The organism is Alteromonas sp. 5E99-2 (genome assembly GCF_017368475.1).
Taxonomy (GTDB): domain Bacteria; phylum Pseudomonadota; class Gammaproteobacteria; order Enterobacterales; family Alteromonadaceae; genus Alteromonas_F.
This window is the reverse complement of sequence record NZ_JAFNJE010000014.1, coordinates 1-57671: the sequence shown is the minus strand read 5'-3', so window position 1 is coordinate 57671 and position 57671 is coordinate 1. Positions and strand designations below refer to the sequence as shown.

Sequence of the window (57671 nt, the reverse complement as noted above, 5' to 3'; positions counted from 1 at the left end):
ATGACTTTGAAATCCTTTTAGCAAGCTATATAAAGTACTTACGTCTAGCTCTTCCACTGTTTCCAACACAGAAGCAATAGCCTCTAAAGTAGACATCCCCTCTTTAATCGGAGATTTACGAATATAGTAATGAGGCAACTCAGCGTTATCTAATTCCCACGGTTCGATATGACACTGTTGGGCAAGCCGATTAAATATTCCCTTAGTTTGTTTCCACGTACCGTCTATAAAAATGATCTCGTCATAATTTGCGTTTTTGAAAGCTAACCTTTCTTTATTTAATACTCTGCTACACTTACTAGGGTACAAGACACAAATTTTTTTATTTCTTAGTTGTTGATATATTTGAGTTACATCGTCATTTGTTTTTATTACGCTTAATTCAATATCTTGTATTGCTAAGCGGGCTAGGCGTACTGTGTTTTTTGCATGTTTTGTTTCTTTATAGTGTTGTAAAACATGTATTTTATGTTTTGTAGAGATTACTTTCACAAAACTGCAAATACATGTGGAACTAGGGTAGTGGCACTTTTCACATATTTGTCGCATAAATAAATTAAATAGAAGACAAGTCAATATTAACAATAGCCGGAGAAGCGTATTTTTTATAGTGGTACAGCATGTCTAATAGTCATTTAAAGAAAATTAATATAAATAAGTTAGCAGTAGGTATGTACGTTCAAGCAATTACGGATAAAAAAGGGAAACTTTCCGTCAAATCGCAAGGACATATCAAGCAAGCTTGCATGATTGATATTCTTAAAAAAAAGGGCGTGGTTACACTAGTTATAGACACGTCCAAACAATTGTGTGAGTTACAAAATCTAAAAGATGTTCCTGATAACGAAGGAGACTTGGAAAATTGTAAGAAAGAGACCTTACCAGAAATATCGTTTAGCAGTGAAATTGATAAAGCGTCAAAGTTATATAAGCAAGGTAAAGTTATTCAAAAATCGCTGATGCGTAGTGTAAAAAACGGTTTACCGTACGATGAGCAAATTTCAAAAGAGTTCGCTACGGAAATGGTTAATTCTATCGACCGAAATTCCAACGCTTTACTGTGTTTGACAAAAATACGAGACAAAGATGATTACCTGCTAGAGCATTCCTTAAATGTAGCGATATTGCTTGCTAATTTCGGAAAATCCATTGGTATGTCTTCTGCCGAGGTTGAAGAACTTGCCCATGCCGGGTTCTTACATGATATAGGTAAAATAAAAATACCCGATGACATTCTAAATAAACCCGGAAGACTCACAGACAGTGAAATGGATGTCATGCGTAAACATGTGGTTTATGGCGTTGAAACCTTAAAAGAGTCAAGTCTTAACTCTTCCTTAATTCGAGTTGTATCCGAACATCATGAGAGGCTAGATGGGTTGGGTTATCCCTATGGTAAAAAAGGCGATGAAATAAGCCAAGCAGGCCGTATGATAGCCATTGCAGACGTATATGACGCACTAACGGCTGACAGAGTTTATAAATCGGGGATGTCGGGACAAAAAGCGTTGCAAATATTACTAAAAGATTGCCCTGAAAAATATGACCATATCTTGCTACAACATTTCATTAAGTGCATGGGGATATACCCCGTTGGAACTCTTGTTAAATTGTCGAATGAAAGAATTGCTATGGTTATTGAGCAAAATAAAGAAAAACCGTTAAAACCAAAAGTGAATGTATTCTACTCAACGAGGGGAAATCACTATTTAGAAGGAAAAGATTTAAACTTAGTTGAATCCACAGTTTCTATTGAAAAACCAGTATTAGCAAATGACTACAAAATTGATGTTAAAACCATTTTTGAACGCAACGTGCTGGCATCTATTTCAGATTAATACTGGGTTCAGATTTGTAATTCTAATATAGATAAATCGAAAAATTTCAAGGTAGTAATATGAAGAATATTGTAGTTGCAATGGGGTTGTCATCGGTATTATTGGTAACGGGTTGTGCAACCAATAATAATACCCAAAATGGCGCAGCTATAGGTGCTGTAGTGGGCGCTTTGTTAGGTAAGGCTACCGGTGATAATGATAAAAGTCGTTACGTTTGGGGAGCCGCTGTGGGCGCTATTGCAGGAAGTGCAATAGGTTCTTATATGGACAAACAGGAAGCAGAGCTAAACAAAGAGCTCGCGGGTTCAGGTGTTGAAGTTGTAAGGAACGGTGACAACATTGATTTGATTTTACCTGGTGACATTACCTTTGCTAAAAATAGTTCTGTAGTGAGCGGAGAGTTTACTCCTGAACTTCAAAGTGTTGCTAAAGTAATTAATGAATACAATCAAACAGTTTTGTTAATTAAAGGTCATACTGATAGCGATGGTTCTGAGCAATACAATCAAGCATTATCAGAACGACGGGCTGATGCAGTTAAAAGTGTTTTGATTGTCAATAACGTAAACCCTAGTCGTTTAACAACAATAGGAATGGGTGAGTATCAGCCAAAAGCATCAAATGCTACAGCGCAAGGAAAACAACAAAATCGTAGAGTTGAGTTAACAATACAGCCAGTGACTTAAAGTTTGAGAATTAAAGGCTTCAATTTTGTGGCCTTTAATATACCCAATTTAGTTTCATTGTATCGAATCAACAATACAAGATTATTTACACACAGATTATCCACAACTGGCTGTGTATAACTGATTTTCGTTAGATAACTATGTAGTAGATTCAATTGTGTATTTTGATGGTTCTTTTTTCGTTACTATCAAAGTGAAACCGAATTACTTCGCTCATTATTTCACGCCAAGATTCCCAATTATGGCCACCATCAAAAATAGACATATCATGGTTTTTTCCATGTGAAACTAAATGCTGATGAAAGTGTTCGTTGGCCTTAGCAATACTTTTCCTATCGTTATTCCCCCAAGTAAGTAAAAGCGGCATTTCAACCATATCAGATCGATTTACCCAGCTTTTGTAGGGGTCTAGGTCCTTAGGTACATGGCTTGTATCGCCGTCAATATCTCCCCATATTCTTTCAATAGGAATAAACCATTTTATTATGGTTTGCACCAAGCTAGGATCACCAGGATGAAGCTTAGAAATAATAGGTGCGCTGATTGCCGACACACTACTGAAGGTATCTGGCTCATAATAAGCAAATCGCATAGCGCCGTGAGCGCCCATGGAAATGCCTGAAACAAAGCAAGCTTGCGGACAAGGTAATGTCACATAGCGTTTTGCAACATGCGGTATTAAATCTTTCACCACCCAATCTCTATACAACTTACTGCCATCATGCCAATTTTCCCAAAACCCCAATTCACCATTGGGAGAAACAATAATGACTCTAGGGGTGTTTCCTGCCTCTATTTCTGCATCCAATACACTACCGACAGCGTATTTATCAAAGCTACTTTCACTGTCTCTTACTCCGTGGAGTAAAACCATTAAAGGCAAGTGTTCTTCAGGTGTCCAGCCTGGTGGGGTATAAACAGAGTACGCCATTGAACGACCCATAGCAGGGCTAAATATTTCACTGTGATCGCTTCGCTGACTGTAGGATGTGTTTGTGCACCCAACTATAGTTAACCCTATGAGAACCAAACTAAATATACGAATAGAAAATTGGATAAATTGAGAGGGCATCGGTTGTATTCTTATAATGTGATATGTCATTGTTTACGAGCACAAAGGTAAAAAAGATGACATTGATTTAAAAGGAATATAGTTTCTTGCAAAAACAGACATCAGAGAGGGATTGTGAGCCTGTTGTAGTGCAATTGCTAAACTGTATTGTTCGACTATAAATGAGTGTCTAAAACGGCACTTTTTCGGCTCGTATGTTGATGGGTTATCAAATTTAATACAGGGTTCATGGGAGTCTAGCCCAGTAAAATAGAAACTATTTGTAGGGATGGCGTGACCGCTACCTTGAGCTTTTATAAATGCTTCTTTTAGGGCCCACAGTTTATAAAATTGTTGGATTCTAGTGTCTTGAGTTTCAGTTTGTGACAGACACCATTCATGCTTGTGAAAGCTGTGATTGGCAATTTTATTCACATCCCGCTCTAGCTTTAAGTATTCGATATCAACACCTACTTCACCACTTGTAGTAAATGCTAAAACAATTTTGTGTTTCGAATGAGACAAGTTAAAAAAAAGCGGTGATGGGGTATTTACTAAGCGAGGCTTACCATAGGTATTAGTTACAAACTCAAAGTCTAAAGGCGATTTCGCTGGCATGTATAGCGACAATATAGTGCGCAGAGCGACACGGGTAATCACGTATTGTTGACGGCGAAGGGGAGTTTTAAAGCTGCTCATGCGTTGATGTTCGTCGTGAGACAACAAGTTAGAATAACGTTCCAGTGAGGTGTTTTTTAATACTTCTTGTTGGTCGACTAACCATAAGTGAACGTGATTTTGGGGTAATTCAATCGCAGCTTCATTGCATTTTAGGGACTGATACATATCTAACGCAACTCCCTTTGTTTGCATATGATAAGTTGCTTAAATTGATTGAAATACTATGTAATCCGTTTGCGCTATGCAACGTATTATTTAGGACCAAATAGGAACAAACAAGGGTTCTTGAGTTGAAAAATCACAAAGCTTATAATTGTGTTTTCGACATTGGAAGTTATTTGAATCAATGAATGTAGATATTATCGACTATGAATCTTGCACCGCTGCAGGAATTAATATGTCTAGCCTGCGAGAAGCGCTTCAGCAGCAACAAAGTGGTTTGATCAAAAATAACCTGCCCTATTCTGAACTTGATACCTGGATAGGCAGCGTACCGGATATTGATAAGGTAACTGATTTAAAAGAATGGCAGAGTCGAAACAATGCGTTAGCTGCGCTAGGTCTTGAGCAAGGTACTCTGCGTCAAACATTAACGAAACTTATTAATCAGTACGGCTCGGCTCGTATCGGACTAGTGATGGGGTCAAGCACGTCCAGTATTGATAGAACAGAAACCGCGTATACCGATTTAGATGATACAGGGGTGTTGAAACCTAAATATCAACAAAAGCAGGTCCATAACCCTCATGCTCCCAGCTTGTTTGTAAGCCATTACACAGGTATTGAAGGCCCTGCGTTAACTATAAACACTGCCTGTTCATCATCGGCAAAAGTCTTTGCTACAGCCGCTAGATGGTTAGAGTTTGGTATTGTCGATGCGGTTTTAGTGGGAGGGGTCGATACACTATGTTTAAGCGTACTACACGGTTTTAATTCACTACAATTATTGTCTTCCAATCCATGCAAGCCCTTTGATCAACATCGAGATGGCATTAATTTAGGCGAAGCATCTGGTTTTGCTATTTTGCAACGCGGCGGAGAAAGTTCGAACAGTAAAGGAATTCGTTTGGCTGGCTATGGTGAAAGCTCGGACGCTTATCATATGTCTCACCCTCACCCAGAAGGGTTAGGTGCGCGTATGTCGATGACTCAGGCGCTTAAACGCGGGAATTTGAATCCAAGTGATATTGATTATATTAACTTACATGGCACGTCTAGCCGTGCGAATGACCTCATAGAAGGCCAGCTTATCTCAGATTTGTTTCCAAAAACAACGGTGTGCTCTTCAACGAAAGCATGGATGGGACATACATTAGGTGCTGCGGGAATTACCGAAGCTATTATTGCAATGGATTCACTGCTTACTGGGTTTATTCCTGGCTCTATGAATTTAGACTCGTTAGATCACGCTCTGGATTTTTCTATTCAAGCGCAAAGTAGCAGTAAAGAATGCAAGCATGTAATGACCAACTCATTTGGTTTCGGTGGCAACAATTGCACACTTTTGTTTAGTAAGGTGAGTTAATATGAATGCCAAAAAATTAACATGTAAAGTGGCAAGTATTGGAGCTTGGGGAAGTTATTTTGATAGTTGGGAAGCGTTGCAACAATTACTTTCAGGTTCAGCGACACCTGACATTCGAAATAAAGGACCTAAACCGACCATAATTCCACCCAATGAACGGCGACGAGCGCCTCTTCCTGTTCGTTTAGCTGTTGAGAGTTCTTGGCAAGCAACACAGGCTGCGAATATTTCACCAGAAACCCTGACTTGTGTGTTTGTTTCAGGCCTTGGTGATACTGATTTGACTGATTACATGTGTAAAGTGCTGGCGTCTGAGCACAAAGAATTGTCACCTACAAAATTCCATAACTCGGTACACAATGCTCCTGCGGGATACTGGACAATCAGCACGAAGACAATGACTGCGGCAAATTCGGTTGCTGGGTTTAATCATTCAGTGTCATTGACATTGCTTGAAGCTATGATCCAATGTGAATCGGAAAACGTCCCCATAATGATGACATTCTACGATGCGCCTGTGACGTCAATATTGCAGCCTTTGCTCTCTAATAATGAGGCGTTTGCGTTTTCAATCATTATATATCCCAAATCCTCAGACATTAACGGCATTTCTATTTCTGCTTGTGTTAATAGTAATGAATATAAAGCGTGGCCAACTTTGCACTCGACGAATAGTGACATCTGTTCATTGTATGAAGAGAACCCAAGCGCAAAAATTTTGTGTTTAGCCGAGTTACTCACATCAAAAAAAGATGGTGCTGGGATTTCTATGCCGTTAAGTGCAGCAACATCATTATCGTTCGAAAGGAATTAGGGTTGGGTTATGAGTAATACCAAAATTGATATCATTATTGCGGGTGGTGGTTTAGCGGGGCTAAGCCTAGCTTTGCAATTACATAACAAAAATTCTGATTTTAAGATTGTTGTCATTGAAAAAAATCACTTTCCTGTGCCCGATACTACGGCAAAAGTCGGCGAATCTACCGTGGAAATTGGTTCTCACTACCTTACAGATGTTTTAGGCTTAAAAGAGCATTTTCAGCGTCATCATTTAAAGAAGCATGGTTTGCGTTGTTTCTTTGGTAAAGGAACAAAAGATTATAGTCAATATGATGAGCTGGGAGTGAGTGAGCTTTTCGGTATACCTACGTACCAAATTGAACGAGGGGTATTAGAAAATCACCTTTATCACTTACTTGTTAGCAAAGGTGTGGTGATTGCTGATGGTACCCTTCCTATCGATATTCAAATTGGTGATAAACACCATACAGTTACCTGTGAAAAAGGTGGCGAGACAACCTCTTATACTGGGCGCTGGATAATAGATGCTGCTGGACGTCAGAAGCTACTGAAGTCAAAACTAAACTTGCACAAAAAGAGTGGTCATAAAGGTAATGCGGTTTTCTTTCGCGTGGATAAAAAAATTGTTATCGACGAATGGTCTGATAGCGAAAATTGGCAACAGCGTTTAGTTGAGCCGGGTACACGCTGGTTGAGTACAAATCATCTTATGGGGCCTGGCTATTGGGTTTGGATTATTCCGTTGGGGTCGGGGGCCACAAGCTTTGGTATTGTTATGGACGATCAGGCTTTGGCTGAAAGCAAGATTGAATCTTATGATGACGCATTGCAATGGTTGCGCAATGAGCAACCCATCTGTGCAGATTCACTGATTGGAGCAAAGGTACTCGATTTTAAAGTAATCAAAGATTATTCGTACAGCTGTAAACAAATGTATTCTGATCAAGGTTGGGCTGTGACCGGAGAAGCCGGCGGGTTCCCAGACCCATTTTATTCCCCTGGAAGTGATTTTATTGCGATTGGTAATACCTTTATTACTGACTTAATAGAAAAAGAAAGCCGTGGTGATGATATTCGGATAGACAGCCTTTTATTTCACAAATTCTATGATTCCTTTTTTGAAAACACATTATCGCTTTATAAAGGACAATACGGTGGTTTTGGCGATCGTCGCATGATGTCTATTAAGTTGGTGTGGGATTACACTTACTACTGGGGCGTACTAACCCTGCTGTTTTTTACTGACAGTATTTGTGATATCGAACTGATGAGAGAACTTAATCCTAACTTGTTAAAAGCACAAAAATTAAATGAAAAAATGCAAGGGTTACTCAACGAACGAGCGCAAAAACGATTAGTGTTAGCAACCAATAGCGTGTTTATGGACCAATTTTTAGTCCCCTGCTTGAATCAATTTAACCAAGTATTAAAAACCAAAGACATTGATGTGACTCAAGCCCTGGCCTCCAACTTGGCAGTGATGGAAAAAGTCGTTGCCTACTTTGAAGATATGCTAACAGATAACCCCTCTAGTGAAATTTCCAAGGAAGAATTCGCTATTTTAGGTCATTACCGCCAGAGCGTACTCGCTTAATGCCTCCTGCGCCTAAAGAGCCAATAAAAGCAGTATTAACGCTAATGGGGGTGATCGTAATGCTTGCCTACCCGTTTTTGGTGTACCGCTACATAGATGTTATTCGTCCGCAGTGGTTTGCAGCTATCATCTTTACACTCTTTTTGGCACGTTTTGGCTTTGCGGGTAAAAGTAGAACAGGCAGTGATTGGATCATGCTCGCTGGAGTATCTTTATTCTGTATTAGCTTATTAATATTTGAAAGTGAGTATTTACTAAAGCTTTATCCCGTGCTCATGAATTTGGCGATGAGTTTTGCTTTTTTCTTATCCCTCGCTGGAAAAGAATGCCTTATTGAGACCTTTGCAAAGCTAGGAGGGAAAGTACCTCCACCAGAAGCTCATCAATACCTCAGAGTACTGTGCTTTCTATGGGGAGTGGTACTGATTATTAACGCTGCTGCGTCTGCTTACACTACGTGGTATGCTAGTCTGTCAGTTTGGGCGCTGTATAACGGCGTTTTATCTTACGTATTAATAGCGAGCTTTGCCGGTGGTGAATGGGTATATCGAGGCTATTACAAAAAGAAACATAATATAGTCGATGAGTAATACACAATTAGACATACTAACAGCGGTTTTTAATGATTTTGAAGGACCAGCAATCCTTCAAGCTAATGTAATGCCGGAAAGCGCGTTACTATCGCTTCATATTCCTACTGATTTATCTTGGTTTGATGGCCACTTTCCCGATGCAAAGGTATTGCCAGGCGTTGTGCAGGTGGATTGGGCTGGTAAATTAGGGAAGGCGCTTTTCCCTGCGTTAACCACATTTCAGCAGCTTGGAAATATTAAGTTCAAAACAATGATCATGCCGGACACTCAGTTGACGTTAGAGCTGCAGTACAACGAAAGTAAAGGTAGCTTAAAATTCCAGTATTTTAATGCAAACAATGTTTTTTCTACAGGAAGTATTAAGTTTACATCGTCATGAAATATTGCATCGTTATTCCTCATTATAAACACGAAACTCTATTTACTCAGTTTTTACCTAAAGTGGCTGAATTGAACTTACCTTGTATTGTAGTTGATGATGGCAGTGGGGAGGCGAGTTTTAATGAAGTTAAAAAATTGCTTCAGGATATGCCTAATTTTCACTTTATTAAGCATCGAACAAATCGAGGAAAGGGAGCCGCGGTTATTACCGGATGTTGCCATGCTAGCGCTATGGGGTTTACTCATGCGGTGCAGTTAGATGCTGACGGGCAACACAATATTGACGACGTTGAAAAACTTTTAAATCACAGTAAAGCAAATGGAAACACCATAGTTTCAGGGAAACCTTTTTTCGACGAAACAGCGCCTAAAATAAGAGTGTATGGCCGCAGAATCACTGATTTCTGGGTTGCACTGGAAACCTTTTCATTCAAAATCAAAGATAGTTTATGTGGATTTCGTGTATACCCACTAGCGGAGTTTGAAAATATAGTTGATCGGTATTTTATAGGTTCAAGAATGGATTTTGATACTGAAATTCTGGTTAAGGCTGTGTGGGCAGATATTGACGTTCACTTTATTCCAACGAAAGTTATTTACCATGAAAACACTGTGTCTCATTTTCATTATTTGAGAGACAACAGCATGTTAGTTCAGTTACATGTTCGTCTTTTGTTTGGTTCTTTTATTCGTTCTCCTCGACTTATACACAACCGAATAAAAGCTATTTTGAGCAAATAATTTCATGAGTAGTAAGAATTCAACCAAATCTGTTGATAATTCACAACATTGGTCAAATATTCAAGAGGCTGGAACCCTAGGTGGAATGCGGTTTCTGTATTTATTACATCGCGTATTTGGGCGGTGGTTTTTTTCATTGATCATGTACCCTGTAGCCTTGTTTTTTGTACTGTTTCGCACAGATCAACGAAACGCATCTCTTCAGTTTTTATTGAATCACTACCACTACCGCTCACAGGCCTGGAAACATAAACCCAACCTGTTTCATGTGTTAATCCATTTTAAAAGTTTTGCTGAGGTGATTTTAGACAAAGTTCTAGGCTGGCTAATCGATATTGAAGAAACTGATTTTATTTTAACGAACCAAAAGTTAGTTGAAAGCTTGCTCGAAGATCAAAAAGGGCAGCTCATCATTGGCTCTCACTTTGGTAATTTGGAGTTTTGTCGTGGTTTTATGCACAGATACAAAGACAAAACGATCAATGTTTTGTTGTACGACAAGCATGCCGGAAATTTCGTTAAAATTATGCAAAAGGAAAATCAAGATTCCCGCTTAAACGTATTTCAAGTCGATGAGTTTGATGTCACTACTATTATGATGCTTAAACAAAAAATAGATGCTGGAGAGTGGGTCTTTATAGCGGGAGATCGAGTACCTCTTAGTGGATTAGAGCGCACTGTAAATGTTGATTTTCTTGGTCGTTCAGCGCCACTGCCTATAGGCCCTTACATGTTGGCTAAGGCACTAGCGTGTCCGGTAAAGTTGATGTTTGCTTATAGGCAAAGAACAAAAGAAAACAAAGTGGTTTTTGATGTAACCCCTCTTTGTGACAAGGTTGTTTTATCCCGCAAAAATAGAATTCAAGATATTACCAACTATGCACAGTCATTTGCATCAAAACTAGAAGAACACAGTATTCAAGCGCCGTATCAGTGGTTTAACTTTTATGATTTCTGGGATCCTGAGACAAGTGAAAAAAACGCTGATAGCAACAAGGTGGAAGTAAGCTAATGTCGGAAGAAAAGCAGAAAAAGAATAACCGTTTCGACCCTTTGCTGTTTGAACTTATTCCCCACCGACCCCCAATGCTATTGATAAATAAAGTTTTAGAGGTAGATGAAAGGTCTTCGTCGTCTTTGGTTTATGTCGATGAACAGGCTTCATTTTTTGAGCCTGGCATGGGGGTGCCGGCTTGGATCGGACTAGAATATATGGGGCAAACTGCTGCATTGATTGCGGGACACCAATTAAAAAAAGGGCTTATTGAGCCCCATTTAGGCTTTTTGCTAGGAACTCGTTCTTATAAATCGACGTGTGATTTTTTTGCAGAAGGAACTAAATTGAAAATCAGTTGTAAAGAAAAGGCGTTAGTTGGAGACGATTTAGCAACTTTCGATTGTGTAATTGAGTATTATTGTGACAAAGCACAATGCAGTGAACCATTGGCCCAGGCTAGTTTGTCTGTTTTTCGCCGCCAGAGCCACTAAGAGAGAAGAGTTTTGAATAACAAATATAGACGTGTTGTGATTACTGGAGCAGGCTTAGTGTCTTCTCTTGGTAGCGATTGGGAAGAAATAAAGTCGACAATTCAAGCCAAACAGTCTGGCGTGCGCTTTATGGATGATTGGCAAAAGTACAATGGTTTAGGAACATACTTAGGCGCGCCAGTTCACGATTTCGAATTACCCCCACACTATACTAAAAAGAAACGCCGCAGTATGGGCAGAGTTGCTCAAATGAGTGTGTTGGCTACAGAGCGAGCACTTACTGACGCTAACTTACTCGATGATCCAGTTATAAAGTCAGAATCTACCGGAGTTGCATTTGGTTCCGCTACAGGTAGCAGTGAAGCAGCTCTTGAATTTGTTCCCATGCTTGAAAGCTTGTCTACATCCCGTATTAATAGCAGCACGTATTTACGCATGATGAGCCATACCGCAGCGGTGAATATTAGTGTGTATTTTGGTACTAAAGGGCGAATGTACACTACCTCTAGTGCCTGTACTGCAGGAAGTCAGGGAATAGGCTTTGCCTATGAGGCTATACGCAGTGGCCAGCAGGATGTGATGATAGCCGGTGGCGGAGAAGAGTTGTGTCCGTCACAGGCCGCTGTATTTGACACCTTGTTTGCCGCCAGTAAGAAAAACGACACACCAGAAGCCACACCCCGTCCATTCGATGCACAACGGGATGGATTAGTCTTGGGAGAAGGCGCATGTACTCTTATCCTTGAGTCTTACGAGCATGCAAAAGCGCGAGGTGCGACCATTTTAGGTGAGGTAATAGGGTATGGGACAAACACAGATGGAGCCCATTTAGTGAAGCCCAACCTTGATACCGTTAAACGAGTCATGACGCTAGCCTTAGAAGACGCTGGTATTGACGCTGATGATGTTGGCTATGTCTCAGCCCACGGCACTGCTACAGTGCATGGAGATATAGCAGAAAGCCAAGCAACGTTTGAGGTTATGGGTGAAAAACCAATTAGCACCATGAAAAGTTACACAGGTCATACGCTCGGTGCGTGTGGGTCGTTTGAAGCTTATGTAGGTATTATGATGATGAATGAAGGCTGGTTTGCGCCTACTCTCAATTTGGATAATGTGGACGAGAGATGTGCACCACTGGATTTTATTCAGCACGAAAGCAGAGAGATTCAAACTGATATTATAATGAGCAACAATTTAGCCTTTGGCGGCATTAATACATCATTGATCTTTAAACGTTTTTCTGAATAAAAACAAGGTTTACTGTAACAACTAGATAGAGTTGAAACAGTTAAACCTTATTACTATCGCTTTATAATTTACCGCTAAAAATCATAAGTGGGCATTGTTTTGTCCAGCATACCTTTTTCGTATTGCTTACCTTGAGGTTGTCCATGTAATTTTGCCGCGGCTTTTGCATATTTACGCAATTTACGGTGAGCACCGCTTGTTTCAACTTCAGACAATAAATGGGCATAACGGCCAGTTTTCGATTGACCTAATGCTGTTGCTATCCAAGATAAGGTATCAATTTGGCCATCAGTCGCAGTCGCATAGTAAGTAAACAATATCTCAGCTGCTGTGTCTGTTACCTCTATAGTTTGCGTGTTGGTTTCTGCGATCCTTCTAGCACCCAATTTTGCGCTGGCTAAAGTTCCTTCCATTAACAACTCTAAACTACGCTTATCTCGAGCTTCGTCACTTTCTTTGGCATACAGGTTATTTGGCAAGGCGTACATCCCTGCTACGTACTGTTCACCACTTCCACTACCAACCTTTTTTAATGCTTTTTTTACATGACGAGTGAATTTTTTATCATTGGATGATGTTAAAATGTCATATAAAACACTGTAATAGCGGTCGTTTTCTGTAGAGCCAATGGAGCGCGCAATCCAAGCTAAAGCGTCGACATCAGAGGTATACATATGAGGTGCCTTTGTTAATAAAACCTCTGCGGCTACATCAATGACTTCGGTGTTTTTTATGCTGGCATCTTCAATGGCTTTAGCTGCTATTTTTGCTCGTTGCAAATCACCAGATAAAAGCATGTCGATAATCTTTTGTTCGCCATCGCTAATATCTGCAAAAGCGCTGAATGAGAAGATTAAAGTGATAAGAATAGAATAAAAATGTCTCATAGTTAGTTCCTTTATGTTGAGATTTAGGCGCGTAAATATAGCGTTATGCCAGGTGTAATTCAATTAACACATACCGCCATTCACACTAATTACTTGTCGCGTAATATAGCTTGCGTTGTCTGACATCAAAAAGCCTACGGTATGAGCAACATCATCAACATGACCAAATTTGCCTAGAGGTATCATTTTTTTTGCCTCATCGGCAAAAACGCCGTCAATCATTCCTGTTTCTATTACGCCCGGTGCAACACAATTAACGGTAATTTTACGTTTACCTAATTCCATCGCGAGAGATTTTGTGGCGCCAATAATGCCCGCTTTTGATGCACTATAATTCGTCTGTCCTCTGTTTCCTACCAACCCAGACACAGATGATAAAGTGATAATTCGTCCGCCTTGGCGAAGACGTATCATTGGCATCACAATGGGGTGTAATACGTTGTAAAAAGCATCTAAATTTGTGTGAATAACGCCATCCCATTGAGATTCTGTCATCGCGGGGAACGCGTTATCTTGAGTGATGCCGGCATTACATACGGCGCCATAATAGGCGCCGTATTGTTCAATGTCGTTTTCTAATACAGAGCGAGCTTCTTCTCTGTTGGTAACATCGAAAGATAGCGCTCTTGCAGAGCCTGCAGCAGCTTTAATTGTGTCTACAACTTCATTTGCTGCGTCTTTGCCATTTCGGTAATGTACGGCTATATCGAAGCCTTGTGCGGCCAGCGCGATTGCCGTTGCTTTACCGATACCACCGCTAGCACCTGTTACCAAAACCCGTCTTTTATCTGTCACTGTGTTTTACTCCGCTTATTTTTGGTTAGGCCAAAAAGGCATATCGCCGCAATAAAATTAATACTGTTGCCTATTAAAATAGTACTTCCAAACGCATTGACTATAGGCATAGAACTAAATGCAAGTAGGCCAAAAGACAACAAGCTTGTCACCGCAGACAGAAGAATAGCTTGTTGAGTGACGGCGTGTGTGTCGGTCATTTCTTTTGCAAAAATGATATAGTCCATACCTAAACCCAACACTAAAAAAAGTGCCATAACGTGAAACACAGTGACCGATTGACCAATAAATGCTACCGAGGCAATGGTAACTAGACTCGCGACTAGGGGAATAAGTAAAAGCGTAATAGATGAGAGTTGTCGATAGTAAAAAAATAGCATGATAGCGATAAGCAAATAAGCTACAGCTAATAGTTTGGTTGCCTTGATGCGTTGGTCTTTTAATGCAGATATCGCTTCACCTAACGAGTTGATATACGAAATATTGTCGATTTGCTGGCTAATCAAGGCTATTTTTTCTAAATCACTGTTCTTTTTTATGAGTACAAAGCTGTAAACAGAGTCATTTTTTTCAATCCACAATGGCGGAAGCGCAGGGACTGTGTTTCGTAGCGTTGTAAAATCCAGATGATGGTGCTTTGCGTTTAGGTAATCAGCTTTTATGTCGTTTGAGTAACTCTCTGTCATACCCAGCTTTTGGAAAAACAAATCGACTATGCCACCATCATTATACAACGCGCTTTGTAACTTATAATTTTGTTCTTGCGTTGTTTTTGATGGAAGCCAATCTAATACACTTGTGAGATTTTGTCTGTGTGAACCAAGTTGTGAGTAAAATAGCGATAGCGTAGTGTAAATGTCGTCGCTATTTGTCCCTTCCACCACTAAATATCGACCAGGTTCAAAAACTTGTGTTACAGCAGAAACCTCTTTTTCTTGGGCTATCAAGCTTTGAGACACGTGAAAAAACTGTCTAGGATCATCATTGGTTTTTATTGAGCCAAACACTATAAAGAGTGCGCTGGCAATGCCAATAACCATTCCTGCACTTGCGAGGTATTTGGGACGACTAGCAAAAACCTTTTGTACGCAGTTAATAATAAACATCAAAGTGGTTTGGCGAGCAACAATTGGGCGTTTGGCTATTAACGGGCCAAAAATCATCACACTAAGCCAGGCCAGCAGTAAGCCTGAGCAGGAAAATAGGGCTATTTTTTTCAATATCAATAAATTCGATAGCCCCAAAGCGCCATAGCCAACCAGTGATGTGATCACGCTAAGTATCATTGCTCGCAAAAGTTTTTTGTCGTTGTGTTGTTTTTTCTCAGATAAAAAGTGATAAAAGTAATGTAAAGAGTAATCAACAACGATGCCGATTAAGCTCGCGCCAAAAACAATGGTTAGTACGTGAATTGAACCGAATACGAGTGTACTCGTAAGTACGCCGAAGCCCACACCAATTGCTATTGAACTTAACGACAATAACAAGGGTAGCAGCGAGCGAAAAACTAGCAGCATAAGAAATAGAATGCCGGCAATAGAGCCTATGGCGATACGTTGAATGTCGCCTTTCGCCGATTGTGCAGAATCAACGGCAAAAAAGAAGATACCCGAATGTAAGACGTTAACGTCATTGGTGTGGATAACATCATGCTCTATGTCTTTTATTGCTTGATAAAGCGCGTTCTGACTTGCCATATTTTCAGGATAATCAGTAATCAAAACAGTAAATGACTCAAAGTGTGAAGTGCCGGTAGATTCGGGCTCTAAGCCTTCTACTTGGGATAGTAAAAAGTCAGAAAACCAACCTAATGGGTCTTGTTCAAATGGAATAACACGAATTCCATCTCCCAACTGATAAAGCTTTCTTTGTGCCTCTGTTGCAAGTTCTTCTTTGCTCGCCGTCGATTTGTTCGCAGCAGAGAGCTTTTGCTGCTGACTGTGAGTCAAAAAATTAAATCGGTACGGAGCAATAGATGATAAGTAAGCATTTTGAGATGTTTCATTTGTAAGTACCAATAAACCTTGAATGCTATCTAATTTGGCTTGCATTTGGCCTGATGCTATTGATACAGAGGCTTCATCACTGCCAGAAACGACAACAATAAACCTGTGATTAATATCATCAGTGAGAGTGTTGATTGCAAACCCTAAGTCCTGATTAGCAACCTTATTAGGATTGAGCGCGTTTAAGTTGGTGTCAATTTGAATATGACGATGGCCCAATATAAAAAACGAGATAAGAGCGATTACTAAAACAGTAAAGGAGCATCGAACAAGCAAAGAATTCATTTAATTAACGCTGAAAGTGCAAGGGGGAACGAAGACCTTTACACCACTGCAAAGGAGACGGATACGCTTTTTCGCATTGCTCAAAGGCTTGCCTTTTTCCGCTAATGTCAAACTCCGAAATATTGTTAATTTCTACTTTTGTCATCTGCCCCGTTATGTCCATTACTCTAATTTCAAGTTGAATATTGCCCTGTTCGTCTTTGTTTTTATTAAAGTGGATGTGCTCAATCCCTTTTTTCATAAAGCTGCTTTCGGGTGTTAGCTCAATAGTGTCGCTATTTGGAATTAACACCACAGAAAATGCGTCAGCAAAGTATTGGGTATCACCTTTAAGCAGCTTCAGAAAAATTTTAGACATACTGTAATGCGCAACACCAGACAGAGCCTCTACATTGCCTTTGTCATCAATGCGAAAGTTGTTCGATGCGTTGATATATAAAAGAGCCTCGCTAAAGGGGGACAATGTGTTCCAAATAAGCCCTAAATCGCAGGAAAAGAAAAAGTCGCCGGTTGAGAGCAAAGGAACGGGCAGCCCTTTTACATTTTTTTGTTGTGAAAATGTACCTGAAAAATGACAGCTAGTTGGTGATAAGTCGGCCAGTAACTGTAGCTCAGTTGAATTATGCTTTTGCGAAGAATTTGCATTTGTTGGCCACAAAGCGCCAATGCTAATCAACAGTATGAATAAACTAAGTCTAATCACTTTGTTGAGCCTTCATCCATTGCTCTATGGTGTTGGTTAGAAATTCGGGTGAAACATATTGTGTAATATGATCAGGCATAGATACAGCGAATTGAGATGTTGTTGCTTTCGTATAAATTTCGCCAGTGGTTGCATCTTTTATCAGGTATTTAATTTTTAACCTGTGCTCCCAGTCAACCAACGTCGCTTCTATGATGATTTGCTGCTTGAACAGAAGAGGTTTTATATATTTCATCTGCAAGTCAACGATTGGAAAGAAAAACCCTTGTTCTTCCATAACATGGTACGGACAACCAATTTCTTCAAGCAGTGCACATCGCGACATTTCAAGGTACTTGGGGTAATTACCATGCCAAACAACGCGATAAGCATCTACATCAAAAAAAGGAATTTCGTAGTGAAGTGCAACGGGTTCCATTTGTTTTTACTCTTTTGATGAAAGCTCAGCAAAGGTATCCACCACATCCTGTATTGTTTTTACATCGTTAAACTGCTCGGATGAAATGTCGACATCTATGGTCTTCTTTAAATCAATAAGTAAATCGACAGCGTCGATACTGTCTATATCAAGATCTTCATACAACTTTGCTTCAGGAACAATAGCGGCTTCGTCCAATTCAAAAAGGTCTACGAGTATGGTTTTGATTTGTTCTAGAATTTTTTCTTTTTGTGCGTTCATAAGCTTATCGGGTTGTCCATTGTAAATAATACTGTTCCAAAAACTGCGTCAAATCTCGATACTGACGAGTTTTAGGCTTTGTTCTGTCAATACATTCATTTAGTTTTATTTGCTCATTGGAGCTTAAACAAAACTCCACTACTTCATCAGGTATGTTATACCATTTATCCGATTTTTTTAATGCTGGTGGATTGCACGAAATTTTTACCGGTAAAATGTCTGCGTTTGCAGCAACAGCAATGTTTGCTGCGCCTCGTTTAAAATGAATGTTGTTGTTGTCGCTATTTCTTGTTCCTTCGGGAAATATAAGCAGATTTTCGCCCCCATGTAATTTGGCTACTGCCATGGGGACCGCTTCAATGGTGTTGTTTGGAATGTATCCGGCAAGGCGAGCCACAGGGCCTGTAAAAAAGTTGTTCCAAAGTGCTCCTTTTACCAAACAACACATGTTTTTGTTTGCGGCAAATAAAAATACCGCGTCTATTAACGATGGATGGTTGGCTACGACTATATGTCCGGGCGTGGCTTTTTGCATGGATGAGAGCTTATAAGTGTATTTTATAAGCCCAAAAAGACGCATGATATTAATAAATGCTAGGCACCCTAAATGAATGCAGTTTCTGATCCAGCGTTGCTTCATCGAAGCTGAAAACAAAGGCAGAGGGCTAACTAATCTAAAAAATAACCCCATAACTAACAATCCTAAACCGAATAGAAAGTAAGCGATGGCTGCACTGCAGATTTGCCGTGTTTTATACAATTTATGGGTGATTATTGACAAACGCACTCTATTTCCACTAATAAATCACTCCGGCAAATGTCTGCTAAGGTGATGACAGATTTCACTTCTGGGTAGTGCTGTTTTATCCACGTTGAGACGAATTCTACGTGATCTTGATGACGAACGTATATTTTAAATGTAGACAACGCCTTCTTGTCGGGATTTGCATGAACTAACAAATGTTCAATGTTGGCTGCTGTGACGTCTAATTGCCCTGAAATGTTATCTTGCTCTACCGTTTTATGCCCAATAATGCTTGCGGTACCAGAGATAAACAAGTGCGAAGAACTTCCCAAATTAATGTGGGTCGCTCGGGCAAACGACGGGCTGCTAATACCATATTGCCTTGGGTACTCGAAGGCATTCACTTGTTTATTGTTGTTAAAGTGAAGGGGTATTTGAGAACTTGCAAAAACATACACTACCGCTCCTTTACCGTGATGACCCAGGGCCGATGCAGCAGGGAAGTCGGTTGATTCTATATTGAGCTGTTCAAAAGCACGTAGTCTTCCAGAGCAGAATTTTTTATAAATCTCAGCGTCACCACTTCCGTTGTTAATACTGGGAAGGTAGTTCCAGAACCGAAAAGCATGGGGAAAACCTTGCGACTTTATCTCGGACAACACCGATGTATATGCCTGATAGGTCGAATTTTCTATATCGTTACACTCATCTTCGGTTAACCAATAAGCAACGCATATAATACTTTCATTCTTAGACCAGTGATTACGGCCTGAAACTCCTCTAGTGACTTCTTGTTCAACGGTCCATAGCTCGTTTACTTGAGGGAGATTGGCTTGTTCAAGACCAGAATAAATTAGCCCTAGAGTCGATGGTGCGCAATGAGAAGAAAAAGGCATGACTGCTAGTGTGTAAGGGGTATTTAGTAATTCGTCAGAAGATAAAGGTGAAAAGTTGTGGTTTAGCATATTGTAATATCGGGTGCTTTGCTTAATATCCATTTACGGCAGAGGCTGCTTTTTAATACTTTTCCTACCCACTAAAAGTGAAAAACAAATAAAATATTACGTGATACAACATTAGTTTTTCAATATGCAATAGTTTAAACTAGCAAACCACAAAAATAAAGACAGATACGCTAGGACAAGATTAGACAATGACAACGCATACTGAAGCCGAATTGAAAATGGCTGAATTACTGGTAGAAGCACTTAATCTCGAAGACATGGAAGCTAACGAAATTTCGCCGTATGAACAATTGTTTGGTGACGGTTTGGGTTTAGATTCTATCGATGCACTGGAAATTTCACTAGCGATATCTCAGCAATACGGCATTCAAATGAAAGCGGAAGACGAAGCAACACGAAAAGCATTTGAAACCCTTAAAAGTTTGACCGATTTTGTCGAGACCAACAAATAAAAACTGATTGATGACAACATCATTCCCTCTTTTAAATCGTGATAAAAGCGCGCCTATCGCTTTTGTCACGAGGCCGATAGAACATTTTCACCAGCCCGCTGGAATTATTGATACGGCACGGTTTTTGGCTCATGTTAACTGCGTCGCAAAAACCTTGGATAACTGCGACTATGTAATCAATTTATGCGAAAACAGGTATCTGTTTTTAGTGGGATTTGCAGCTGCAATAGTGAGTAAAAAAACCAATTTATTGCCACCTAATAGCAGCCAAGTTACTCAACGCCAGCTTACGGAATCCTATCCAAATAGCCTTGTATTACATGAAGGTTTGGATACATTAAATTCTGTTCCCAATGTGAATATAGACGAGGTTTCATTCGATCCTAACGCGCCGGTTACCTGTGATGTTCCCTATATTGAAGATAACCACTTGGCGTGTATTAGCTTTACTTCAGGGTCTACTGGCCCGTCTCAACCGAACTTAAAATATTGGCGTACGCTACATACCAGCACGAAAATCAATCTTCACAATATGCTGCCTGATCAAGGCGACACAGTGTATCAACTTGCAACTGTTCCAGCCCAGCATATGTGGGGATTAGAAACCTCTATTTTGATGCCTTTGTTCGGTGACGTGTGTATGAGTGATGCCAAACCCTTGTTCCCTCAAGATATTGTAGACACATTAAAAATGCTACCTAGACCACGCATGCTAGTGTCTACGCCTGTGCATTTACGGGCACTTTCCAGTACAGATTGCACCGACTTAAAGCTGCATAGTATTTTATGCGCTACGTCACCGTTGACTGCCGAATTAGCTCGAGACACTGAGAGCCAATGCGATACGCTTTTACGGGAAGTCTATGGGTGTAGCGAAGTGGGCTCAATGGCCGTGAGGCGAACGGCTGTAGAAGATAAGTGGTTGCGCTTTAAGGGCATCGAGTTTACTTCTGATGGCGAAGACATAAGAGCGAGTGCTAACCATTTGCCCACGGATGTTGTGCTACAAGATCGTATTCAACTTCATGGTGAATATCATTTTACCCTATGTGGTAGAGCGTCTGATTTAATAAAAATTGCTGGCAAGCGAGGCTCGTTGTTTGATTTAAATCGAATTCTATTGGGTTTTGATGGGCTTAGAGACGGAGTGATCGTGCGACCTGAATCCAGTTTGGAGGTTACCCGCTTGTGTGCCATAGTGGCATTTAATGAGGGTAGCGATAAAACCAGTTTAATTCGATATTTACGGGAGCGTATCGATAGCGCGTTTGTTCCTCGCCCTATTTATGTCGTCGACAGTCTTCCTCGAGAAAAGAATGGCAAACTGCTTAAGAATAAAATAGACGCTTTGCTGAAAAAACTTAAAGTTAAGACCGAGGAAACTAAAAATGCTATATAAAATGCATGGCATAGTGCTCATCGAAACATGCTGGTATTTAAAGCTTAAATGTAGCTCGTTTCGCTATGACTATTGAACAATTTATTAGCGGTTTTTTAGGGGCGAGCGGCCTTGAAGTGATAGCCGCTTTATCCGGTTTTATTTGTGTTTTTCTTATAATTCAGCGCAATATTTGGTGTTGGTTTTTTGGGTTAATACAAGTTTCGCTCTACAGCTATATTTTCTTTGGTATTCGGCTTTACTCTGATGCAGCGCTGCATATTGTGTATATCTTCTTGCAGTTTTATGGCTGGTGGAGTTGGCGTAATAACTACACGCAAAACCAGTCTCAAGATTCCGAATTAAAAATAGACGGGGCTACGGCTTTTACTATGCTAATTTGGGCTGGAGTTGCGCTGCTAGCAAGCCTAATCTTAGGGTTTGTCATGGACAAAAATACCAATGCAAGTTTTGCGTATTTAGACGCTTTTACTACCTGCACTAGTTTGGTGGCACAATTTTTACTGACACGTCGTTATCTGTTTAATTGGTTGTTTTGGATACTGGTCGATATTGTCGCTATTTATGTGTATTTCCAAAAAGGTCTGTACCCTACATCGATTTTGTATTTCACCTTTTTATCTATGTGCGTATGGGGACAATTTAGCTGGTGGCGTGAATATAAAGCTCAAACAGTATGAAGGTGAACAGGCGCGGATACTGAATAAATTTTGATAGGTTTAAAAATAAAGGTATTCTTTTCTAAATAAACACTAATTGAGTGACAACGTGTATCAAGAATCAATAACTAAAATCGTCTTTATGGGTGCCCCTTCTACAGGTAAAACAACGACGGCGACTGCATTGGCAGAGCACTTTAAGACTGAGTTGGTGTTAGAGTATGGCAGAACTTACTGGGAACAAAATCAGATAGACCGCTTGTTATCTCAAGAACAGTTACTTCACATCGCCGAAGAACAAATCAGGCTTGAAGATAAAGCCTTAATGGAAGCTAACAAATACCTTTTTGTCGATACAAATGCGCTAACCACTTGGCACTTTGCCCAAGACTATTATGGCTGTGCACTGCCAGAGCTGGATAAGTTAGCAGACGAAAGCAAAGAACGGTTTGATCTTGTGTTTTTATGTGGTGACGAAATCCCTTTCGAGGATACGTGGGAGCGTTCAGGGGAAGTAAAAAGAAAAGCCTTTCAGATATTTATTGAAAAAGAACTTATACGCAGAGGTATTCCTTACACTAAGTTAACGGGCTCTGTAGAAAGCAGAGTTCAAAAAGTTATCGATGAATTAGATCACATAGAATTAGGTAGGTGCGGGAGTTGAATTAAAGGTATTGCCTTTTTAAATAGTCGTGTACTGAATGAAAAGTTTACAAAATGTTATTTTTAATATGAATTGACGATTGATAGAGTGTCTATAAATTGTAAACCTTAAACAGAGGGATAGATGAAAAGCACACTTATACTTACGGGCATTCTAGGGCTATTTGCTTCTATTTTTGTCGGTATTGGCGAATATTTACTGCATTATGACCCGTTAGCGCGCTTTGCAGAAGGTGGCTTTGTTTTTATGCAAGGCATAGCTGAACACAGAACTACTATTGGGCACTTTTTCGGTGTCTTTGGTGCAACCTTATATCCTGTTGGTTGTTATCACATTTATTTAATGTTGCGTTCAGCAAATCAACCTGCGGCAAAAACGGCATTTTTTGTCAGCGCATTCGGGTTTATCGTCGGTGCAGTTTGGATAAGCTCACGTGCACACATCTCATCGCTAATGCAGCTACCTCAAACTGCCGATATTACCCACCTAATAGAACTCTATGAATTGCGCTATGAAGTCTTGTTAACGGTAGTTCGAATTGCAGTTTTAGTATTATCTATTGTTTTTATTTGGTTAACTTTAACGGGGCGCTCAAACTACCCTCGCTGGATGGCAGTATTTAATCCGTTTGTTCTTATTTTAGTGAGTTTTGCTATTTACTTAGTGGCACCAGAAATAGGCAAGCACTTAATGCCAATTGCATTGAATGTCGCCTTCTTTACTTTCTTTTTGCTTTCACTTAAAAGTGCTAAAGCAGTACCTCAACAAGGGCAATAACTATGTCTCCTTCTAAATTAATAAAATCGATTATCTTCTATTTGAGTTTAATCGTTCTGCTTTTGGTTGCAGGATTGTTTTGGCTTACGTCTCACGACCGTGCAATTCCTTATGATGTCGACACGGATGGAATTTCTATCCCCACATTTACTGAACAAACCATAGATTTTGTGCCCACGTATGACAAAGACAAAACTATTCCATTCACCGCCAGTGCAATTATCGATATTGACGGTGACGGTGTAGAAGAAGTGTTTTTGGGTGGTGGTATTGATCAAGGCGATGCGTTTTATCGTTTTGAAGACGGCGCCTTTAAAGACATCACTGCACAAACAGGGTGGGAAAAAGCTACGCCAGATAAAACCTTCGGCTCTATCGCATTAGATCTTGATACCGACGGCGATACAGATTTGTTAATTGCACGCCAATCTGGTGTGTGGCGCTATGACAACACCAATGGGCAATTTTCAGGAGTGCGTTTGAACCTCGATTTAGACGAGAAATCAGTGCCCCTTTCTATTGCTGTAAGTGACTTAAACCGCGATGGTTTGTTTGATATGTATGTGGCGGCCTATATTGCTCGTAAGCACGTTGAAGGAGAAACCATCTTCAATAAAGAATACGGTGGTATCAGTGCACTTTACATCAACAAGGGTAACAACGAATTCGAAAACATCACCAAAGAAGCCGGTATGTATTATCAGCATAATACCTTTCAAGGTATTTTTATCGATGTTGACGGAGACAACCTAGAAGATTTAGTGGTTGCCCATGATACGGGAACCGTAAAAACGTGGAAAAACATGGGCAACTTGAAATTCAAAGACATGCCTAACCCTACATCAGATTACTTCTCATACCCTATGGGGATCGCCGTTACCGATTACAATAACGATGGCGACCCTGACTTTTACTTCTCGAACGTAGGTAGCACAACACCGGCACCAATCGTACGTGGTGATTTACGCAGCGAACAAGTGCTTAATACCAAGTGGATCATGTTTGAAAACAAAGGTGATTTCAAATTTGTTGATATCGCGAATGAAAGTAAATTGGCGGATTATGAATTTTCTTGGGGAGCGTTGTTTGAAGACTTCAACCTAGATGGCAATGATGACTTAGTGGTATCTGAAAACTATGTAGGTTTCCCTACTCACATCTTACCTGCGTGGCGTTTAGACGGCCGTTTTATGGTTCAAAATAAAAGAGGGGAATTTGCAGCTGTAGGTAAAGCGTCGGGCGTGACGAATCGCTTGTATGGTATTAGCCCTTTAACTGCTGATTTTAATAAAGATGGTTACCCCGATTTAATTCACGTTAATTTACTCGGCCCACAAAAGGTATTCTTAAGCGAAGGCGGCAATGCTAACTATTTGAAAGTGAATTTGCCAAATAATGCTGTGTCTGTGGGAGCAAAAGTCAAAGTGGATTTAGACAATGGTAAATCAGTTTATTCAACCTTTGTTGTGGGTGAAGGCTTGTGCTCTGACCAAAGTCATATATTGAGTTTTGGTTTAGGCCAACAAAAAGCAATCGCTGTCACTGTTAACTACCTCGATGGCCGAAGCGAGAATGTACGCGGTCAATTCTCAAACCAGCAAATTAATTTATAGCGATTAGTCGAGTAATTTTAATGAAATCTAAATCAATAAGTATGATTGTTTTGTGGGCATTGGTGTTATTGGGCTTTTTCGGAGGCCTTAAAGTGAGTATTGATAACTTTAATGGGCTTTCCTGCCCCAATATTTTAAACATGCCTATTTGTTACGTGGTCACGGCTGCATATGGCTTAATGCTGGGAGCGTTAATATTTAACCACAACGGCTGTAAGCATTATTTTTTCTGCATCGGTTGGAGCGTTGCATTTGTTATCGCGGCGTTCGCATCGTTAGCTGAGATGTTTTCGAGTAGCGCAGTGTGCCCCACAGCAAGCGGAGGCTTAAGAGCGGCATCAAGTACAGTTTTACCTCTGTGCTATGTGTCTTTAGCACTGTTGGTTGTTATTCTAGTGCTGTTTATTCAAGGCCCTTACAAGAAAGCCTGTGATATCTACAACAATACGATTCACTAAACACATTAAAAAGCATGGCTTCAGCAATTGAGGCCATACTTTATTGGTTATTTAATGGATGTTCTCCATTTACCACTTTTAAACGCTTCTAATAATTTTTTTGTTCTGCCTTGATCAAGGTCGGTATAACACTGTTTAGATGTGAAAAAGTCGTTTAGTCCATCTATGGCACTGAGCTCATAACGAGTTATGCCTGAGTACCCCATAGTCCAATTTGAAAACGCTCGTTCTTGAATAGGCTCTTGTATTATTTTAATTACTTTACTGTGTCGCTTATCAAGTGCGATCTTTTTGAATAGGGCACTTACGGTCTCTTTCTCTCCCTCAAGAACTTGAAAAAAAGACCCATCTTCATACAACAACATGCCTGTAACACCTAAAGCGCCATTGTTACGTTGAGCTATTGCTAACAGTTCGGTTATTTCATCTTTAGTAAAACTGACAGTAGAGGCGCTTGCATAAATACAGTGAACTAATTCAACTTGGTTTTGTTCTTCACTCATTGGGTCTTCCTATACGTGGAATAAATAGTGGAATAAATAAAGCCACTGTAAAAAGTTAGGTGATGAGCAGAAGGTTTGCCAGTTTTAACTAAAGGAGTAGATAAAACAGGAAACAAGCATTTCTAGTCTTTGTAAGACGAAATGACATATAACTAAGACGATTTGTCGAGTTTAAGTTGAATATAATACATATACTCTCTCTCGTTAACCGCTAGACGGTATTAAAACGTAAACTTGATTACTTATTATTGGGAACAAAAATGAAATTCAATAAAATTGTTAAAACCCTTACATTAGCGGCTACTTTAGGCCTTAGCCAAATGTCTTTTGCTGGTGTTGATACACAAACAGACGCAAACGACGTTATCTTAGCTGGTTATGATGCTGTTGCGTACTTCACTCAAAGCAAAGCAGTAGAAGGTACAAAAGAATTTACAGCGGTACATAAAGGCGCGATTTACCAGTTTAGTTCTGCAGAAAACAGAGATACATTTAAAGCTGATCCAAACAAATATGAGCCAGCGTATGGTGGTTACTGTGCATACGGCTCTACGTTTGGTAAGAAATTTGAAGTAAATGGTAAAGCGTTTGAAATTGTTGACGGTACTCTTTATGTAAACAAAAGCGAAAACGTATATGAGGCGTGGAAACAGGACATCCCTACATTCATCGATCAAGCTGATGAAAAGTGGAAAAACATTGAATTTAAAGCACCAAGCGAGCTTTAATTTCTAAATCATTGCTCTTGATTTGAAAACAGCACATTATTGTGCTGTTTTTTTATACCATTCAATGAACTGATCTCTCGTAATCGGTTTTGAAATAAAATAGCCTTGTGCCCATTCACAGCCCCACTGCTTCAGTAAATTTAAAGCTTCTTGGTTTTCTACACCCTCAGCTACTACTGACATATCAAAGCTATGAGCCAAATTAATTACCGTTTTTACAATGTGTTGATCACCTTGCTTAGTATCAAGTTGCATCACAAAACTCTTATCAATTTTTAACGTGTTAACAGGCAGGCTTTGCAGGTAAGCCATAGAAGAATAACCTGTGCCAAAATCGTCAATGGCAATGTTGAAGCCTTGTTTTTTATAGCTTTTCAATTGGGCTACCGCTTTTTCATGATCTCTAACTAAGTCACCCTCGGTGATTTCAAAAGATAAACTATCAACAGCTAAGCTGTTTTCATTTAACTTGGCCAGAATTGACGGCAGTAAGTGTTCAGTCATTATATCTTTAGCTGAAAGATTCACTGCAATTGTCACCATAACGCCGCTTTGCTTGAATTGCATAGCGTCACTGATTGCTCTATCGACAACCCATTCTGTTACCTGTTCAATAAAGCCTGCGTGTTCTGCTATGGCGATAAAGTCTTCTGGTGAAACAAAACCAAGCTTTTCGTTGTTCCAGCGTATTAGAGCTTCAACATCATCTACAGTTTGTGAGGCCAAATTCAATTTAGGCTGATAAAACAAATCGAGCTCGTTTTGCTGGTGGGCCAAAGCGTGCTTAAGCTCGGTTATAATGGACAAACGTCGTACATAGCGCTGCTCAAGCTCTGGGTCGTAATACAATACAAATTGACGAGTGATTTGCGCTTCGTCGAGTACGATATTCATGCGCTTAAACAAATCTTCTGCATTAGTACTGTGTTGAGGGCAAGTTAATATACCTAGGGCTACGGTTAGATCTATTTCTACATCACCGGTATCTATAGGTTTTTCTAAGGCGCTTTTGATGTCTTTTAATTGGGCTTCAGTTGGCGCGTTGTCCGGAACCCAAAGTAACTCGCCTCCGGTTAGTCGTGCAGATAATCCGGCTAACTTTTCAACTCGAGAGGCAAGTATCTTTAAACATCTATCGCCATTGTGATAACCAAAGCTGTCGTTAATACCGCGGAACCCGAAAATGTTTATGCCAATGGCAACGAAAGGTGTTGCAGAGCGAAATTTTTTGTCGAGTAGAGTTTCTATATGATTGCGGTTATATAACGACGTGAGTATGTCGTGCTGAGCTTGAAATATAATTTTATCTTCACGGGCTTGAATGTTCTTTTGCATGGTATTGAAAGTCGACGACAACTGTTTTAGCTCTAATGTATTAGAGGTGTCGTTTATGGCCTTACTGTAATCGCCAGTAGAAATTCTATGAGCCAATTGTGCCAACGTGGCTAGCGGAGTGGCTAGCCTCTTGGTAAGCAACCCTCCAAGTAACATGGCAAGCAAAATAGCAGCAAAACCAATTAGCGTAATGGTAATTTGCAGGCGTTTTGAGTCAGCAAATAGTTTTTTAGTATCTTCAGAAATAATAATTTGCGTGGTGTAACCGTAATCATCTGAAAGAACGACTTTTTTAGAAATATACGGAATGTCTTGTTTTACGGTAACCGAAAACCAGTTCAATTTTCTGCCCATTTGGGCCAAGGCGTTATCTAAGCACGCCTCACATAAGGTGCTAACAGAATAGGTAGTTGATTCGGCTCCTACAGCCTGAATTGTAGTATCAAGTTGAGTTATGGATTTTAGTTGATTGGTTAAGTCTGCGTTTAATTTAAAGCCCACAACGGCAATAGCAATAGGAGCAGGAGCATCAACAGTTAACAAGATAACTTGATAAGGTTCATCTTTTAGCACAATAAAAGCTGACGCACTGCCCTCCTGAATAACCATTTCTGTTAAGGTTTGAAAAGGAAAAGGCGAGTCACTTTCTAACAGCATTGGAATACTGGCAATATTACTCCCTTGTAACGAGACCAATGCCATAACGTCTGCGTTGATACGGTTACCAAAATTAAGTAATGCGCTGTCGATGGTGCCTTTGTCTTGCGTGGCTACGGCTTGTTTAAAACCAAAATCTGCGGTGAGTACTTTGGTTGAATCAAATAACCGGTTTTCTCTGTTTATCAGCTCTTGCTGTAACACCTTTTGTGCAACGTCGAGGTCTCGTTCAAGCCGTTTATTGGCCTGCTCTGAAGTCGCTAACCAAACGGTCACTATTATGGTGAAAAAAGTCAGTAACACCGCCCCTACAACGAGTCTGAAAATTCGGTGATTTAATGAATTTACCCTCAACGACTAGCACCTAAGGTTACGCCCCTACCTGGTAGTAATTGTAGTTCAAGGGTTTGGACTTCACTTTTTTCGCTATCAATAACAATGGATTGGCGCTCAGTACTGGTGGCCGATAAACGAGGGTGCCAAATTAAAAGCTCTGTTTCAGATGTATCTATTGTCGCAGAGCCCGTTTCATCAGTGACTGTGGTTAACTCGTTTTCAGCAACATATATATAACCCACCATGTTGTCGTGTATGTTACAACCAAGCACGACAATACCTGGTTTATCGAACACCACAGATTCTCGTTCCCCACCTTCAAACAGTCTAATTTGAAAGGGTTTTGGCGTGGAAAAACTATAAATATGGTGTTGTATATCATCGCTGTTTGGAAATATGACTTTTTGGCCGGCTTGAACGGCTAGAGTTCGAGGCGCAAACTGCCTTCTTTTTTGATCCATGTATACTGATCTTTTCAGAGGAATGGGTGTGTCACCAGTATTTTTTGCGGCAATAACGACAAACTCAACAGGCTCGTTGTTTTGATCAACAACTCGCAGTGTCACTGCATCGGCAAAAGATAAAAAACTAGAACTTAGGGCGAAAAAAAAAGCAAAGAAACGGGTTTTCATTGCGCTTCACTACAGCATGCTAAAAGTATTAAGCAGTTCAATGTCATCAGTATTTTCCTGAGTAAATGTGCTAAATCAGACATTTTTCTTTTAATCTTTGACACTAGACCTAAACCCAAGAAATAACAAATTTGGAACAAAGGTTTTTAGTAATTGTTAGGTGTTGGGTTGCAGTAACTAGTACTTGATGAGTTATAAATATTTGTTTTGCAGAGACTGAAAACTTTATTAACTGGAAGGTAATAATTAATCGATTTTTAGATAAACCATGTTTTGATTCGTTTCTCCCCATTGCGAATATAAGATAGATGAGGCATCAGGGTTAATAGTAAAAAAAGGCCTTATTCTATTATAATTGAATTCTCGTTGTGACAATATCGGGCGTTTTATGTCTTGAATATCTAATTCTAAAAACTGAGTAGTTAATACGTCATGGCTACTCCAGTAAACGTGTTTATACCCATCAATTGGCTACTAACATCGCTTATATGGATAGGGCTGTTTTTAATGGCTATGGGCGTTACGTTCGTGCCCATTAATAAAACCTTAAAACAGGACCCTATTAAGGCATTAAGAAACGAATAAGGTTTTCATGATTTTGGTTCTTGTTTTTAGTGTTATTTGTATAGAAGCGAAAGAGCCGAAATCTGCTTTAGTCTTGCCAGTAATATTAAACGCATTTTTCACCATTATCGTCAGATAGCACTTTCGCCAATAAACAATTTAGATTTTCTGCCATCCAAAAACCATTGGAGCTATTAGTTAAAATAACAATTCCATTCTTTGTTTTTGGATACACAATAAAACGAGAGTGCCAGCCTCTATTGTCACCGCCATGCCCGAAAAATAAGGGCTTTTTGCTGGTAACGAAGTATCCAAGACCGTAATTCCTGTGGGCTAGTTTGCCATCAGGCAATTTTGCATTAGATGAAATGGATGTCATCGTTGACACAGTTTGAGGTTTTAGTACGCCTCGGCCTGCCACAAGGTTATTGCTTAAAGTTAGCGCTGCGTTAGCGAAAATAGCTAAATCTTGAGGTGTAGATTGCAATCCAGCAGAACCCGTCGCAGCAAATTTCAATCTACCAGTCTCTTGCCCGTTTCGATCGTACGACTTGGCTAATTTTTCCAGTAGTTCAAGGTTTGGCTCAAAGCTGCTATTAAACATGCCAAGTGGGTGCAATATTTCTTTTTCCATATAAGTCGAAAAAGGCAGGCCTGTGATTTCTTCAATTAATAACTGTAATAACGTATAACCACCGCCAGAATATGACCATTTTTCTCCTGGTTCATAAATCAGCCTAACTTTTTCGCCTCCTAAATTAGCGCTTTCTGAGAGTGAAACTTCAATTGACGGAACGTTTTCGTTTAATTCATATTGAGGGACAGCATGTTGTGATAGTCCTGATGTGTGATTTAGCAATCGTCGAACAGTGACACCCGATGGGTTGTATGGAGAGCTTGGAATTTGCCATCGCGTAATATAATTTTGAATTGGTGTATCGAGTTCTATTTTTCCTTTTTCGACGAGTTTCATTACACCCCAAGCCGTCACTGATTTTGAAATAGAACCAAGGTTAAAAGCGGTGTGTTTATTTACTTTTTGTTTAGTTGTTAAGTCGCTATAGCCAAAATAGTAATATTTAGCGACCTTACCTTCTTCCAAAATACCAACGACCATGCCGGGAACATAATATTTTTTCATCAATATAGGAACGTTTGTTTCAAGCACATTATCTGTATAGTATGACTCGGCCATAGCCTTATAGCTGGTAATAAAAAGCACGATATACAAGATGAATTTCATTTTACTTTTTCCTTTGTAAATATAAGTTTTGAAAGTGAAAAATATTAAAGCTTTGTTCCTTACTATTTGCCTATATTGAAATTTCGATTTTTATCTGATGATTTGTTGATGTTTATAAAAATCAATTGGTTAAGTGAGTTTTAAAGTGATGAAAACGTTTAATTTGAACAGTATCAAAGTTGACGTTGAACGAAGCTGTTTGACTATTAATGGCGCTCAGGTGTCTATTGAGCCAAGAGTAATGGATGTGTTGGCCTATTTAGCCAGTCATCCAACACAAGTTATTACTCAGGAAACACTTTTTAATGCTTTATGGCCTAACACCACCTTTAGTCCTGGGGCTGTACAAAGATGCATTGCTCAACTTAGAAAGGTGTTGGGGGACGATGCAAAAAATCCGACTTATATTTTGACCCACCCTAAGCGGGGTTATAGCTTAGAAGTTTGTCCTACTTTTTCCAAAGACAATACCTCATATGGAAAATGGTGGATATTTGTCAGTGCTACTTTATCTATATTTGTTGTATTTATGTTTTCACAATCAATGAATAGTAATGAAGAATTTTCTGGAAAATTAGAGCCTGTTACATCTTCTGCTGCATACGACTTTAATCCTGTTTACTCGTCTAACGGTAAGTATTTAGCCTTTATTCGACAAGTGACAGAGGCGAATGAGATCGTTGTAAAAGACCTTGAGACAGGGGGGGAACGAATTGTTTTATCTGGTCAAAAAGACTACCAATCGCTTACGTGGAGTTTCAATGACGAACACTTTTATTTTATTACTCGAGAAAAAAGCAAAGAATGGGTAGGACAATTATCATTTGATGGCACAAGGCTAGCTCGGTTATTTGAAATTAATGAACCAAGTAGAATTTGGAAAGTCGTCGATAACCAGCTGTATCTATATTATTTATTAGTAGAATTGCCTGCAAATAACTCTGCAAAAATAAAGCTAATTCAAAGAGATAAAGTATCTGGAAAACAGGTAACAATATTGAAAAACAGTGAGGGGTTCGATCCGTACAGAATCGCAATCACGAACGATGGAAGTAAGTTAGCCATAGCGGGAGAGGCCGCAGATGGGAAGCTCGCAATTCGTATTTTTTCTCTTATTGAACATTATTTGTCTGACTCTATTTATAGTATGCCAATTGGGTTTACAGAGATCAGTTGGCATCCTGATAATGAAAAAATATTGGTTCACAATGAAAATAAACTTTTTACACTTGGTTTAAACGGCGACAAACAAGATATTCCGCTTTTTGGTTTTCATCGGGTGTTTAACCCAGAGTTTCATCCCAATGGCAATAAAATTGCTGTAACTTATTCACAGAATGATACCGACTTAATTGAACTACAGCCTCAACAAGGAAAAAGTTACCCTCTTATTAGTTCAACAGGCCAAGACTATTTAGGACGATATTCTCCTTCAGGAAAAAGAGTCGCGTTTGTTTCTTATCGAGCAGGAAGACCGCAAGTTTACGTTTTAGATAATGGCCAGCAACGTTTGATAAATGACAATCCTAAAGGTTTGACGATACGTCGGGCTCCTGTTTGGTCTAAAAATGAGAGTAAGATTTATTATGGGCTAGGGCAGACATTGTATGAGTATTCGTTAAATGATAAGAGTACTAAAGTACATACTATGCCGCCTTATTTCTCGGCTGTACTCGATGGATTTAGTGACGAAAGCACAATCTTAATAGCAACGAAGCGCAATAATAGCTACTACCTTGAAAAATTCGATTTATTGTCTTTTCAATCGTCAATAATAATGAATTCAGGTGAAAACTATTATGCTCGTTTAAACTTACAAGATGAGCTTGTTTTTTATAAAGATAAGCATCTATATTGGGGAGAGCGGGTGGTCGATATGTCGCTTAACCCGCCAATTGATGGAATCGTTATTCCTGTGGGAAATAGCCTGATATTTCAATCAAAAGACGGCATTTTTACATATGATGGTGATCTTTATTCTCCAGTTAAAGACAAGGTCTTAGGTACGCGAAAACAACTAATCGATGCCCACTCTATTGAGAAATTAATGTTTGTAACAAAGCCCAAAGAAAACAGCGGTATTGCTGAATTACATTAGCTTGTGTGTTTGGAGCATCTTGAGTAGGGCTCGTAAGTTATTTCTTTCCAATGACTGATTCTGTATCAACTAAACCTTGCCGAGCGTCTTCGGAGTGAGGATGCTTTGTTATTAAGAATTTGAAAGCTGGAATTGACGACTCGGGACCACTGCCATATCTAAGGGCATAAGCGCGATAAAGAAAAAAGCGCTCAATTTGTACATCATCACCATCGAAAGTGTTTGATACAGCTTGGTATACTTGTTCTAGCTTTCTATTGTCGTTTTCTAATACAGCTTCTAAAAACTGTTCTTTAAGTACAGCCATTCTGAATTTTTTTGGGGCGACAATTGCCATTACACTATCTGCTAACACATCAGTCCAAACGTCATGGGCATTCCCATTGGTTGCATAAACTAACGTATAGCTATCTAAACTATTTTTAGGATTAACATAATGACGTAGCTTTACATGATTTCCGCCATCATGGCCGAACAGGTTATATCCATCTTCAAAATCATACTCAAACCCAAATGCATAACGACCATTTCTTCCATCACTAAGTTTCATGGGTTTCCACATTTGTTTCAGTGTTTTTTGGCTGACGAACTTTCCTGATACTAAAGCGGTCATAAACGTTGCGAGATCGTTAGGGGTGGAGTAAAGAGCAGAATGAGGGAATGTATATTCAGGCCAATCAATATTTATATTTTTGCGTATTAGCCCATTAGAACCTCAGTAACTAGATACATGATTTTTAATTATGTCTTTTGCACTAGTGTGCCCTGTGTTTTCTAGCTCTAAAGGTGTGATTATCACGTCTGCTACTAATTCTTTATAAGACTTACCTGTTTTAGCTTCTAAAATCGCAGAAAGCAGAAGGTAGTTCGTATTGTTATAGCTGTTCATTGTGCCCAATTTGAAATGTTCTGGGTCATCAATAAGAGATAAGAAGACCGCTTTTTTGGTTGGTAAAAAGCTACCTTGGTTTATTGCTTTATCGAAATAACGAGGAATGCCAGACGTGTGATTAAGTAGGTGTTCTACCGTTACTGGTTGCCATTTTTTAGGAAGATAAGGCAAATACTCACGTATTGAGTTGCTAAGCACGACATTTCCTTGCTCAACCTGCTGCATCATTAACACGCTTGTAAATAGTTTGGTTATTGAGTAGCTGGGAAAAATGTGTTTTTCGTTAACACTAACGCCCAGCTCTAAGTTCGCAAATCCGTGATGCCCTTGATAAAAGTGCTGATGGTTTTTTAGAATTAAAACAGACTGTCCAACTACGCCATACCTTTCACTATTTTTAGCCAATTGCTGATTAATAGACTCAGATATAGGAGACGTATCTTTTCCCGATGCGTAAGCTAAATTCCAATTTGCTATTAACAACAAAAAAGAGGCTAAAAGAGTTAAGACTGAATATTTCATTGTCTTCCTGTGAAAATAATAAAAAGTTGATGTTTAGTCGAAATCAACAATAGTAAGGTTTAAATCGAAAAGGCACTCTTAACGTCACATCATGCCACTATTTCTATGAATAATTGGCATGGTCGAATAAAACCCTACTCAATATTCTGGATCTGTTCTCGCATTTGCTCTATCAATACCTTCAATTCAACCGCTGATTGTGTGATTTCAGTGTTAATTGATTTAGAGCCCAGCGTATTAGATTCGCGGTTAAACTCTTGCATCATAAAGTCTAGGCGTCGGCCTACAGCACCGCCTTTCTTTAAGATTTTTTTGGTTTCCGCAACATGAGTGTTTAGCCTGTCTAGCTCTTCGGCAACATCGATTTTTTGCGCAAGCATAATCATTTCTTGTTCTAAACGGCCAGCTTCCAGTTCGACTTTGGCTTCGTCGAATTTGCTTTGAAGGCGGTCTTTTTGCCAATCCATAATGGTGGGCAGGTGGGCTGCAACTTTTTCAACTTCTACAGTAATGTTGTCTAGGCGCTGTTCGATAAGCGCTTTTAGGCTGCTGCCTTCAGAAGCGCGGGCTTCGATAAACTCGTTTAGTGTTTCGTCAAACGCGGTTAGTAATGTGGCGTTGAGTTCGTCCATATCGGTTTCTTTCGCACTTAAAACACCAGGCCAGCGCAATATGTCTACTGGGTTGACACCTGACGATTGGCCTTGTGATTGTACCCATTCTGCGGCGTCTAGTAGTTGTTTTGCTAAGCTTTCATTGAGCTGAAGTGAACTAGCTGCTGCGTCGTTACTTGCGAAGCGAAGGGCGCATTCTACTTTTCCGCGCTGAAGCTGTTTTTTGAATCGCTCTCTTAAAACAGGTTCCAGTGAACGAAATTGTTCAGGTAGACGAAAGTAGGTTTCTAGAAAACGTTGGTTGACCGAGCGAATTTCCCACGTGGCGGTACCCCACTCTCCTTTAATTTCTTTGCGGGCGAAGGCGGTCATACTGTAAATCATAAGGGTACTCTTTGTTGCGAATGAAATTTTTAAGGTGCTTATAGTCGTGCATGCGCCAGACGAATTCAATGGCAATTGCATAAGTTTGTTGTTTTTCAATGGAAGGCGAAATTTCTGACACTGCATTTACAATTATTAATGTATAATTCCGGCAAGTTATTATCATTATCTAGGAATCATAAAATGCGCTCATGCGGCAGAACTGTTAGTCAAATTCGACCTGTTACGATTACCCGTCAATACACCTGTCATGCTGAAGGCTCAGTATTGGTTGAGTTTGGCAATACCAAAGTATTATGTAACGCAACAGTAGAAGAAGGCGTTCCTAGATTCATGAAAGGCCAAGGTAAAGGTTGGGTGACTGCTGAATACAGCATGTTACCTCGTGCAACCCATACCCGCAGCCAGCGTGAAGCGGCCAGAGGTAAGCAAGGTGGCAGAACATTAGAAATTCAGCGTTTAATTGCCCGTTCATTGCGTGCCGCGGTTGATTTAAAGCTATTAGGTGAAAACACCATTATTATCGACTGCGACGTTATTCAAGCAGACGGCGGTACTCGTACTGCGTCTATTACCGGCGCTTGTGTGGCTTTGGTTGATGCACTTACTTATTTGCGTTCAAAAGGTATTATTAAAGCAAACCCACTGAAACACATGATTGCAGCCTTGTCTGTGGGAATTGTTAATGGCGAAGCCGTTGCTGACCTTGAATACACAGAAGATTCCATTGCTGAAACCGACATGAATGTTGTAATGACAGAAACGGGCAGCCTTATTGAAGTGCAAGGTACCGCTGAAGGCGAACCGTTCACCTTTGATGAAATGGATGAAATGCTACAGCTTGCAAAAAGCGGCTTAAAAGAACTTTTCGATATACAGAAAACAGCGTTGAACTAATGAAAGATTATCAAAAAGCGTTTATTGCCTTTGCCATTGAGCGAGGCGTATTAAAATTTGGCGAATTCACATTGAAAAGTGGAAGAGTAAGTCCTTACTTCTTTAATGCGGGCCTGTTTAACACTGGCGGTGATTTAGCCAAGCTTGGACGTTACTATGCATCGGCTATTGTCGATGCAGGGATTAGCTTTGATGTATTGTTTGGTCCGGCGTATAAAGGCATTCCAATTGCGACAACTATAGCGGTTTCGCTGGTAGAACATCACAATATTGATGTGCCGTATTGCTTTAATCGAAAAGAAGCAAAAACTCACGGCGAAGGCGGCAATTTAGTAGGTAGCCCATTGTCGGGCAATGTACTTTTAGTGGATGACGTTATCACCGCGGGTACGGCTATTCGCGAATCCATGACGTTAATTGAACAACAAGGCGCGAATTTGTCGGGAGTGTTAATCGCACTTGATAGACAAGAGCGAGGCAAAGGCGAGTTGTCGGCTATTCAAGAAGTAGAACGTGACTTCAACACACAAGTGGTGTCTATAGTGAGCTTAGCCGATGTAATGACCTATGTTGAAGAACATGGTGATTTACACGAGCACGTCGACGCTGTTGCTGCATACCGTGCGAAATACGGTATCTAAGACTATGTCTTTTAACGCGGATCACACCTTGGATACTTTGGGCTTATTATGCCCTGAGCCCGTTATGATGGTGCGAGTTCAGTTGCGTAAAATGGAGATAGGGCAAACCGTTGAAGTGATTGCTGACGATCCAGCAACCAAAAGAGATATTCCCAGTTTCTGCCACTATATGAACCACACCTTAGTGGCAAAACAGGACGAAACTCTACCTTATCGGTTTGTCGTCAAAAAAGACCAATAAAAAGGCCAATAAAAAATGCCAATCAGCGAAACTGATTGGCATTTTATGTTTTAACTCTGTTTTTTCTTATTCAGGTTTTTTGAACTTGAATGTGAATCTGTCTGAATTACCAGTAACCGATTTAACACCAACTTCATAACGCAACTCGTCGTCTTCACGATAATGAAGTGTTGAGTAATCAACAAACTCAAAACCCGCTTCTTGAATTTCTTTTATCGCCAATACTGGGTCTACGCGACGTCTGTTTGAACGTGTATCTGGTTCCATGTGGCGCTTAGTGTGGTCTACAACACCGTAAATACCACCTGGCTTTAAGGCTTCAAAAGCCACTTTGTTCATGGCACGGCGACCCGCTTCATCAAAGTTGTGGTAGTTTCTGAACGTCAACACCATGTCTAAGTCTTTGACTTCTAGCGAATCGATTTCTAAAGAAAGTAAGCGCGCGCCTTCTTCACGATTGAATTTTGCATCTTCAGCGACTATTTTCATTTTGGAAAACGCAGGATCTTTTCCTAAAGAACTTTTTAATCGACCAGTACCAATAGCTGCGTAGTATTCGCCGTGATCAGCAACTGCTGGGTATATAAGCTTAGTGTACCAACCACCGCCAGGAATAAGCTCAGCGACTTTCATGTCGCTTTCTAAACCAAAGAACTGCAATGTTTGCACAGGTCTGCGGTTTCTATCTCGCTTAACCTCGGCTTCGGTTCTTATTTCAGACTCCATCGCTTCTCTTACTTTCGCTTCAATTGAGTGATCTTCACCGTCATGAGCAAATGAAGTTCCTGCGCCAAGTAGGGCTAGTGCGGTAAGTGATAACGCGAGTTTTTTCATCGGGTGTTTCCTATTTTATGTTAGTTAGCATCTGGGTGAACAATAATGTCGCCGTCTTTCATAACGAAAGCCACTGTTTCTAATAAGCTAATATCGTTTAACGGGTTGCCTTTAACCGCAATGATATCGGCAAACTTTCCTTTGCTGATGGTACCTAAGGTATCATCAACGTTAAGTAATTCTGATGCACTACGAGTGGCACTGATGATGGCTTCAGCCTCGGGCATACCGGCTTCTACCATTAGAGAGAATTCTTGAGCGTTATCGCCATGAGCCGACACGCCGCTGTCAGTACCAAACGCAATGTTCACCCCTGCTTTGTATGCACGAGCGAAGGTGTCTTGTATTAATGGGCCAATAGTGGCGGCTTTAGGTCTTACTATCTCTGGAAAAAAACCGTCTATTTTTGCCTTTTTCGCAACAAAATCACCCGCCAATATAGTAGGTACGTAGTAGGTACCGTTTTCTTTCATCAACGCCATGATCTCTTCGTTCATGTAGGTGCCATGTTCAATCGAATCTACGCCAGCCTTTATTGAACGTCGCATACCTTCTTCACCATGGGCGTGAACGGCGACTATCATGCCATAATCTTTTGCGGTAGCCACAATAGCGTCCAGTTCATCGCTCATGAATTGTGGATTTTGACCATTTTTGGCAACACTTAATACACCGCCAGTTGCCGTAATTTTAATGACATCAGCACCTTCTTTATAGCGCTGTCTTACTGCTTTTCTAGCTTCAGCAATGCCATTTACCACGCCGTCTTTTGAGCCGGGATCACCTTGTAAATCGTTGCTCATACCATTGGTAGGATCGGCGTGGCCACCTGTTGTCGCAATGGATTTTCCTGCGCTAAAAATTCGGGGGCCTTGGGCTATGCCTTTTGAAATCGCATTTCTTAATGCAATGGTTTCGTTTTTACTGTCGCCTAAGTTTCTTACACTAGTGAAGCCTGATGCTAAAGTGATTTCGGCATAGTTGGCCGCACTAAGGGCTAGGTCAGCTTCGTTGTCAGTAAATCGCTTTATATACGTACTAGGGCCTTCATGTTGACCCGAAAGGTGCACGTGCATGTCCATTAAACCAGGTAAGACTGTGTAGTTTTTTAGGTCAATAACCGTATCGTCAGCGCGAGGTTTTATATAACCAGATTTCACTTCAACAATTTTATTGTCTTGAATCACTACAGTTTGTTTTGAGAGGGTTTTATCTGATTCAGCAGTAAATAATGACCCTGCATGAATGAGGGTATCTGAATAAGCTGAATTAGACATCAGCAACGCAGTAGCAACACAGCCAAGTAATTTGTTCAAATCTGTCACCTAAGTAAAACAATGAAAGATCCACTTTAAGTGAATCTTCCATGCATGGCAAAACAACTCGGCCCTGTTCTGCGATGAGTCGTTGATTAAATCAGTTAGTTATTGCTCTCTCGCTTCTAGCAGACTTTTAATTTCCCTTAATTTTGCTTTTATACGACGCATATTATCTGGCCCTGTACGCAGTAGCTGCTTTTGCGGCGCATTTAAATTCTCTAGCCGTTCGTCTTTGTATTTGTATGTTACTGAATCGGTAAACACTTCTACAGGAACCGGTACTTCGGGAGTATCGAGTAGGGTATCAATGGCGTCAATAAACACTGAATTGAAAGTTTGATTGCTTGCGGCAATTTGTTCAAAGGTGTTCATCATGTCATCTTCGTAACGTTCAAACAGTGTTAGCAAGCGTTCACTTTCAAGTGATTCCATGGCATTCACATAAGGTGTGTAGCGTTTGTAGCTGGCGGGGTCGACCCAGTATCGGTTCGCCTGCTGATATACTCTAAATGCCTTTTCGGGCGGATTCAAAAGGCGCTGATTTGGCGCTATTTCACCGTTGGATAAATTCGCGATAGTTACCACAAAACGTTCCAATAGTGCGTCATCAACAAGTAAATCAACAAGTGCGTTATTGTTCGCGATAGTCACCAGTGCACTTTCAATTGCGGCATCGCTGATATCAACAGGGATAGGTTCAGGTTCTACATATTCGGGCTCTGGCTGAGGTTCATCAGGTTGTCCTACATCCAGTTCAACAGCTTCGGGACTGGGAATGGACTCAAAAACATCTGGCTCGATTAGGGGCTCTTCTTGTGTTTCAGGAAAAATCTCATCAGCGGGAGAAACAACGACTTCTGCGGCTTCAGGAACGTCTTGTTGGGGCGTTTTATGTTCGTTTGATGGCGGCGTATCACTTGATGGCCATAACAAAATTGCAAGTAAAACAATTACAATCACAGCAATAATGATTATATGAGGCTTTATAGATTGAGGTGTTTTATGTTCTTGCATAGTGTTTGCCTTTTCCATTGTTTTACTCATCTTACCTAAAATGGGTTCGTATGTTTTGAAATCAATATGGCCAATCCGTTCCCAGAATGAACCGATTTATTTTAATAGCGTACTTAATTAGACCTGAACAACGGATTAATATTGTGAAATTTTTTTTCTCCGAGTTGATAAATCATACAATTAGCATTGATTTACTTGAAGTTCATTCATTTGAAATGAATGTATATTTAGTGTCAGTTACGGTTGGTCAGCAATCAGGTATGGTGTATGGAAACAATAACAGGCCGAAGCGTTTTGTTAGTGCTGAGCATATACGAGAAGCATTTGAACCCGTTTCAATTGATAAAGCCGTGATGGTACACGACACGCCTTATGATGAAATGATTGGCAATCCACCTAAAGCGAAACATTCGATGGCTTTACCTTTTTCAATGCGGCAACCTTATTGAATAGAGCGTTAGTTTAACCAAGGTGATAGCAAACTTCGTAAATCTACTCTCGCTTTTAACCGTTTTGCCAATAAATACAGCCCGCCTAATTTTCTGTGCACAAATACTGCGTCTGCAGGAGGCGTATGCCAAAAATCTTCCTCAAAGCTCAGTGCCCAACCAAGTTCTTGTAGTTCAACCCCTGATTCGTTCTCAGCAAAATTATGCCCACCTTCGCTGTGTAGCGGCTTACAGGCAATTTCGAGCATTTGTAGGATCATGCTGAGTTGACGCTCGGTGGCGTCTTCATTTGCAATGCCAATTGCACAGGCTGCGTCTAGCATGGCTTCAGTGTTACCACAGTAAGCCGCATTAATTAGTGCTAAATAGCCTTGAGATAATGCTGAAGGAATTGGCCTTGTTGCGCCAAAATCCAGTAAAACCCATGTGTTGTCGGTTAAATCAACTAAGTAATTGGCAAGGTTGGGGTCGGTTTGTATAAACCTAAATTCAAACACTTCGCGGAAAAACAAAGCGAATAGTGATGTCATCATGTTATTTCGCGTTTCTTGCGAAGCGTGCTCTAGGGCGCCTATTGGCTCACCTTTTAAAAAGCTCATCGCCAGCACCGTCTCTCGCGTCCATGTGTGATTTACACTTGGGCAACGATAGCGTTCGTCATCATCAATTAATTCTGCGTAGCGCTCTAACATTTGTGCTTCATGCTGGTAGTCTGCTTCATGATGAAGTTGTGCTTTTGCTTCAGTAAGCAGCGGGGTGATGTTGGCATTGTCTGGGATCACACCTACTAACTTTATTAAGCCTATTACATTGTCTACGTCGCTGTTTATACTCTTTTTTATACCTGGATACTGTACTTTGACGGCTAAGGTGGTGCCGTCCATTAAAATGACTTTATGCACTTGCCCAATGGATGCTGCAGCGATAGGGGCATATGAAAAATACAACAACTCATCTTTCCACCCCTCTCCCCAGGCTTCATCAAGAACGTTTTGTAACTGATCTTTTGGCATAGATTCAGCGTCGTCTCTTAGGCGAGCTAATATGGCGGATAACTCTGGCGGTAAAAACTCACCGTCATCGATAGATAGCAGCTGACCAATTTTCATTGCTGCACCGCGCATATTAGCGAGCTGATCTGTGATCCGCGTTATGTTCGAAGGCGTGAGTACTAATGATTTAAGTGATGGTCGCTCCCCAGATAATAGTTTCATTGTGCCATTAGCGACAACATTGCCTGTGACTCTTGCCGCTAATGAACCCATTTTTCCGAAGCGGCTAATACGGGAGGTGGGAACCGCTTTTCCGGATGATTTGTCTGTCATTGTTTATACTTTCAGCGCAAAGAGTTAATAAACCCATAATGGCTGGGTTATTTTCGTCTAGCAAGGTGAAATACCTTTTAATTGATCGGAAGGTTTTCTATCCTTGCCGTATAGATTTTTTTACAACGGTTTAAGATGTCTAATTTCAAGTGGAAGCGCGCGGTTATAAAAGTCGGTAGCTCTTTAGTTTCCCCTACAGGGGAAGGGTGTAGTGCTGAATTTTTGCTACCTCTTGCTCAGTTTGTTAGTGCTGCTCATAAACAGGGAAAAGAAGTCATTATTGTGTCGTCGGGAAGCGTTGCGGCAGGGCGGAGAATTGTACCGGTAACCCATACACCTTCAATTGCAGAAAAACAAGCAATGGCGGCCATAGGGCAAACGCAAATGATGGCAAATTGGCAGCGTTTTTTTGATCGGCCTTGTGCGCAAATACTACTAACTTATGCCGATCTAAAAAATAGAACGCGTTACGTTAATATTAAGCGAACACTCGCTGCATTGTTGAAGCACGGAGCTATTCCCATAGTAAATGAGAACGACACTGTCGCCGTAAATGAATTAAAAGTCGGGGATAACGACAATTTGGCTGCGTATACTGCCATTGTATCTGGTGCTGACACCCTTGTAATTTGTTCTGATATTGACGGTTTATTCACTGCCGACCCAAGAAAAGATAAAGATGCTTCTTTGATCCCTAAAGTTACTCAAATAGATCAAGCTTTGTTTGACCTCGCAGGTGGAGCAGGCTCTAAAGTAGGGACTGGAGGTATGAAAACCAAGATAGAAGCAGCGCAAAAGTGTATGGGAAGTGGGATTCAGGCTCTTATTGTGAATGGTCGCACATCGAGTACATTTGACGCGTTAAGAGATAATGAATGCCCAGGGACTTTATTTGTTCCGGAAGCGTCAGACCACAGTGCTCGTCGTTTATGGCTTACTCATACATTAGATTGCCAAGGAAAGGTATTTGTTGATGCTGGTGCTAAAAATGCGCTCATTAATACTGGAGCATCGTTATTGCCGTCAGGTGTTGTAGGTGTTGAAGGGCAATTTGAAGCGGGCGATGCAGTTAATATTTTTTATAAAGATGACCTAATTGCAAAGGGGTTAGTGTTGCTTGATTGCCAAGATTTAGAGCGTGTTATCGGTTTGCAGTCTAAGCAAATGGAAGCAACTCTGGGGTTTAGTACCAGTATTGAAATAGTGCACAGAGACGACTTGGTTTTATTGCCTAAGTCCGATAACGATTAATCGAGCAAACTCAAAAATAGTTCCCTGTCAGTGTTCCAAATACTAGCGTAAATCGCTGCGACTTGTTTGGCTGACAGGCGAGACGAATCAACGAACAAAGTGTAGTTTCTATTTAGCACGTAGTTCGAGAGTTTTACGGTTACGTCTGGGTCTTGTAAATTATTTCCCAATCTGATTTTTGTGGCATTTGATGGTGTTAACTTTTTACACACTTGAATGTCGCTATTATTACTAAATTCAATGACATGCCGATCGCTATTAAAGGTTTTTTCTACAAAGACTAAGTCGGCTTCGTAAATATTGTCGACGAGTTCGAAAGATACATCGTAAGGGTAAACGGAATCGCCTACCTTAACGCTGTAATCAGCATCAATAATCAAATTAGAAAAATAATAAACATGCTCGAGATTGTTAGAACAGCGCTTTTCCAATGAAACATCAAAAGAAGCGTTTGCAAATGAACTGATGAAAAAGCACAGAACAAAGGTGACGGAAAACTTCATGTTAGTTCCTACAATAAAAAAACGGCTGTCTTATTATGTCAGTATAAAACATACAGCGCAGATCAACACCCTCTAATAAATCTCTTTCTCACCATTGATATAAGTAGAGGTGACTTTTCCAAGTTCACTTAAAACGGTGAAACTGGCGCTATAGCCAGGTTCAATTTTTCCGTAGATTTTATCTAAGCCAAGCATTTTAGCTGGGTTTAATGACGCCATAGTTATCGCCTCAGGCAACGAGACATTACAAAATTGTTGTATATTAATTACGGCATCTTGCATCGATAAATGAGAGCCAGCTAATGTGCCTGAGTCACTGAGGCAGCGACCGCCGCTCACGGATATTTTTTCTTTACCGAGTTCAAAATAGGGCTTTGTTCCGCCTACGGAAGGCATAGCGTCTGTGACTAATATTGTGTGGTGAGGTTTCGCTTTAACTGCGACGTTAAGCGCCGCAGGGTGTACATGATGACCGTCAGCAATAACACCGAAATAAGCTGAATCGGAACTCAAGGCTGCACCTACTGCCCCTGGAGCACGGCTTTCTAACGCAGACATGGCATTATATAAGTGTGTGTAACCAGATAACCCACTTTTTTCGGCTTCTACACATTGTTCATAGGTAGCATTGGTGTGGCCTGCAAACACAATACTGCCAGACTCCACTAACATCTCAATAATGTGGCTATCAACGCTATCTGGCGCCAATGTGACAAGGGTTTTGCCTCGTTTCAACGATGAAATCGTTGGTATTAATGCTTCGGTAAGGTCAATAAATTTGGATGCGTCGTGAATGCCTTTTTTATGTTTATTTAAAAAAGGGCCTTCTAGGTGTATACCAATTACGCCAGCAACATTGTCAGCGATAGCTTGATCTACCGCTTCTATCGCTGCTTTTACCTTATCAATATCATCGGAAATTAACGTGGGTAAACATTGAGTCGTACCGTATTTTCGGTGTGCTGACGCAATGCTTTTAATATTTTCTACACTAGGGTTGTCGTTGAATAAGGTATCCCCTCCACCATTTACTTGAATGTCTAGAAAGCCAGGGGTTAACGTGTGTCCCTGCAAATCATCTATTTCATAATCAGCTGGAATAGCGGCATTGGAAACTAGCTTAACTATCATGCCTTTATCTACTAAAATCGCAGCGTCTTGGCTTTCAGACGTGTTTGAAAAAAGCTTGAAGTTTGTAAGTGCGAACTTGCGCTTCATGATATGATTTTAAATATATTTTGTTATTAATCTTTACTTTTAAATATACAGTGAGATGCGAAGTCTTTGGCTTCGTTTGCTGTCCAATCGCCCTTGGACTTTTCTTTTAAGTCTTTACACCAAGCTTCGCTACCTACTTTGGGTGAGCATGCTGAGAGCAATATTACAGATGAAATTAAAGTGATGGCGGTGAGTGCTTTTTTCATTATGTTGTTTCCTTTTATTGTTATTGACCAATAACATGCCGTTAAAGCGCTCAAAGTGCAATACAAAAATAACTCACTTATTGGGTTTCTTTCTCAAGGATTAATGAAAGCAAGGCTGCAGCGGCTTTTGCGTCGGATAATGCACGATGATGGCTTTCCATAGAAATATCGAAATGTGCCGTTAAATTGGCTAAAGAATAACTAGCTAACCCTGGAAATGCCTGCCTACATTGTTGAACGGTGCAAAGTTTTGGTCGTCTGTAATGCCGATGCAAGCGAGCAAATTCGTGTTTAATAAAACCGAGATCGAAGTTCACGTTGTGGGCAACAAAAAGCGTGTTTTCAGTGTATTGGTCCAGTGCGTCGGCAATGTCACTAAATAAGGGGGCATCCGCAACCATAGCGTTAGTAATTCCTGTTAAACGAGTAATAGCGCTGGGAATGTGTCGCTGCGGGTTTACCAAGGTTTGCCAAGTGTCTATAACGCGGTTGCCTTGCATTTTTACTATACCAATTTCTGTTATTCGATGATGCTCTGCTTTCCCCCCAGTGGTTTCAATATCAATTACACAATATAGCTGATTGGGATCTCGTACCCACTCTACTTGAGTTATTTGAACGTCAAATCCTAGCTTTTGTAATTTTTGTATAGTAATTAATTGATTGCGACGTAATGAATCCCCAGGCGCTTTAATTTCTTCAAAGCGCAGCTGGTTATTGTCTATCACCATTATATCGGGATAGCCGTCACATAAAGCGTTGTAGTCTTGGCTCATCGCTTTAAGTTGGGCGAGAATACTTGATAGTGAAGCATGTTGTAATAATGGTTTTAAACGATCGACAAGGTGACTTCGCCATTTAAATATGGAGTTGCTTTTACCATAGTGTTTTGTGGCATTTTTTAGCAAAAAAGAAAACAAATCGTCATTGTTTTTAAAAGAATTTAAGTGTCTATCAATAGTTTCACTGTGAGTTTTGTAAAATGTACCTTGCTTTAAAACTGGTGGCGCTCGTTCAAATTCGTTGCTCAAGTTAGCACAGTCTTGTTCGTACAAAACCGACCAAAAACACAGACCAAAAAGACTACGCCATAATTGGTTTTCTGTACGAATCGCGAAGATGTTTTTTCTTGAGTAATAGGCAACTACGCCTTGTTCTACTTGGGTGTTGTATCGGCTATCAATAGGCAGGCATCGGGTCGCCTTTCGCAGCATATCAGTTAATGTACTGGTGCGCTTTTTCTGATATTTACGGGCGTAAAAGTCTTCTGCGAAAACGAGTAAGGTTTCTGAAGAGCCTGATTCAATAATTTCATTTAACCGTTTTTCAACGAGCTCTTTGTTTCCATCTTTATATTGTTCGCGGATCCAAAGCTCTTGTGCTTTATCGTTTTCAGACAGGGCTAATGCATTCAACGCCCATTCTTTTTGAGCGTCTAATGCGCTTCTTCCTACCTTGTAAAGCCAGGTGTTTTTTGCGTTAACTCCATAGGCAGAAGTGACTTCTGGAAGAGTGTCTAAGTTAGTAAGTGCAAATTTTCTCTTCATATCAATAAATTCAGTGTTTTTTGAATAAAAAAAGGCGTTTTTTGCGTCATCTTCACTGTTGAATTTAGGCTCTCCTGTGACTGCGTCTGAACGGGTTTTTATCACCCCTAAATCTCGCATTGAAAATTGACTAAGAGTTCCCTTCATATGACCAAAATATAAAAACAATAAAAACTGTAGAGGGACGTCAAATTGACGAACAATAAAAGGCATATCAATGAGCTCATGAATTTCACCTATGTTTACGTGTTCGCAAAAATAACGTTGAAGTGCGGCTTTTTTTATCGAGCTTTTGGGAAGTGTTGCGCCTTGGTGTTTTAATAACGTAAGTAATTCTGATTTTGGTAGGGCTTCGGCTAACAATTCTGGAGTAGCCTGAGAAAGCGGAGAAACCCACCCTATTGATATGAGTTGCTCAATTAACGGAGCAGGATCGCCTATTTCCTCGTAATAGAGAGTTTTTAAAGCCACAACAGGATGTTTTCTGTTTGCTATACGTACAATTAACGCTTGCAGTGATTTATCTGTTTGCTTGAATTGCGTAATAAATTGTTTTGCTTCTGTTGAAAGCAAGTGCTTATGAGTACCTTCAAAGAACTGTAAAAATTCGTTGAAGTGGGCTAGGTAATAAAAAGCAGGAAGCGTTTTTTTCATAATAAATTGCGAAAACAGAGGCTGTATATATATACAGCTATCATTTCATATAATTCACGACTGAGCAAATGATCCAAATCACTTAAATGAATAATCCAAAATGGCAGCGTATACGTACACCTTTTTATTCATTAGTTATTAGAGTTCGCCAACGAGCCTTGGCCTCTAAATTCGAGTGTCCTTATTGTATGACGTACAACGATATAGAAATTGACTTTCAAAACGACATAGAGCAAACCCAAATAGTAGACTGTCAAATATGTTGTCAGCCTATCGATATAATTGTTCACAATAATGAGTTCGGTATACAAATTGAGGCGAAACGGGACTATGATTAAAACTTTTTTCCGCAGTGATATCGACAATATGGAAACGCGGTATCGCGCCCATTTTGTTAATAGTTTGTCTGGTTTTAAAAGCGCAAACTTAGTGGGGTCAATTGATCAACAAGGTATAGAAAATCTAGCTGTGGTGAGTTCCGTTGTGCACTTGGGAGCTAATCCTCCTTTAATGGGTATGGTTATGCGTCCACACACAGTGCGGCGAGATACGTTAGAAAATATTAAAGCGACTAAGGTTTACACCCTAAACCATATTGGTGTTGATTTTGTTGAACAAGCTCATCAAAGTTCAGCTAGCTACCAAGCAGAAGAAAATGAATTCGATAAAGTGGGACTAGACAGCGAGTATTTAAGTGATTTTATTGCCCCTTTTGTACAGCAAAGTGCAATTAAATTAGGTATGGCGTTGGTAGAAATTGTACCTATAAAGCACAATGGCACAGTCTTAATCATTGGCGAGATTGTTCAGGCTCATGTCGCAGCCAATGCTATTCAGTCAGATGGATTTGTATCGCTATCGTCCAAAGGAATTGTGGCCATAAATGGCCTAGATGCTTATGTCACTCAGCAACAAGAAAAGCGGTTTCCTTACGCGAAACCCTAAACCTGTAATATAATGCCTTCATTCAACCTTATTATTGTGTTGCTGGCGTTGTAACGGCGCTGGGTTTAACTATGCCTTGGATTCAACTTAAGATAGATACAAATGCTCAAAATGCAGAGCCTCTTGGCGATGTGTTATCAGATGCTGGTGCATTAGCCGTGACTTTTCTAGACGCAAAAGACACGCCGATGTACGAGCCTAAGCCCGGGGAAGTCATGTTGTGGCCTGATACTCGCGTGGTTGGGCTGTTTGATGCGCAAACGAATATTGAATCCTTGATTAACGAGTTAGTTCAAAGCAATAAGTTAAGCGCAGACATCCCTTGGAAAGCCGATCCACTAGAAGATAAAGATTGGGAGCGGGAATGGATGGATAACTTTCATCCTATGCAATTCGGGAAAAAACTTTGGGTCTGTCCAAGTTGGCGTGACGTGCCTAACCCTGATGCTGTGAATGTAATGCTAGATCCAGGTTTGGCTTTTGGTACGGGAACTCATCCTACAACGTCTTTGTGTTTGCAATGGTTAGACAGCCAAGCGATACAAAACAAGACCTTTGTTGATTTCGGCTGTGGTTCAGGAATTCTCGGCGTGGCTGCACTTAAATTAGGTGCTGAAAAAGGCATTGGCATAGATATCGACCCTCAAGCACTGCAAGCCAGTATGGAAAATGCGAGACGTAACGATGTCGATAGCGCACTTGAGGTGTTTTTACCAGAAGATCAACCAAGCTTGCAGGCTGATTTTGTATTTGCCAATATTCTGTCTGGACCGCTTATTTCTTTGCGTGAAACCATTTCCGCTTTTTGTAAACCCGGTGGCAAATTAGTGCTATCTGGAATTCTGGCTGAACAAGTTCCGAATATAGAGAAAGCCTATGGTCAAGATTTCGAATTAGAAGCCAGTAAAATAGACGGTGAATGGGCTCGTGTTTCTGGACTTCGCAAAGCAACGTAAATGTCAATACTCAAAGTCAAAAAATTGTGTGATTTTTAGCCTTTTCAAGGCGTGAAAAAATGCGTAAACTTAGCGCCCGCTTTAAATGAGCGGTTGTTTTTTGTTCGATTAAGGCTGTAGTAATGAAAATTGGCGAGTATTCATTAAAGAACAATGTGATTCTCGCGCCTATGGCTGGCGTAACCGATAGACCTTTTCGCCAAATGTGCGTGCGTATGGGGGCGGGCTTAGTAGTTTCCGAAATGCTGTCGAGTAATCCTCGGGTGTGGAATACAACTAAATCTAAACAACGTATGGATCACGCTGGCGAAACGGGAATTCGTTCGGTGCAGATAGCCGGCTCAGAGCCTGAGCTTATGGCGAGTGCAGCAAGAATGAACGTCGAACAGGGTGCCCAAATTATTGATATCAATATGGGGTGCCCCGCAAAAAAAGTGAACAAAAAACTCGCAGGCTCAGCATTGTTGCAGTTTCCAGACCGTGTAGAGAGGATTCTTCACGCAGTGGTAAATGCAGTTGATGTACCTGTAACACTGAAGATTAGAACGGGTTGGAACCCTGAAAATCGAAACGGTGTAGACATTGCCCGTATCGCGGAAAATTGCGGAATTAGTGCGTTGGCAGTGCATGGTAGAACCAAAGCCTGTATGTACAAAGGCGATGCCGAGTACAACACGATAAAGGCAATTAAAGCCGAGGTTTCTATTCCTATTGTTGCTAACGGTGATATTACATCGCCAGAAAAAGCAAAAGCAGTGCTGGATTTTACTGGTGCTGATGCAGTGATGATAGGTAGAGGAGCTCAAGGTAACCCTTGGCTCTTCAAACAGATAAATCATTATCTTAAACATGAAAAGCTGCTAGCGCAGCCTTCTTTAAATGAACAAAGAGATGTGCTCATTGAGCATTTGATCAATGTTCATCAGTTTTATGGTGATGTAATGGGCGTACGTATAGCGCGTAAACACGCAGCTTGGTACCTTGAACATCACGACAAGGATCGTCAATTTAGGCGTGTTTTCAATGCTATTGAAGCTGAAACGGACCAGCTAGAGGCTATTGAAAACTATTTTTTGTTGTTGCAGCGAGAAGATTCAAACCCTGTTTCTCCTGCTGCATGAGTATTGATAAGTAAGCGAGTATTATGTTCGATCAAAATTTAACTTCACCTTTCACCACAACAGTGACAACTCCGTCACAAACGCAAGCGCAAAAACCATTGCGTGACTCTGTTAAGCAAGCGGTGAATAAGTATCTTGTTCAATTAGATAACACCAATATCGATAATTTATATGACTTGGTATTGGCCGAGGTAGAAGCGCCATTGCTAGATGAAGTTATGACCTTCACTCGCGGTAACCAAACCCGCGCAGCCATAATGATGGGGATTAACCGTGGCACGTTGCGCAAGAAGTTAAAGCAATACGGAATGAACTAAAAATTAAGGGCTTTGCCCACTTCAGAAGAGCACCAATTGGTGCTCTTTTTGTTTAACCTCTTAATTACAGCGATCTATTATGCAAGAACTAAAGTCTATTAAACGCGCACTATTAAGTGTTTCTGATAAGTCAGGTATTGTCGAATTGGCAACGTTTCTTCACCAAGCCGGAGTTGAACTGTTATCTACTGGCGGTACTGCCAAATTACTTGCCGAAAACGGTCTTCCAGTAAAGGAAGTGTCTGAGCATACAGGTCATCCAGAAATTATGGATGGTCGAGTTAAAACACTACATCCAAAAGTTCATGGCGGTATTTTAGGACGACGTGACGTAGATGCAGCGGTGATGGCCCAACATGAAATTGCTCCTATTGATTTGGTGTGTGTAAACCTTTATCCGTTTGCACAAACTGTTGCAAATCCGGACTGTTCTCTTGTCGACGCAATTGAAAATATCGATATTGGTGGTCCGACTATGGTTCGTGCTGCTGCAAAAAATCACAATGACGTATGCATTATTGTTAACGCAAGTGATTACCAAGCAGTAATAAAAGAAATGTCAGATAACGACAATCAACTGTCCATAGAAACACGTTTTGACCTAGCGATTAAGGCTTTTGAGCACACCGCTGAATACGACGGCATGATAGCTAACTATTTTGGTTCCCGTTTAAAAGACAGCGAGTCTAATTTTCCCCGCACCTACAATATGCAATTCACTAAAAAGCAAGATTTACGCTATGGTGAAAACAGCCATCAGGATGCGGCGTTCTACGTTGAAAACAATGTACAAGAAGCATCTGTTGCTACGGCAACTCAGCTACAAGGTAAAGCATTGTCGTTTAACAATATTGCAGACACAGATTCAGCATTAGAGTGTGTAAAAGAGTTTAACGAGCCAGCGTGTGTCATAGTGAAGCATGCTAATCCTTGTGGTGTTGCGCTAGGCGACTCCATTCTTACAGCTTACGACCGTGCGTTTAAAACCGACCCGACATCTGCATTTGGCGGCATTATTGCGTTTAACCAAACATTGGACGGACAAACAGCCCAAGCCATTATCGATCGTCAATTTGTTGAAGTGATCATCGCTCCGACAGTGAGCGACGAAGCAAAAGCTATTTTGGCCGCTAAGCAAAATGTACGTGTTTTAGAATGCGGAGACTGGCAAGGTCAGCTTACTGATGGAAGTGACTTCAAACGCGTTAACGGTGGTTTACTCGTTCAAGACCGCGACTTTGGTATGGTTGAGCAAAGCGACTTAACCGTGGTGACTGAAAAGCAACCTACTGAAGACGAGTTACGAGATTTAATGTTTACATGGAAAGTGGCGAAATACGTTAAATCTAACGCCATTGTTTATTGTAAAGACAGCATGACTATTGGTGTAGGTGCAGGGCAAATGAGCCGTGTTTATTCAGCCAAAGTTGCAGGTATTAAAGCGGCTGACGAAAACCTTGAAGTCAAAGGGTCAGTAATGGCATCTGACGCATTTTTCCCATTTAGAGATGGTATCGATGCAGCAGCTGAAGCTGGAGTGACCGCAGTCATTCAGCCAGGTGGTTCAATGCGCGATGATGAAGTTATCGCTGCGGCTAATGAACATGGCATAGCTATGGTCTTTACTGGCATGCGTCACTTCCGTCACTAAGCCGGTTTATTTAAGGAGTTCACAATGAATATACTTGTTATTGGTGGTGGCGGTCGCGAACATGCGCTTGCATGGAAAGCGGCTCAATCTGAATTAGCTACTCAGGTTTTTGTTGCGCCAGGTAATGCGGGAACGGCTAACGAACCTAAATTAACCAATGTTAATGTAGGTGTTGAAGACGTAGCAGGGCTTATTGCCTTTGCAAAAGACAACGACGTTGGATTAACCATTGTCGGCCCTGAAGCACCTCTTGTTATTGGTGTTGTTGATGCATTTGAAGCGGAGGGCTTAATGATTTTTGGTCCGTCGAAAGCGGCATCTCAACTTGAAGGCTCTAAGGCATTTACGAAAGATTTCTTAGCCCGTCATGCTATTCCAACGGGATATTATGAAACCTTTACCGAAATCGAGCCTGCATTAGATTATGTGCGTAAACAAGGTGCTCCAATCGTAGTGAAAGCCGATGGTTTAGCTGCGGGTAAAGGCGTTATTGTTGCAATGACCTTAGATGAAGCGGAAGCGGCAATTAAAGATATGCTTGCCGACAACAAATTTGGTGATGCGGGCAGCCGTGTCGTCATTGAAGAATACCTTGATGGTGAAGAAGCGTCATTTATTGTTATGGCTGATGGTGTGAATACGGCATCGTTTGCGACTAGCCAAGATCACAAACGCGCGTTTGATAAAGATCAGGGGCCAAATACCGGTGGTATGGGGGCTTATTCTCCTGCGCCCGTGGTGAGTGCAGAAATTCATCAGCGTATTATGGATGAAGTCATTGCGCCTACTATTGCTGGAATGGCAAAAGAAGGCATGCCGTATAAAGGTTTCTTATACGCAGGCTTGATGATCATGGCTGATGGAACGCCGAAAGTGATTGAGTTTAATTGCCGTTTTGGCGACCCAGAAACTCAGCCTATTATGTTGCGTTTGCAATCCGACCTCGTTGCCTTATGTCAAACAGCCTGTAAAGGCGAGCTAGCAGGTACTTCTATCGAGTTTGATAAAAGAGCATCGGTAGGGGTTGTACTTGCTGCTGGTGGGTACCCTGGGTCGTATAGCAAGGGTGATGTAATTCAAGGCTTAGACCAAGCGAGTCAATTGCCTGGTAAAGTGTTTCATGCGGGGACGGCGTTAAATGGCGATGATGTGGTGACTAATGGCGGACGTGTTTTATGCGCTACAGCCCTTGGGAATACAGTGTCTGAAGCTCAAAAAGCGGCGTATGATTTAGCTAACGCTATTTCATGGAAAGACGTGATGAAACGCTCTGATATTGCTTACCGCGCGATTGCTCGAGAACAAAGCAAAGCTTGATTATTGCAACAGACACACTTATAACTGGGGTTTGCGTAATCTCTAGGTAAACGAATTGTGTCTGTTAAGCACCCCATTATAGCGATAACCGGCTCCTCTGGAGCCGGAACATCTACCACAACGAATGCGATTCAGCATATTTTTCGTAACCTTAATGTCAATGCAGCCTTTGTAGGTGGAGACAGCTTTCATCGCTTTACTCGGCCTGAAATGGAAGTGGAAATAAGAAAAGCTCAAGAACAAGGACGGCACATTAGCTATTTTGGCCCTAAAGCCAATGACTTTGAATTACTCGAAGCTTTATTCAAAAGTTATGCTGAAAAAGGCGTAGGTAAATTTAGGCAATATTTGCACACCTTTGATGATGCTGTGCCATTTAATCAAATGCCTGGTACTTTTACACCTTGGCAAGATTTGGCATCTGATACTGATTTGTTGTTTTATGAAGGGTTACATGGTGGTGTGGCTACAGATGAGATTGATGTAGCTCGCCATGTAGATTTATTGGTTGGCATGGTGCCTATCGTTAACTTAGAGTGGATACAAAAAATTGTTCGCGATACCACAGACCGAGGTCATTCCCGTGAAGCCGTAATGAGCAGTATTGTTCGAGGCTTAGATGATTATTTTCATTACATCACTCCTCAGTTTTCACGCACTCATGTTAATTTTCAGCGAGTCCCTACTGTTGATACATCAAACCCTTTCAGCGCTAGAGATATCCCCACCCAAGATGAGAGCTTTGTGGTGGTGCGTTTTCGTCGAGAGATGAAAAATGTGAATTATCCCTACCTTCTACAAATGATAGATGGCGCTTTCATGTCTCGGATTAATACCCTTGTTGTACCCGGCGGAAAAATGGGGCTAGCGATGGAGTTAATACTTACTCCGTTATTAGAAGAGCTACTGGATAAAAAGCGTCGCGCCGGAATGCAAATGGATTGGGTGACGGGTAAGTAAATTCTCGATAAATCGTCGAAATTCTATTGTGAAGCATGGTAATATTTATGTTATCAAAATGTAAAAGGCTTAGCGTTTTGCTAAGCAAACATGGAGTGACGATTTTTGAGCAGCTTAGATGTAACAAATGTTGTGATTGTGGGCGGCGGCACTGCGGGTTGGATGGTTGCAGCCGCTTTCTCTAAAATACTGAATTTAAAAAAAATAGGTATCCACCTCGTAGAATCAGAAGCTTTAGGCACTGTGGGGGTGGGCGAAGCAACCATTCCTCACATTAAATACTTCAACCGGCTAGCAGGCCTAGATGAACAAGCGTTTCTAAAAGCAACTAATGCCACTTATAAACTCGGTATTGAATTTGTTGATTGGGGGAAGCTCGGCGACGCATATGTTCATCCTTTCGGACCTTATGGTATGGACATGCAAAGCGTACACTTTCATCACTCTTGGCTGCGCCAACAGAAAAAAGGGACGGCTAAGCCCATCGACGAATTTAGCTTAGCGGGTATGGCTGCAAAAGCGGGCAAATTTCAACATCCTCGTACCGATTTACAATCGTCTCCAATGAGTTCAATTGATTATGCTTATCACTTTGATGCAACAAAATACGCTGAGTTTATGCGTAGCGTATCTGAGTCTCGAGGGGTAAAACGAACCGAAGGTAAAGTCGTCAGCGTTAAACAAAATATCGACAGCGGAAATATCGAGAGTATTGAGCTTGAAAACGGGCAAACCATTGATGGTGACATGTTTATTGATTGTTCTGGTTTTATTGGGCTATTAATAGAAAAAACACTTAAAACTGGATACGAAGATTGGTCTCACTATTTACCGTGTGACCGAGCGGTGGCCAGATTAAGTGAACGATTAGATGAGTTAGTGCCCTATACCCGATCTACTGCCAAAGCTGCGGGGTGGCAATGGCGTATTCCACTGCAATCTCGTACTGGTAATGGCTATGTGTATAGCAGTGACTATATCAGCGATGATGAGGCTGTAGCCACATTGAATGAAGGGCTAGATACGGCGCCGTTATCTGAACCCAGACTATTGCGTTTTAAAACGGGTATTCGTAAGAAAACATGGAATAAGAACGTAGTGGCAATAGGCTTATCCGCAGGTTTTTTAGAGCCACTTGAATCTACCTCTATTCATTTAATTCAGTCTGCTATCGCTCGTTTGATGACAAACTGGCCTGATAAAACCTTTAATCAGCCTGATATCGATTACTTTAACCGCAAAACCCAGGAAGAGTATGAACAAGTAAGAGATTTTCTTATTTTGCATTATCACGGGACCACACGAGACGACAGCCCATTTTGGAATTATTGCCGAACCATGGAAATACCAAAAACCTTGTCTGATCGGATTGCAATATATAAAGAAAATGCCCGTTTATACCGAGAAGATTTAGAGCTATTTAGCCCAGTCAGTTGGTTTGCTGTGTTTAATGGGCAAAATATCACGCCTGCGCGCTATCATCCGTTGGCAGATACTTTAGATGATGCATCATTAGAACTTAGAATGACGGAATTACACAGAGCGACACAGCGCTGTTTAGAGGTGATGCCTCAACATGAAGTTTATCTGAATAAAGTAATCGGGTAGTAAGTGTTCACTTAAACAAAAAAACCGCCGAAAATTTCAGCGGTTTTTTATTGTCTAGAGTTTAAATGTTAAAAGGTATATTGCACACCGAAGTTAATCCGACGGTCGAACAGGAAGCTCGAACGCTGGAAGGTTTCACCGGCGCTATTCAATATATCTCGTGAGGTTTGCGCTTCATCCGTTAGGTTTGTACCTTGTATTCTAACTTGTAGAGCATCGGTAATTTGATAACGGACAGAGGCATCAAGGGAGAAGTTAGCGTCTTGGATATTGGGGTTACCTGTAATGAAGGTTTGGTACGAGTTCAAGAACTCGTCACGCCATTGGTACGCAATACGCACTTCTAATTTTTCGTCTTGGTATATGCCCACTAGGTTAGCAAAATTTTCTGATTGGCCAATTAAGCCATTGAGGTCAGGTACTCGGAATATAGTTGAGCCGTCGTCGGGCATTCCATCTTCGTCTTGATCCA

Annotated in this window: 58 protein-coding genes and 2 pseudogenes (1 of these 60 running past the window's edge); 34 read left to right on the top strand and 26 right to left on the bottom strand. The window is 40.7% G+C overall.

Annotation, left to right across the window (positions count from 1 at the left end; translation table 11 throughout):
• Nucleotides 1-549, bottom strand: partial view of a tRNA-uridine aminocarboxypropyltransferase gene (locus J3L16_RS13865; protein ID WP_207613593.1) — the 5' portion only. It extends 30 nt beyond the left edge of the window; only the first 549 of its 579 coding nucleotides appear in the window; the start codon lies at nucleotides 547-549; its stop codon lies beyond the left edge, outside the window.
• Between the two features lie 71 nt (nucleotides 550-620).
• Between J3L16_RS13865 and J3L16_RS13860 the strand changes: the two genes are divergently transcribed.
• Together J3L16_RS13860 and J3L16_RS13855 are read left to right on the top strand one after the other, a co-directional pair.
• The gene (locus J3L16_RS13860; RefSeq protein WP_207613592.1) at nucleotides 621-1838 is read left to right on the top strand and encodes an HD-GYP domain-containing protein; all 1218 of its coding nucleotides are present in this window, start codon (nucleotides 621-623) and stop codon (nucleotides 1836-1838) included.
• Between the two features lie 59 nt (nucleotides 1839-1897).
• Nucleotides 1898-2524 (top strand): OmpA family protein, encoded by a 627-nt coding sequence (locus tag J3L16_RS13855; RefSeq protein ID WP_207613591.1) that lies wholly within the window; start codon nucleotides 1898-1900, stop codon nucleotides 2522-2524.
• 151 nt (nucleotides 2525-2675) lie between these two features.
• On the opposite strand, the gene J3L16_RS13850 is transcribed toward J3L16_RS13855, so the two are convergent.
• Nucleotides 2676-3467, bottom strand: a complete 792-nt coding sequence (locus J3L16_RS13850; RefSeq protein ID WP_278252889.1) for an alpha/beta hydrolase-fold protein — start codon at nucleotides 3465-3467, stop codon at nucleotides 2676-2678.
• Nucleotides 3468-3629: 162 nt separating this feature from the next.
• Nucleotides 3630-4448, bottom strand: coding sequence for a 4'-phosphopantetheinyl transferase superfamily protein (locus tag J3L16_RS13845; protein ID WP_207613589.1), 819 nt, complete (start codon nucleotides 4446-4448; stop codon nucleotides 3630-3632).
• Between the two features lie 154 nt (nucleotides 4449-4602).
• Between J3L16_RS13845 and J3L16_RS13840 the strand changes: the two genes are divergently transcribed.
• The 9 genes from J3L16_RS13840 to J3L16_RS13800 are packed head-to-tail and all read left to right on the top strand — an operon-like array spanning nucleotide 4603 to nucleotide 12630.
• A complete protein-coding gene (locus tag J3L16_RS13840; RefSeq protein WP_207613588.1) occupies nucleotides 4603-5781 on the top strand; it encodes a beta-ketoacyl-ACP synthase in 1179 nt (392 codons plus the stop codon).
• Between the two features lies 1 nt (nucleotide 5782).
• Complete coding sequence (locus J3L16_RS13835) at nucleotides 5783-6595, top strand: beta-ketoacyl synthase chain length factor (RefSeq protein ID WP_207613587.1); 813 nt, start codon at nucleotides 5783-5785, stop codon at nucleotides 6593-6595.
• 9 nt (nucleotides 6596-6604) lie between these two features.
• The gene (locus J3L16_RS13830; protein ID WP_207613586.1) at nucleotides 6605-8176 is read left to right on the top strand and encodes a tryptophan 7-halogenase; all 1572 of its coding nucleotides are present in this window, start codon (nucleotides 6605-6607) and stop codon (nucleotides 8174-8176) included.
• Nucleotides 8176-8766: a hypothetical protein gene (locus J3L16_RS13825; protein WP_207613585.1), complete on the top strand. Its 591-nt coding sequence runs from the start codon at nucleotides 8176-8178 to the stop codon at nucleotides 8764-8766. Before J3L16_RS13830 ends, J3L16_RS13825 begins: the two co-directional genes overlap by 1 nt.
• Nucleotides 8759-9148 carry a hypothetical protein gene (locus tag J3L16_RS13820; RefSeq protein ID WP_207613584.1) on the top strand — a complete coding sequence of 130 codons (390 nt, stop codon included), beginning with the start codon at nucleotides 8759-8761 and terminating at the stop codon, nucleotides 9146-9148. The genes J3L16_RS13825 and J3L16_RS13820 overlap by 8 nt, the downstream gene beginning before the upstream one ends.
• Nucleotides 9145-9891, top strand: a complete 747-nt coding sequence (locus J3L16_RS13815) for a glycosyltransferase family 2 protein (RefSeq protein ID WP_207613583.1) — start codon at nucleotides 9145-9147, stop codon at nucleotides 9889-9891. Before J3L16_RS13820 ends, J3L16_RS13815 begins: the two co-directional genes overlap by 4 nt.
• A gap of 4 nt (nucleotides 9892-9895) precedes the next feature.
• The gene (locus tag J3L16_RS13810) at nucleotides 9896-10903 is read left to right on the top strand and encodes a hypothetical protein (protein WP_207613582.1); all 1008 of its coding nucleotides are present in this window, start codon (nucleotides 9896-9898) and stop codon (nucleotides 10901-10903) included.
• Nucleotides 10903-11379 carry a hypothetical protein gene (locus tag J3L16_RS13805; protein WP_207613581.1) on the top strand — a complete coding sequence of 159 codons (477 nt, stop codon included), beginning with the start codon at nucleotides 10903-10905 and terminating at the stop codon, nucleotides 11377-11379. The genes J3L16_RS13810 and J3L16_RS13805 overlap by 1 nt, the downstream gene beginning before the upstream one ends.
• 12 nt (nucleotides 11380-11391) lie before the next feature.
• Nucleotides 11392-12630, top strand: coding sequence for a beta-ketoacyl-ACP synthase (locus tag J3L16_RS13800; protein ID WP_207613580.1), 1239 nt, complete (start codon nucleotides 11392-11394; stop codon nucleotides 12628-12630).
• A 74-nt stretch (nucleotides 12631-12704) separates the two neighbouring features.
• On the opposite strand, the gene J3L16_RS13795 is transcribed toward J3L16_RS13800, so the two are convergent.
• From J3L16_RS13795 to J3L16_RS13760, 8 genes are all read right to left on the bottom strand, one after another.
• On the bottom strand, nucleotides 12705-13517 hold the full coding sequence (locus tag J3L16_RS13795) for a hypothetical protein (RefSeq protein ID WP_207613579.1): 813 nt from the start codon (nucleotides 13515-13517) through the stop codon (nucleotides 12705-12707).
• A 63-nt stretch (nucleotides 13518-13580) separates the two neighbouring features.
• Complete coding sequence (gene fabG, locus J3L16_RS13790; RefSeq protein ID WP_207613578.1) at nucleotides 13581-14312, bottom strand: 3-oxoacyl-ACP reductase FabG; 732 nt, start codon at nucleotides 14310-14312, stop codon at nucleotides 13581-13583.
• The gene (locus J3L16_RS13785; protein ID WP_207613577.1) at nucleotides 14309-16603 is read right to left on the bottom strand and encodes an MMPL family transporter; all 2295 of its coding nucleotides are present in this window, start codon (nucleotides 16601-16603) and stop codon (nucleotides 14309-14311) included. The genes fabG and J3L16_RS13785 overlap by 4 nt, the downstream gene beginning before the upstream one ends.
• Before the next feature lie 4 nt (nucleotides 16604-16607).
• Nucleotides 16608-17306 carry an outer membrane lipoprotein carrier protein LolA gene (locus J3L16_RS13780; protein ID WP_207613576.1) on the bottom strand — a complete coding sequence of 233 codons (699 nt, stop codon included), beginning with the start codon at nucleotides 17304-17306 and terminating at the stop codon, nucleotides 16608-16610.
• Nucleotides 17299-17724 carry an acyl-CoA thioesterase gene (locus J3L16_RS13775; protein WP_207613575.1) on the bottom strand — a complete coding sequence of 142 codons (426 nt, stop codon included), beginning with the start codon at nucleotides 17722-17724 and terminating at the stop codon, nucleotides 17299-17301. Before J3L16_RS13775 ends, J3L16_RS13780 begins: the two co-directional genes overlap by 8 nt.
• A gap of 6 nt (nucleotides 17725-17730) precedes the next feature.
• A complete protein-coding gene (locus J3L16_RS13770) occupies nucleotides 17731-17985 on the bottom strand; it encodes an acyl carrier protein (RefSeq protein ID WP_207613574.1) in 255 nt (84 codons plus the stop codon).
• Nucleotides 17986-17989: 4 nt separating this feature from the next.
• Nucleotides 17990-18772 carry a lysophospholipid acyltransferase family protein gene (locus tag J3L16_RS13765; protein WP_207613573.1) on the bottom strand — a complete coding sequence of 261 codons (783 nt, stop codon included), beginning with the start codon at nucleotides 18770-18772 and terminating at the stop codon, nucleotides 17990-17992.
• Nucleotides 18757-19728, bottom strand: a complete 972-nt coding sequence (locus J3L16_RS13760; protein WP_207613572.1) for a hypothetical protein — start codon at nucleotides 19726-19728, stop codon at nucleotides 18757-18759. The genes J3L16_RS13765 and J3L16_RS13760 overlap by 16 nt, the downstream gene beginning before the upstream one ends.
• A gap of 155 nt (nucleotides 19729-19883) precedes the next feature.
• On the opposite strand from J3L16_RS13760, the gene J3L16_RS13755 reads away from it, so the two are divergent.
• The 7 genes from J3L16_RS13755 to J3L16_RS13725 all read left to right on the top strand — a co-directional run bounded on the left by J3L16_RS13755 (nucleotide 19884) and on the right by J3L16_RS13725 (nucleotide 25717).
• Nucleotides 19884-20147, top strand: coding sequence for a phosphopantetheine-binding protein (locus J3L16_RS13755; RefSeq protein WP_207613571.1), 264 nt, complete (start codon nucleotides 19884-19886; stop codon nucleotides 20145-20147).
• Between the two features lie 10 nt (nucleotides 20148-20157).
• Complete coding sequence (locus tag J3L16_RS13750; RefSeq protein ID WP_207613570.1) at nucleotides 20158-21546, top strand: AMP-binding protein; 1389 nt, start codon at nucleotides 20158-20160, stop codon at nucleotides 21544-21546.
• 65 nt (nucleotides 21547-21611) lie between these two features.
• A complete protein-coding gene (gene pnuC / locus J3L16_RS13745) occupies nucleotides 21612-22226 on the top strand; it encodes a nicotinamide riboside transporter PnuC (RefSeq protein WP_207613569.1) in 615 nt (204 codons plus the stop codon).
• Nucleotides 22227-22347: 121 nt separating this feature from the next.
• A complete protein-coding gene (locus J3L16_RS13740; protein ID WP_207613568.1) occupies nucleotides 22348-22869 on the top strand; it encodes an ATP-binding protein in 522 nt (173 codons plus the stop codon).
• A gap of 123 nt (nucleotides 22870-22992) precedes the next feature.
• Nucleotides 22993-23646 carry a DUF6796 family protein gene (locus J3L16_RS13735; protein WP_207613567.1) on the top strand — a complete coding sequence of 218 codons (654 nt, stop codon included), beginning with the start codon at nucleotides 22993-22995 and terminating at the stop codon, nucleotides 23644-23646.
• A gap of 2 nt (nucleotides 23647-23648) precedes the next feature.
• Complete coding sequence (locus J3L16_RS13730) at nucleotides 23649-25259, top strand: VCBS repeat-containing protein (RefSeq protein ID WP_207613566.1); 1611 nt, start codon at nucleotides 23649-23651, stop codon at nucleotides 25257-25259.
• Between the two features lie 20 nt (nucleotides 25260-25279).
• Nucleotides 25280-25717, top strand: coding sequence for a hypothetical protein (locus J3L16_RS13725; RefSeq protein ID WP_207613565.1), 438 nt, complete (start codon nucleotides 25280-25282; stop codon nucleotides 25715-25717).
• Nucleotides 25718-25764: 47 nt separating this feature from the next.
• Here J3L16_RS13725 and J3L16_RS13720 read toward each other — a convergent pair whose 3' ends face one another.
• Complete coding sequence (locus tag J3L16_RS13720) at nucleotides 25765-26220, bottom strand: BLUF domain-containing protein (protein WP_207613564.1); 456 nt, start codon at nucleotides 26218-26220, stop codon at nucleotides 25765-25767.
• Nucleotides 26221-26480: 260 nt separating this feature from the next.
• Here J3L16_RS13720 and J3L16_RS13715 point away from each other — a divergent pair, with 260 nt between their 5' ends.
• Nucleotides 26481-26948 carry a YHS domain-containing (seleno)protein gene (locus J3L16_RS13715; RefSeq protein ID WP_242698841.1) on the top strand — a complete coding sequence of 156 codons (468 nt, stop codon included), beginning with the start codon at nucleotides 26481-26483 and terminating at the stop codon, nucleotides 26946-26948.
• A gap of 36 nt (nucleotides 26949-26984) precedes the next feature.
• Here the strand turns inward: J3L16_RS13715 and J3L16_RS13710 are convergent, their stop codons facing one another.
• The 3 genes from J3L16_RS13710 to J3L16_RS13700 all read right to left on the bottom strand — a co-directional run bounded on the left by J3L16_RS13710 (nucleotide 26985) and on the right by J3L16_RS13700 (nucleotide 31715).
• Complete coding sequence (locus J3L16_RS13710; RefSeq protein ID WP_207613563.1) at nucleotides 26985-29294, bottom strand: GGDEF domain-containing protein; 2310 nt, start codon at nucleotides 29292-29294, stop codon at nucleotides 26985-26987.
• Nucleotides 29291-29908 (bottom strand): methylamine utilization protein, encoded by a 618-nt coding sequence (locus J3L16_RS13705; RefSeq protein ID WP_207613562.1) that lies wholly within the window; start codon nucleotides 29906-29908, stop codon nucleotides 29291-29293. Before J3L16_RS13705 ends, J3L16_RS13710 begins: the two co-directional genes overlap by 4 nt.
• 670 nt (nucleotides 29909-30578) lie before the next feature.
• Nucleotides 30579-31715, bottom strand: a complete 1137-nt coding sequence (locus tag J3L16_RS13700) for a serine hydrolase domain-containing protein (RefSeq protein ID WP_207613561.1) — start codon at nucleotides 31713-31715, stop codon at nucleotides 30579-30581.
• A gap of 148 nt (nucleotides 31716-31863) precedes the next feature.
• Here J3L16_RS13700 and J3L16_RS13695 point away from each other — a divergent pair, with 148 nt between their 5' ends.
• Nucleotides 31864-33813: a winged helix-turn-helix domain-containing protein gene (locus J3L16_RS13695; protein ID WP_207613560.1), complete on the top strand. Its 1950-nt coding sequence runs from the start codon at nucleotides 31864-31866 to the stop codon at nucleotides 33811-33813.
• Between the two features lie 37 nt (nucleotides 33814-33850).
• Here the strand turns inward: J3L16_RS13695 and J3L16_RS16325 are convergent.
• A pseudogene (locus J3L16_RS16325) lies at nucleotides 33851-35227 on the bottom strand (serine hydrolase domain-containing protein).
• Between the two features lie 134 nt (nucleotides 35228-35361).
• Nucleotides 35362-36225, bottom strand: a complete 864-nt coding sequence (locus tag J3L16_RS13680) for a YicC/YloC family endoribonuclease (RefSeq protein WP_207613558.1) — start codon at nucleotides 36223-36225, stop codon at nucleotides 35362-35364.
• A 183-nt stretch (nucleotides 36226-36408) separates the two neighbouring features.
• Here J3L16_RS13680 and rph point away from each other — a divergent pair, with 183 nt between their 5' ends.
• Genes rph through tusA form a run of 3 tightly spaced genes read left to right on the top strand, consistent with a single transcriptional unit; the run spans nucleotide 36409 to nucleotide 38004 of the window.
• Nucleotides 36409-37122, top strand: a complete 714-nt coding sequence (gene rph, locus J3L16_RS13675; RefSeq protein ID WP_207613557.1) for a ribonuclease PH — start codon at nucleotides 36409-36411, stop codon at nucleotides 37120-37122.
• Nucleotides 37122-37763 carry an orotate phosphoribosyltransferase gene (gene pyrE, locus J3L16_RS13670; RefSeq protein WP_207613556.1) on the top strand — a complete coding sequence of 214 codons (642 nt, stop codon included), beginning with the start codon at nucleotides 37122-37124 and terminating at the stop codon, nucleotides 37761-37763. Before rph ends, pyrE begins: the two co-directional genes overlap by 1 nt.
• Before the next feature lie 4 nt (nucleotides 37764-37767).
• On the top strand, nucleotides 37768-38004 hold the full coding sequence (tusA, locus tag J3L16_RS13665) for a sulfurtransferase TusA (protein ID WP_207613555.1): 237 nt from the start codon (nucleotides 37768-37770) through the stop codon (nucleotides 38002-38004).
• A 66-nt stretch (nucleotides 38005-38070) separates the two neighbouring features.
• Here the strand turns inward: tusA and J3L16_RS13660 are convergent, their stop codons facing one another.
• The 3 genes from J3L16_RS13660 to J3L16_RS13650 all read right to left on the bottom strand — a co-directional run bounded on the left by J3L16_RS13660 (nucleotide 38071) and on the right by J3L16_RS13650 (nucleotide 41171).
• Nucleotides 38071-38838, bottom strand: a complete 768-nt coding sequence (locus tag J3L16_RS13660) for a class I SAM-dependent methyltransferase (protein WP_207613554.1) — start codon at nucleotides 38836-38838, stop codon at nucleotides 38071-38073.
• 20 nt (nucleotides 38839-38858) lie between these two features.
• A complete protein-coding gene (locus J3L16_RS13655; RefSeq protein WP_207613640.1) occupies nucleotides 38859-40115 on the bottom strand; it encodes an amidohydrolase family protein in 1257 nt (418 codons plus the stop codon).
• Nucleotides 40116-40262: 147 nt separating this feature from the next.
• Nucleotides 40263-41171, bottom strand: a complete 909-nt coding sequence (locus J3L16_RS13650; RefSeq protein WP_207613553.1) for a DUF3014 domain-containing protein — start codon at nucleotides 41169-41171, stop codon at nucleotides 40263-40265.
• 140 nt (nucleotides 41172-41311) lie between these two features.
• Between J3L16_RS13650 and J3L16_RS13645 the strand changes: the two genes are divergently transcribed.
• Complete coding sequence (locus J3L16_RS13645; RefSeq protein WP_207613639.1) at nucleotides 41312-41620, top strand: DUF6482 family protein; 309 nt, start codon at nucleotides 41312-41314, stop codon at nucleotides 41618-41620.
• 8 nt (nucleotides 41621-41628) lie between these two features.
• Here the strand turns inward: J3L16_RS13645 and J3L16_RS13640 are convergent, their stop codons facing one another.
• A complete protein-coding gene (locus J3L16_RS13640) occupies nucleotides 41629-42945 on the bottom strand; it encodes an AarF/ABC1/UbiB kinase family protein (protein ID WP_207613552.1) in 1317 nt (438 codons plus the stop codon).
• A 135-nt stretch (nucleotides 42946-43080) separates the two neighbouring features.
• Between J3L16_RS13640 and proB the strand changes: the two genes are divergently transcribed.
• Nucleotides 43081-44196 (top strand): glutamate 5-kinase, encoded by a 1116-nt coding sequence (gene proB / locus J3L16_RS13635; protein ID WP_207613551.1) that lies wholly within the window; start codon nucleotides 43081-43083, stop codon nucleotides 44194-44196.
• On the opposite strand, the gene J3L16_RS13630 is transcribed toward proB, so the two are convergent.
• The 4 genes from J3L16_RS13630 to J3L16_RS13615 all read right to left on the bottom strand — a co-directional run bounded on the left by J3L16_RS13630 (nucleotide 44193) and on the right by J3L16_RS13615 (nucleotide 48324).
• Entirely contained in the window at nucleotides 44193-44699 is a 507-nt protein-coding gene (locus J3L16_RS13630) for a hypothetical protein (protein WP_207613550.1), read from the bottom strand. The two genes, proB and J3L16_RS13630, sit on opposite strands and share 4 nt — an antisense overlap.
• A 72-nt stretch (nucleotides 44700-44771) precedes the next feature.
• The gene (gene nagA, locus J3L16_RS13625) at nucleotides 44772-45917 is read right to left on the bottom strand and encodes an N-acetylglucosamine-6-phosphate deacetylase (protein WP_207613549.1); all 1146 of its coding nucleotides are present in this window, start codon (nucleotides 45915-45917) and stop codon (nucleotides 44772-44774) included.
• Between the two features lie 26 nt (nucleotides 45918-45943).
• Complete coding sequence (locus tag J3L16_RS13620) at nucleotides 45944-46123, bottom strand: DUF3012 domain-containing protein (protein WP_207613548.1); 180 nt, start codon at nucleotides 46121-46123, stop codon at nucleotides 45944-45946.
• Nucleotides 46124-46200: 77 nt separating this feature from the next.
• A complete protein-coding gene (locus tag J3L16_RS13615) occupies nucleotides 46201-48324 on the bottom strand; it encodes an exonuclease domain-containing protein (protein WP_207613547.1) in 2124 nt (707 codons plus the stop codon).
• A gap of 137 nt (nucleotides 48325-48461) precedes the next feature.
• Between J3L16_RS13615 and J3L16_RS16320 the strand changes: the two genes are divergently transcribed.
• The 9 genes from J3L16_RS16320 to J3L16_RS13570 all read left to right on the top strand — a co-directional run bounded on the left by J3L16_RS16320 (nucleotide 48462) and on the right by J3L16_RS13570 (nucleotide 57199).
• The gene (locus J3L16_RS16320; protein ID WP_347564683.1) at nucleotides 48462-48662 is read left to right on the top strand and encodes a CPXCG motif-containing cysteine-rich protein; all 201 of its coding nucleotides are present in this window, start codon (nucleotides 48462-48464) and stop codon (nucleotides 48660-48662) included.
• Nucleotides 48655-49269: a flavin reductase gene (locus J3L16_RS13605; protein WP_207613545.1), complete on the top strand. Its 615-nt coding sequence runs from the start codon at nucleotides 48655-48657 to the stop codon at nucleotides 49267-49269. Before J3L16_RS16320 ends, J3L16_RS13605 begins: the two co-directional genes overlap by 8 nt.
• A 71-nt stretch (nucleotides 49270-49340) precedes the next feature.
• A complete protein-coding gene (gene prmA / locus J3L16_RS13600) occupies nucleotides 49341-50225 on the top strand; it encodes a 50S ribosomal protein L11 methyltransferase (RefSeq protein ID WP_207613544.1) in 885 nt (294 codons plus the stop codon).
• Nucleotides 50226-50347: 122 nt separating this feature from the next.
• Nucleotides 50348-51346 carry a tRNA dihydrouridine synthase DusB gene (dusB, locus tag J3L16_RS13595; protein WP_207613543.1) on the top strand — a complete coding sequence of 333 codons (999 nt, stop codon included), beginning with the start codon at nucleotides 50348-50350 and terminating at the stop codon, nucleotides 51344-51346.
• A gap of 23 nt (nucleotides 51347-51369) precedes the next feature.
• Nucleotides 51370-51663, top strand: coding sequence for a DNA-binding transcriptional regulator Fis (gene fis / locus J3L16_RS13590; protein WP_207613542.1), 294 nt, complete (start codon nucleotides 51370-51372; stop codon nucleotides 51661-51663).
• A gap of 79 nt (nucleotides 51664-51742) precedes the next feature.
• On the top strand, nucleotides 51743-53314 hold the full coding sequence (purH, locus tag J3L16_RS13585) for a bifunctional phosphoribosylaminoimidazolecarboxamide formyltransferase/IMP cyclohydrolase (protein ID WP_207613541.1): 1572 nt from the start codon (nucleotides 51743-51745) through the stop codon (nucleotides 53312-53314).
• 24 nt (nucleotides 53315-53338) lie between these two features.
• Nucleotides 53339-54631: a phosphoribosylamine--glycine ligase gene (gene purD / locus J3L16_RS13580; RefSeq protein ID WP_207613540.1), complete on the top strand. Its 1293-nt coding sequence runs from the start codon at nucleotides 53339-53341 to the stop codon at nucleotides 54629-54631.
• Nucleotides 54632-54688: 57 nt separating this feature from the next.
• The gene (locus J3L16_RS13575) at nucleotides 54689-55591 is read left to right on the top strand and encodes a phosphoribulokinase (RefSeq protein ID WP_207613539.1); all 903 of its coding nucleotides are present in this window, start codon (nucleotides 54689-54691) and stop codon (nucleotides 55589-55591) included.
• 105 nt (nucleotides 55592-55696) lie between these two features.
• On the top strand, nucleotides 55697-57199 hold the full coding sequence (locus tag J3L16_RS13570) for a tryptophan halogenase family protein (protein WP_207613538.1): 1503 nt from the start codon (nucleotides 55697-55699) through the stop codon (nucleotides 57197-57199).
• Between the two features lie 68 nt (nucleotides 57200-57267).
• Here the strand turns inward: J3L16_RS13570 and J3L16_RS13565 are convergent.
• Nucleotides 57268-57671, bottom strand: a pseudogene (locus J3L16_RS13565) (TonB-dependent receptor); the annotation flags it as partial.

Bases quoted from the DNA above. Each gene is read 5' to 3' on its own strand.
- J3L16_RS13860 (WP_207613592.1), top strand. From the start codon at position 621: ATGTCTAATAGTCATTTAAAGAAAATTAATATAAATAAGTTAGCAGTA.
- J3L16_RS13855 (WP_207613591.1), top strand. From the start codon at position 1,898: ATGAAGAATATTGTAGTTGCAATGGGGTTGTCATCGGTATTATTGGTA.
- J3L16_RS13850 (WP_278252889.1), bottom strand. From the start codon at position 3,467: ATGGGTCGTTCAATGGCGTACTCTGTTTATACCCCACCAGGCTGGACA.
- J3L16_RS13845 (WP_207613589.1), bottom strand. From the start codon at position 4,448: ATGCAAACAAAGGGAGTTGCGTTAGATATGTATCAGTCCCTAAAATGC.
- J3L16_RS13840 (WP_207613588.1), top strand. From the start codon at position 4,603: ATGAATGTAGATATTATCGACTATGAATCTTGCACCGCTGCAGGAATT.
- J3L16_RS13835 (WP_207613587.1), top strand. From the start codon at position 5,783: ATGAATGCCAAAAAATTAACATGTAAAGTGGCAAGTATTGGAGCTTGG.
- J3L16_RS13830 (WP_207613586.1), top strand. From the start codon at position 6,605: ATGAGTAATACCAAAATTGATATCATTATTGCGGGTGGTGGTTTAGCG.
- J3L16_RS13825 (WP_207613585.1), top strand. From the start codon at position 8,176: ATGCCTCCTGCGCCTAAAGAGCCAATAAAAGCAGTATTAACGCTAATG.
- J3L16_RS13820 (WP_207613584.1), top strand. From the start codon at position 8,759: ATGAGTAATACACAATTAGACATACTAACAGCGGTTTTTAATGATTTT.
- J3L16_RS13815 (WP_207613583.1), top strand. From the start codon at position 9,145: ATGAAATATTGCATCGTTATTCCTCATTATAAACACGAAACTCTATTT.
- J3L16_RS13810 (WP_207613582.1), top strand. From the start codon at position 9,896: ATGAGTAGTAAGAATTCAACCAAATCTGTTGATAATTCACAACATTGG.
- J3L16_RS13805 (WP_207613581.1), top strand. From the start codon at position 10,903: ATGTCGGAAGAAAAGCAGAAAAAGAATAACCGTTTCGACCCTTTGCTG.
- J3L16_RS13795 (WP_207613579.1), bottom strand. From the start codon at position 13,517: ATGAGACATTTTTATTCTATTCTTATCACTTTAATCTTCTCATTCAGC.
- J3L16_RS13785 (WP_207613577.1), bottom strand. From the start codon at position 16,603: ATGAATTCTTTGCTTGTTCGATGCTCCTTTACTGTTTTAGTAATCGCT.
- J3L16_RS13775 (WP_207613575.1), bottom strand. From the start codon at position 17,724: ATGGAACCCGTTGCACTTCACTACGAAATTCCTTTTTTTGATGTAGAT.
- J3L16_RS13770 (WP_207613574.1), bottom strand. From the start codon at position 17,985: ATGAACGCACAAAAAGAAAAAATTCTAGAACAAATCAAAACCATACTC.
- J3L16_RS13760 (WP_207613572.1), bottom strand. From the start codon at position 19,728: ATGGATATTAAGCAAAGCACCCGATATTACAATATGCTAAACCACAAC.
- J3L16_RS13755 (WP_207613571.1), top strand. From the start codon at position 19,884: ATGACAACGCATACTGAAGCCGAATTGAAAATGGCTGAATTACTGGTA.
- J3L16_RS13750 (WP_207613570.1), top strand. From the start codon at position 20,158: ATGACAACATCATTCCCTCTTTTAAATCGTGATAAAAGCGCGCCTATC.
- pnuC (WP_207613569.1), top strand. From the start codon at position 21,612: ATGACTATTGAACAATTTATTAGCGGTTTTTTAGGGGCGAGCGGCCTT.
- J3L16_RS13740 (WP_207613568.1), top strand. From the start codon at position 22,348: ATGGGTGCCCCTTCTACAGGTAAAACAACGACGGCGACTGCATTGGCA.
- J3L16_RS13735 (WP_207613567.1), top strand. From the start codon at position 22,993: ATGAAAAGCACACTTATACTTACGGGCATTCTAGGGCTATTTGCTTCT.
- J3L16_RS13730 (WP_207613566.1), top strand. From the start codon at position 23,649: ATGTCTCCTTCTAAATTAATAAAATCGATTATCTTCTATTTGAGTTTA.
- J3L16_RS13725 (WP_207613565.1), top strand. From the start codon at position 25,280: ATGAAATCTAAATCAATAAGTATGATTGTTTTGTGGGCATTGGTGTTA.
- J3L16_RS13720 (WP_207613564.1), bottom strand. From the start codon at position 26,220: ATGAGTGAAGAACAAAACCAAGTTGAATTAGTTCACTGTATTTATGCA.
- J3L16_RS13715 (WP_242698841.1), top strand. From the start codon at position 26,481: ATGAAATTCAATAAAATTGTTAAAACCCTTACATTAGCGGCTACTTTA.
- J3L16_RS13705 (WP_207613562.1), bottom strand. From the start codon at position 29,908: ATGAAAACCCGTTTCTTTGCTTTTTTTTTCGCCCTAAGTTCTAGTTTT.
- J3L16_RS13700 (WP_207613561.1), bottom strand. From the start codon at position 31,715: ATGAAATTCATCTTGTATATCGTGCTTTTTATTACCAGCTATAAGGCT.
- J3L16_RS13695 (WP_207613560.1), top strand. From the start codon at position 31,864: ATGAAAACGTTTAATTTGAACAGTATCAAAGTTGACGTTGAACGAAGC.
- J3L16_RS13680 (WP_207613558.1), bottom strand. From the start codon at position 36,225: ATGATTTACAGTATGACCGCCTTCGCCCGCAAAGAAATTAAAGGAGAG.
- rph (WP_207613557.1), top strand. From the start codon at position 36,409: ATGCGCTCATGCGGCAGAACTGTTAGTCAAATTCGACCTGTTACGATT.
- pyrE (WP_207613556.1), top strand. From the start codon at position 37,122: ATGAAAGATTATCAAAAAGCGTTTATTGCCTTTGCCATTGAGCGAGGC.
- tusA (WP_207613555.1), top strand. From the start codon at position 37,768: ATGTCTTTTAACGCGGATCACACCTTGGATACTTTGGGCTTATTATGC.
- J3L16_RS13660 (WP_207613554.1), bottom strand. From the start codon at position 38,838: ATGAAAAAACTCGCGTTATCACTTACCGCACTAGCCCTACTTGGCGCA.
- J3L16_RS13655 (WP_207613640.1), bottom strand. From the start codon at position 40,115: ATGTCTAATTCAGCTTATTCAGATACCCTCATTCATGCAGGGTCATTA.
- J3L16_RS13650 (WP_207613553.1), bottom strand. From the start codon at position 41,171: ATGCAAGAACATAAAACACCTCAATCTATAAAGCCTCATATAATCATT.
- J3L16_RS13640 (WP_207613552.1), bottom strand. From the start codon at position 42,945: ATGACAGACAAATCATCCGGAAAAGCGGTTCCCACCTCCCGTATTAGC.
- proB (WP_207613551.1), top strand. From the start codon at position 43,081: ATGTCTAATTTCAAGTGGAAGCGCGCGGTTATAAAAGTCGGTAGCTCT.
- J3L16_RS13630 (WP_207613550.1), bottom strand. From the start codon at position 44,699: ATGAAGTTTTCCGTCACCTTTGTTCTGTGCTTTTTCATCAGTTCATTT.
- nagA (WP_207613549.1), bottom strand. From the start codon at position 45,917: ATGAAGCGCAAGTTCGCACTTACAAACTTCAAGCTTTTTTCAAACACG.
- J3L16_RS13620 (WP_207613548.1), bottom strand. From the start codon at position 46,123: ATGAAAAAAGCACTCACCGCCATCACTTTAATTTCATCTGTAATATTG.
- J3L16_RS13615 (WP_207613547.1), bottom strand. From the start codon at position 48,324: ATGAAAAAAACGCTTCCTGCTTTTTATTACCTAGCCCACTTCAACGAA.
- J3L16_RS13605 (WP_207613545.1), top strand. From the start codon at position 48,655: ATGATTAAAACTTTTTTCCGCAGTGATATCGACAATATGGAAACGCGG.
- prmA (WP_207613544.1), top strand. From the start codon at position 49,341: ATGCCTTGGATTCAACTTAAGATAGATACAAATGCTCAAAATGCAGAG.
- dusB (WP_207613543.1), top strand. From the start codon at position 50,348: ATGAAAATTGGCGAGTATTCATTAAAGAACAATGTGATTCTCGCGCCT.
- fis (WP_207613542.1), top strand. From the start codon at position 51,370: ATGTTCGATCAAAATTTAACTTCACCTTTCACCACAACAGTGACAACT.
- purH (WP_207613541.1), top strand. From the start codon at position 51,743: ATGCAAGAACTAAAGTCTATTAAACGCGCACTATTAAGTGTTTCTGAT.
- purD (WP_207613540.1), top strand. From the start codon at position 53,339: ATGAATATACTTGTTATTGGTGGTGGCGGTCGCGAACATGCGCTTGCA.